The organism is Pseudanabaena minima str. Chao 2107 (assembly GCF_051131155.1).
Lineage (GTDB): Bacteria > Cyanobacteriota > Cyanobacteriia > Pseudanabaenales > Pseudanabaenaceae > Pseudanabaena > Pseudanabaena minima.
The window spans coordinates 1,152,834-1,210,504 of sequence record NZ_CP159508.1; the positions used below are offsets into that span (position 1 = coordinate 1,152,834).

49 protein-coding genes and 1 pseudogene (2 of these 50 cut by a window edge) are annotated in these 57,671 nt (G+C 42.4%); 27 read left to right on the plus strand and 23 right to left on the minus strand.

Features of this window, described 5'->3' with window-relative positions; genetic code table 11:
* On the plus strand, positions 1 to 454 hold the 3' portion of the coding sequence (locus ABM313_RS05005) for a transposase (protein ID WP_434686581.1). It extends 26 nt beyond the left edge of the window; the window shows 454 of its 480 coding nt (coding positions 27-480); its start codon lies off the left edge, out of view; its stop codon occupies positions 452 to 454.
* A gap of 325 nt (positions 455 to 779) precedes the next feature.
* On the opposite strand, the gene ABM313_RS05010 is transcribed toward ABM313_RS05005, so the two are convergent.
* From ABM313_RS05010 to ABM313_RS05030, 5 genes are all read right to left on the minus strand, one after another.
* On the minus strand, positions 780 to 2,171 hold the full coding sequence (locus ABM313_RS05010) for a DUF3370 domain-containing protein (protein WP_434686582.1): 1,392 nt from the start codon (positions 2,169 to 2,171) through the stop codon (positions 780 to 782).
* Positions 2,172 to 2,243: 72 nt separating this feature from the next.
* The gene (locus ABM313_RS05015) at positions 2,244 to 2,741 is read right to left on the minus strand and encodes a hypothetical protein (protein WP_434686583.1); all 498 of its coding nucleotides are present in this window, start codon (positions 2,739 to 2,741) and stop codon (positions 2,244 to 2,246) included.
* Between the two features lie 279 nt (positions 2,742 to 3,020).
* Positions 3,021 to 4,304: a phosphopyruvate hydratase gene (gene eno / locus ABM313_RS05020; protein ID WP_434686584.1), complete on the minus strand. Its 1,284-nt coding sequence runs from the start codon at positions 4,302 to 4,304 to the stop codon at positions 3,021 to 3,023.
* Positions 4,305 to 4,805: 501 nt separating this feature from the next.
* Positions 4,806 to 5,486: an energy-coupling factor ABC transporter ATP-binding protein gene (locus ABM313_RS05025; protein ID WP_434686585.1), complete on the minus strand. Its 681-nt coding sequence runs from the start codon at positions 5,484 to 5,486 to the stop codon at positions 4,806 to 4,808.
* An 80-nt stretch (positions 5,487 to 5,566) separates the two neighbouring features.
* Positions 5,567 to 5,824 carry a hypothetical protein gene (locus ABM313_RS05030; protein ID WP_434686586.1) on the minus strand — a complete coding sequence of 86 codons (258 nt, stop codon included), beginning with the start codon at positions 5,822 to 5,824 and terminating at the stop codon, positions 5,567 to 5,569.
* Between the two features lie 284 nt (positions 5,825 to 6,108).
* Here ABM313_RS05030 and rodA point away from each other — a divergent pair, with 284 nt between their 5' ends.
* The 4 genes from rodA to ABM313_RS05050 all read left to right on the plus strand — a co-directional run bounded on the left by rodA (position 6,109) and on the right by ABM313_RS05050 (position 14,849).
* Entirely contained in the window at positions 6,109 to 7,365 is a 1,257-nt protein-coding gene (rodA, locus tag ABM313_RS05035; RefSeq protein ID WP_434686587.1) for a rod shape-determining protein RodA, read from the plus strand.
* Between the two features lie 181 nt (positions 7,366 to 7,546).
* Complete coding sequence (gene mdh, locus ABM313_RS05040; protein WP_434686588.1) at positions 7,547 to 8,497, plus strand: malate dehydrogenase; 951 nt, start codon at positions 7,547 to 7,549, stop codon at positions 8,495 to 8,497.
* 902 nt (positions 8,498 to 9,399) lie between these two features.
* Positions 9,400 to 11,325 carry an AAA-like domain-containing protein gene (locus ABM313_RS05045; protein WP_434686589.1) on the plus strand — a complete coding sequence of 642 codons (1,926 nt, stop codon included), beginning with the start codon at positions 9,400 to 9,402 and terminating at the stop codon, positions 11,323 to 11,325.
* 53 nt (positions 11,326 to 11,378) lie between these two features.
* The gene (locus ABM313_RS05050; RefSeq protein WP_434686590.1) at positions 11,379 to 14,849 is read left to right on the plus strand and encodes an AAA-like domain-containing protein; all 3,471 of its coding nucleotides are present in this window, start codon (positions 11,379 to 11,381) and stop codon (positions 14,847 to 14,849) included.
* Positions 14,850 to 14,936: 87 nt separating this feature from the next.
* Here ABM313_RS05050 and tkt read toward each other — a convergent pair whose 3' ends face one another.
* Positions 14,937 to 16,940, minus strand: coding sequence for a transketolase (gene tkt / locus ABM313_RS05055; protein ID WP_434686591.1), 2,004 nt, complete (start codon positions 16,938 to 16,940; stop codon positions 14,937 to 14,939).
* Positions 16,941 to 17,290: 350 nt separating this feature from the next.
* On the opposite strand from tkt, the gene ABM313_RS05060 reads away from it, so the two are divergent.
* From ABM313_RS05060 to ABM313_RS05090, 7 genes and pseudogenes are all read left to right on the plus strand, one after another.
* Positions 17,291 to 18,313, plus strand: coding sequence for a hypothetical protein (locus ABM313_RS05060; protein WP_434686592.1), 1,023 nt, complete (start codon positions 17,291 to 17,293; stop codon positions 18,311 to 18,313).
* Between the two features lie 36 nt (positions 18,314 to 18,349).
* On the plus strand, positions 18,350 to 19,489 hold the full coding sequence (locus ABM313_RS05065) for a hypothetical protein (protein WP_434686593.1): 1,140 nt from the start codon (positions 18,350 to 18,352) through the stop codon (positions 19,487 to 19,489).
* Between the two features lie 105 nt (positions 19,490 to 19,594).
* Positions 19,595 to 19,816 (plus strand): annotated as a pseudogene (locus ABM313_RS05070) (tetratricopeptide repeat protein); the annotation flags it as partial.
* 218 nt (positions 19,817 to 20,034) lie between these two features.
* Positions 20,035 to 20,181 carry a hypothetical protein gene (locus ABM313_RS05075; protein WP_434686594.1) on the plus strand — a complete coding sequence of 49 codons (147 nt, stop codon included), beginning with the start codon at positions 20,035 to 20,037 and terminating at the stop codon, positions 20,179 to 20,181.
* A gap of 121 nt (positions 20,182 to 20,302) precedes the next feature.
* On the plus strand, positions 20,303 to 21,484 hold the full coding sequence (locus ABM313_RS05080; protein ID WP_434686595.1) for an amino acid ABC transporter permease: 1,182 nt from the start codon (positions 20,303 to 20,305) through the stop codon (positions 21,482 to 21,484).
* An 87-nt stretch (positions 21,485 to 21,571) separates the two neighbouring features.
* Positions 21,572 to 22,144 (plus strand): deoxycytidylate deaminase, encoded by a 573-nt coding sequence (locus tag ABM313_RS05085; RefSeq protein ID WP_434686596.1) that lies wholly within the window; start codon positions 21,572 to 21,574, stop codon positions 22,142 to 22,144.
* Between the two features lie 188 nt (positions 22,145 to 22,332).
* On the plus strand, positions 22,333 to 23,232 hold the full coding sequence (locus tag ABM313_RS05090; protein WP_434686597.1) for a type IV pilin-like G/H family protein: 900 nt from the start codon (positions 22,333 to 22,335) through the stop codon (positions 23,230 to 23,232).
* A 109-nt stretch (positions 23,233 to 23,341) separates the two neighbouring features.
* Here ABM313_RS05090 and ABM313_RS05095 read toward each other — a convergent pair whose 3' ends face one another.
* The 8 genes from ABM313_RS05095 to ABM313_RS05130 form a co-directional block, all read right to left on the minus strand.
* On the minus strand, positions 23,342 to 24,496 hold the full coding sequence (locus tag ABM313_RS05095; protein WP_434686598.1) for a pyridoxal-phosphate-dependent aminotransferase family protein: 1,155 nt from the start codon (positions 24,494 to 24,496) through the stop codon (positions 23,342 to 23,344).
* Between the two features lie 588 nt (positions 24,497 to 25,084).
* Positions 25,085 to 25,765 (minus strand): response regulator transcription factor, encoded by a 681-nt coding sequence (locus tag ABM313_RS05100; protein ID WP_434686599.1) that lies wholly within the window; start codon positions 25,763 to 25,765, stop codon positions 25,085 to 25,087.
* The gene (locus ABM313_RS05105) at positions 25,762 to 27,201 is read right to left on the minus strand and encodes a sensor histidine kinase (RefSeq protein ID WP_434686600.1); all 1,440 of its coding nucleotides are present in this window, start codon (positions 27,199 to 27,201) and stop codon (positions 25,762 to 25,764) included. Before ABM313_RS05105 ends, ABM313_RS05100 begins: the two co-directional genes overlap by 4 nt.
* Before the next feature lie 68 nt (positions 27,202 to 27,269).
* A complete protein-coding gene (locus ABM313_RS05110; RefSeq protein ID WP_434686601.1) occupies positions 27,270 to 27,902 on the minus strand; it encodes a cupin in 633 nt (210 codons plus the stop codon).
* A 90-nt stretch (positions 27,903 to 27,992) separates the two neighbouring features.
* The gene (locus tag ABM313_RS05115; protein ID WP_434686602.1) at positions 27,993 to 28,136 is read right to left on the minus strand and encodes a hypothetical protein; all 144 of its coding nucleotides are present in this window, start codon (positions 28,134 to 28,136) and stop codon (positions 27,993 to 27,995) included.
* Positions 28,137 to 28,178: 42 nt separating this feature from the next.
* Positions 28,179 to 29,012, minus strand: coding sequence for a cytochrome c biogenesis protein CcdA (locus ABM313_RS05120; protein WP_434688369.1), 834 nt, complete (start codon positions 29,010 to 29,012; stop codon positions 28,179 to 28,181).
* A 254-nt stretch (positions 29,013 to 29,266) separates the two neighbouring features.
* Positions 29,267 to 29,827: a thioredoxin family protein gene (locus tag ABM313_RS05125; protein WP_434686603.1), complete on the minus strand. Its 561-nt coding sequence runs from the start codon at positions 29,825 to 29,827 to the stop codon at positions 29,267 to 29,269.
* A gap of 62 nt (positions 29,828 to 29,889) precedes the next feature.
* Positions 29,890 to 30,387, minus strand: coding sequence for a TlpA family protein disulfide reductase (locus ABM313_RS05130; RefSeq protein ID WP_434686604.1), 498 nt, complete (start codon positions 30,385 to 30,387; stop codon positions 29,890 to 29,892).
* 441 nt (positions 30,388 to 30,828) lie between these two features.
* Here ABM313_RS05130 and ABM313_RS05135 point away from each other — a divergent pair, with 441 nt between their 5' ends.
* A complete protein-coding gene (locus ABM313_RS05135) occupies positions 30,829 to 35,049 on the plus strand; it encodes a DEAD/DEAH box helicase (RefSeq protein WP_434686605.1) in 4,221 nt (1,406 codons plus the stop codon).
* On the opposite strand, the gene ABM313_RS05140 is transcribed toward ABM313_RS05135, so the two are convergent.
* Positions 35,046 to 36,842 carry an ABC transporter substrate-binding protein gene (locus tag ABM313_RS05140; protein ID WP_434686606.1) on the minus strand — a complete coding sequence of 599 codons (1,797 nt, stop codon included), beginning with the start codon at positions 36,840 to 36,842 and terminating at the stop codon, positions 35,046 to 35,048. The two genes, ABM313_RS05135 and ABM313_RS05140, sit on opposite strands and share 4 nt — an antisense overlap.
* Before the next feature lie 126 nt (positions 36,843 to 36,968).
* A complete protein-coding gene (gene ispF, locus ABM313_RS05145) occupies positions 36,969 to 37,448 on the minus strand; it encodes a 2-C-methyl-D-erythritol 2,4-cyclodiphosphate synthase (RefSeq protein ID WP_434686607.1) in 480 nt (159 codons plus the stop codon).
* Between the two features lie 193 nt (positions 37,449 to 37,641).
* Here ispF and xdhA point away from each other — a divergent pair, with 193 nt between their 5' ends.
* The 7 genes from xdhA (at position 37,642) to ABM313_RS05180 (ending at position 44,914) form a co-directional block, all read left to right on the plus strand.
* The gene (gene xdhA, locus ABM313_RS05150) at positions 37,642 to 39,096 is read left to right on the plus strand and encodes a xanthine dehydrogenase small subunit (protein ID WP_434686608.1); all 1,455 of its coding nucleotides are present in this window, start codon (positions 37,642 to 37,644) and stop codon (positions 39,094 to 39,096) included.
* Between the two features lie 63 nt (positions 39,097 to 39,159).
* Positions 39,160 to 41,490 (plus strand): xanthine dehydrogenase molybdopterin binding subunit, encoded by a 2,331-nt coding sequence (xdhB, locus tag ABM313_RS05155; RefSeq protein ID WP_434686609.1) that lies wholly within the window; start codon positions 39,160 to 39,162, stop codon positions 41,488 to 41,490.
* Positions 41,491 to 41,493: 3 nt separating this feature from the next.
* Positions 41,494 to 42,447 (plus strand): XdhC family protein, encoded by a 954-nt coding sequence (locus ABM313_RS05160; RefSeq protein WP_434686610.1) that lies wholly within the window; start codon positions 41,494 to 41,496, stop codon positions 42,445 to 42,447.
* 56 nt (positions 42,448 to 42,503) lie between these two features.
* Positions 42,504 to 42,833, plus strand: coding sequence for a hypothetical protein (locus ABM313_RS05165; RefSeq protein ID WP_281008997.1), 330 nt, complete (start codon positions 42,504 to 42,506; stop codon positions 42,831 to 42,833).
* Between the two features lie 61 nt (positions 42,834 to 42,894).
* Positions 42,895 to 43,305 carry a XisH family protein gene (locus tag ABM313_RS05170; RefSeq protein ID WP_281008998.1) on the plus strand — a complete coding sequence of 137 codons (411 nt, stop codon included), beginning with the start codon at positions 42,895 to 42,897 and terminating at the stop codon, positions 43,303 to 43,305.
* Positions 43,296 to 43,646, plus strand: a complete 351-nt coding sequence (locus ABM313_RS05175; protein WP_281008999.1) for a XisI protein — start codon at positions 43,296 to 43,298, stop codon at positions 43,644 to 43,646. Before ABM313_RS05170 ends, ABM313_RS05175 begins: the two co-directional genes overlap by 10 nt.
* A 56-nt stretch (positions 43,647 to 43,702) precedes the next feature.
* Positions 43,703 to 44,914, plus strand: a complete 1,212-nt coding sequence (locus tag ABM313_RS05180; RefSeq protein WP_434686612.1) for a hybrid sensor histidine kinase/response regulator — start codon at positions 43,703 to 43,705, stop codon at positions 44,912 to 44,914.
* A 131-nt stretch (positions 44,915 to 45,045) separates the two neighbouring features.
* Here the strand turns inward: ABM313_RS05180 and ABM313_RS05185 are convergent, their stop codons facing one another.
* The 6 genes from ABM313_RS05185 to ABM313_RS05210 all read right to left on the minus strand — a co-directional run bounded on the left by ABM313_RS05185 (position 45,046) and on the right by ABM313_RS05210 (position 50,513).
* Positions 45,046 to 45,486 carry a divergent PAP2 family protein gene (locus ABM313_RS05185; RefSeq protein ID WP_434686613.1) on the minus strand — a complete coding sequence of 147 codons (441 nt, stop codon included), beginning with the start codon at positions 45,484 to 45,486 and terminating at the stop codon, positions 45,046 to 45,048.
* A gap of 60 nt (positions 45,487 to 45,546) precedes the next feature.
* A complete protein-coding gene (gene crtE / locus ABM313_RS05190; protein WP_434686614.1) occupies positions 45,547 to 46,449 on the minus strand; it encodes a geranylgeranyl diphosphate synthase CrtE in 903 nt (300 codons plus the stop codon).
* Between the two features lie 136 nt (positions 46,450 to 46,585).
* Entirely contained in the window at positions 46,586 to 47,458 is an 873-nt protein-coding gene (gene folD, locus ABM313_RS05195) for a bifunctional methylenetetrahydrofolate dehydrogenase/methenyltetrahydrofolate cyclohydrolase FolD (RefSeq protein ID WP_434686615.1), read from the minus strand.
* A 335-nt stretch (positions 47,459 to 47,793) separates the two neighbouring features.
* On the minus strand, positions 47,794 to 48,648 hold the full coding sequence (locus tag ABM313_RS05200) for a metal ABC transporter permease (protein ID WP_434686616.1): 855 nt from the start codon (positions 48,646 to 48,648) through the stop codon (positions 47,794 to 47,796).
* A 48-nt stretch (positions 48,649 to 48,696) separates the two neighbouring features.
* Positions 48,697 to 49,458 (minus strand): metal ABC transporter ATP-binding protein, encoded by a 762-nt coding sequence (locus ABM313_RS05205; protein ID WP_434686617.1) that lies wholly within the window; start codon positions 49,456 to 49,458, stop codon positions 48,697 to 48,699.
* A 56-nt stretch (positions 49,459 to 49,514) separates the two neighbouring features.
* The gene (locus tag ABM313_RS05210) at positions 49,515 to 50,513 is read right to left on the minus strand and encodes a metal ABC transporter substrate-binding protein (RefSeq protein ID WP_434686618.1); all 999 of its coding nucleotides are present in this window, start codon (positions 50,511 to 50,513) and stop codon (positions 49,515 to 49,517) included.
* A 278-nt stretch (positions 50,514 to 50,791) separates the two neighbouring features.
* On the opposite strand from ABM313_RS05210, the gene ABM313_RS05215 reads away from it, so the two are divergent.
* Together ABM313_RS05215 and ABM313_RS05220 are read left to right on the plus strand one after the other, a co-directional pair.
* Positions 50,792 to 51,241: a hypothetical protein gene (locus tag ABM313_RS05215; protein WP_434686619.1), complete on the plus strand. Its 450-nt coding sequence runs from the start codon at positions 50,792 to 50,794 to the stop codon at positions 51,239 to 51,241.
* A gap of 22 nt (positions 51,242 to 51,263) precedes the next feature.
* A complete protein-coding gene (locus tag ABM313_RS05220) occupies positions 51,264 to 51,680 on the plus strand; it encodes a hypothetical protein (protein WP_434686620.1) in 417 nt (138 codons plus the stop codon).
* On the opposite strand, the gene ABM313_RS05225 is transcribed toward ABM313_RS05220, so the two are convergent.
* Positions 51,677 to 52,483, minus strand: coding sequence for an ion transporter (locus ABM313_RS05225; protein WP_434686622.1), 807 nt, complete (start codon positions 52,481 to 52,483; stop codon positions 51,677 to 51,679). The genes ABM313_RS05220 and ABM313_RS05225 overlap by 4 nt on opposite strands.
* A 145-nt stretch (positions 52,484 to 52,628) precedes the next feature.
* Here ABM313_RS05225 and rlmD point away from each other — a divergent pair, with 145 nt between their 5' ends.
* From rlmD to ABM313_RS05250, 5 genes are all read left to right on the plus strand, one after another.
* Positions 52,629 to 53,993, plus strand: a complete 1,365-nt coding sequence (gene rlmD, locus ABM313_RS05230) for a 23S rRNA (uracil(1939)-C(5))-methyltransferase RlmD (RefSeq protein WP_434686623.1) — start codon at positions 52,629 to 52,631, stop codon at positions 53,991 to 53,993.
* A 33-nt stretch (positions 53,994 to 54,026) separates the two neighbouring features.
* Positions 54,027 to 55,193, plus strand: a complete 1,167-nt coding sequence (locus tag ABM313_RS05235) for an AAA family ATPase (RefSeq protein ID WP_434686624.1) — start codon at positions 54,027 to 54,029, stop codon at positions 55,191 to 55,193.
* Between the two features lie 23 nt (positions 55,194 to 55,216).
* On the plus strand, positions 55,217 to 55,990 hold the full coding sequence (locus ABM313_RS05240; RefSeq protein WP_434686625.1) for a DUF3226 domain-containing protein: 774 nt from the start codon (positions 55,217 to 55,219) through the stop codon (positions 55,988 to 55,990).
* A gap of 244 nt (positions 55,991 to 56,234) precedes the next feature.
* Positions 56,235 to 57,317 carry a 3-isopropylmalate dehydrogenase gene (gene leuB / locus ABM313_RS05245; RefSeq protein WP_434686626.1) on the plus strand — a complete coding sequence of 361 codons (1,083 nt, stop codon included), beginning with the start codon at positions 56,235 to 56,237 and terminating at the stop codon, positions 57,315 to 57,317.
* A 136-nt stretch (positions 57,318 to 57,453) separates the two neighbouring features.
* Positions 57,454 to 57,671, plus strand: the beginning of a protein-coding gene (locus tag ABM313_RS05250; protein WP_434686627.1) for a thioredoxin domain-containing protein. It continues 1,816 nt past the right edge of the window; 218 of the gene's 2,034 nt are visible here — the first part of the coding sequence; the start codon lies at positions 57,454 to 57,456; its stop codon lies off the right edge, out of view.

A 57,671-nucleotide genomic window follows, 5' to 3' on the forward strand; every position in this document is an offset into this window, starting at 1 on the left:
TCGGCGCTCTATCCGTTTGCAGGGATATGACTATACAAATGTAGGAATCTATTTTGTAACCATCTGTAGCTATCAAAGACAGCATTTATTTGGAACCATAGATAACGGAGAAATGAAAATAAATCTGGCTGGTCAAATTGTCTTTACGCTGTGGCAAAAGATTCCTCAACATTTTCCGAATGTACAGCTTGATGAATTTGTTTTGATGCCTGATCATCTGCATGGAATCGTTGTAATAGCAGAATCAAAAGATAAATTCTCGTTAGCTAATATTATCCAAAATTTTAAATCTGTTTCCTCTCGCAAAATTAATCGCATTAATAAAAACTATGGCGTATCAATTTGGCAGCGCAACTATTATGAAAGGATTGTAAGGAATGAAGAGGAATTAAACAATCAGCGCGAATATATCAAAAGTAATCCAGCTAATAGGGTATATCTCAATACCGAATAAATCAAAACAATGTTTTTATTCCCATAATTACTGTTGTTCTTGTAGGGGCAGAGCATTCCCGACACAATCTATCATTTTTCAGATCCGTCTAATTCGGGAATGCTCTGCCCAAAACCTTCGCGATGCATAACAATCTCCAAACCGCAGAAATAAATTATCGGTGACAGCCAATAGGGTAGAGCATTTGCAGATATAGATTGTAGTGGAGAGTTGAAAGAGAGTGGCGCAAATGCTCTACCCCTACAGCTTACAAATATTTTCCTTTTTCTCCCAAATATTGGTGGCGAAGCAAAGCCGCACCACCAATATTTAAACGATCGCTACTTTAAGGCGTAGTCGTCACCGTCAACACTTGCGGAGGAGTAGCATCCGCAGGATAGAGAAAATCAAACTGGACAACACGGCGATCGCTTGGTGGCATAGTTAATGTCACAAGAGACTTACCACGCTCACCACGACGCATCATCAAATGGACATAGCGCGTTTGTGCCAAGCCCCTGTCATCACGAAATCTCACCCTTACCGAACCACGGAAAAATACATCATCAGGAAGTGGTTCAAAAAATTGCAAACCACCAACTGGCTTGTCGTATTTGATCGGATTTTGGAATGAGAGAACGACGGTTTGGGTTTCACTGGTAGGGTTATGCAGAGGCATTGTCAAATTGTACTGCACACCATAATTGCCGTGAGCCGAATAAGCCGTATCAGGATAGCGAACCTTTAGTGGTGCTGTTTGTACTTGCCCCGTTCCCATCGTGCCATATTGCAAGAGACTTAAACCATAGGAATAGGATTCGCCACGTTTGGGAATGGCTAGATCATTACTATCTTTATCGGTCAAATTCCCAAACCATTGCGAACCTAGTTGCACACCAGCCACACGGCTATATTCAAATCTTCCTTCCGTCAAATCAGGTGGCGTAGGCACGACATCACGAGGTTTAGCTAGTTCTCCTTTTTTGAGAATCTCTTCCCATTCTTCAAGATTAGGAGCGCGTTCGGTTCCATCAGGATTAAGACGCGCATAGAGAGAGAGCGTCGCCACATAAACCTTGCCATCACTGCGTAACCTCGATAATCCCGATCGCCCATTTAAGGGCGGCTCTAATTCCTTGACAGGAATCGGCACATTCATTAACATGCGGCTTTCCTTTGGTGGAATTACAATCTGAGCAGGGAAAATATCCTGACGGCGACCTCGCAAAATGTCAAGCATGGCGCGATCGCCAGGACCACGATACACTTCGCCATTGTTATTCAAGGAGTAGCTAGGGGCATCGTAAAAAGGCGCATCGGGCTGACTGAGATAGCTAGCTCCCAGCAATATATCGACTTTGACAGGCTGATCGGTGGGATTATAGGCGATCGCGCCAATATACAAAGTTCTTAAGTCTTCTGGTGGTGGAGCTTTGGAAATATGGTGCGTAAATAAATCAAAGCGACCTTGAAAGGGAAAGTTTAAATGCGCTTTGGGATGAGCCATCCCTTCAGGTGGAAAAGCTGACAGCAAAATTCCTTCTGTTTGCACAATCTCAGGACTGTTGCTATTAAACATTGGTACATCGTCAAGTTGTCCCATAAGCGGACGCATTTCTTGGCGATCTAGAATAATTTGGCGTTGGTTGGCAGCTTGAGCAACTTTATTAGTGACAGTATGGCTGTTTACGGAGTTTGTTGTGGGTAAAACTGGGGTAATCGGAGTTAATAGCGACATTAAAAAAGCTGTCAACATAGGCTTGTAGCATCCAAAGATTGAAGCAAGTTTATCTAATAATCGCGATTATAACTAGCGTCCCGCACTAATCGCCATCATAAAAGCATCAGTAGTTGCCAGAGAAGCGATCGCAATGCCAATTCCTTGGGAGATCATCGCCTTTCGCAAAAACACTGTGCGTGCAGCCTTATAGCTCTGTAAATCCTCAATTTGCTGCATCCATGTAGCGGTAATTGCCGTTTGCAAGCTTTCATTTTTTTGCATCAACACTTCAGGAGAAAGCCCTGTAGTTGCGACTTTGCGAGGATATAGTCCCAATACAGCAAAGGCGATCGCGATCGCTAGAGCCACACATGCTGAAAGTTTGAGACTTAAATAGATAAAGTATAGGTTTTCCTGATCTGGTTTGACATAGATTTGAAAGGTAGAAGTAACACGCAAACCCAGCAATAATAATGCACTAATTTCCATAACCCCTGAGAGTTTTGTTCCTAGCGTATCGACTCCATGCTGAGCTTGCTCTAGGCAAAATTTAGTATATTCGTAGAGAAAACTTTGCTGTTCTTCCATACTTTTGTTGCTTTTACTTTTGTTTTTTTATGCGACCAGTTTATACCAAACCACAAAATGGCGGAGCCATTTTGTGGTTTTAAAACCCTTACTGGGTTTGGTTTTTAATTCACGAAAGTGTGGCTACACTTTCGTGAATTGTTATTATTTGCGCCCAAACCAAAAGATTTTTTGAAAGTGTTGCTTTGCAATACTTTCAAAAAATCTTTTGGTTTGAGTTTAAAGGGTTTTCCAAGCACAAAACGGCTTAGCCGTTTTGTGTTTTGGTATTACGATTACTTAGCGAGAAGGACCCAAACCAACAGCACCAGCGTAAACAGCTTGACTGCCAAGTTCTGCTTCAATCCTCAGCAAACGGTTGTACTTTGCAACGCGCTCACTACGGCATAGAGAACCTGTTTTGATTTGACCTGCACGAGTAGCGACAGCAAGATCGGCGATGGTTGTGTCTTCAGTCTCACCAGAACGATGGCTGATCACTGAGCGATAGCCATTCTTGTCAGCAGTGGCGATCGCTTCTAACGTCTCGGTTAAACTACCAATTTGATTGAGCTTAATCAAAATTGCACTAGCACAACCCTCACGAATACCACGTTCTAGACGGGTCTTATTAGTTACAAACAAATCATCGCCCACCAACTGCGTATTGGTGAGTTGATCGGTCATGGCTTTCCAGCTAGCCCATTGATCTTCTTCCAATCCATCTTCGATCGAGACGATTGGATATTTGGCAATCAAGCCTTCATAGTAGTTGACAAACTCTTGAGGAGAGAGAGTCTTGCCATCGATCACATAGTTACCATCTTTGAATAGCTCATTAGAGGCTACATCCAGCGCCAAAGCGACATCTTCACCTGGTTTGTAACCTGCTTTAGTTATTGCGTCAATGAGCAATTCTAGAGCTGCTTGGTTAGATTCAAGGTTAGGTGCAAATCCACCTTCATCACCTACAGCAGTTGACAAGCCTTTTTCATGGAGGATCGAGCTAAGCGCTGCGAATACTTCTGCACCATAGCGCAATGCTTCTTTAAAAGTTGGTGCGCCTACAGGCACGATCATGAATTCTTGAATATCCACGTTGTTATCCGCATGAGCACCACCGTTGATAACGTTCATGAGGGGAACTGGCAACACATTGGATAGAGGCGTTCCCAGATAGCGATATAGAGGCTGTCCAATCGCAGCCGATGCAGCTTTTGCTGTCGCCAGCGAAACTGCTAAGATAGCATTTGCGCCAATCTCGGATTTATTGGGCGATCCGTCCCGTTTGATCATGATCCGATCAACGAGTTCTTGATTGAGTGCGTCTACGCCGCGCAATTCAGGGAGGAGCTTTTCAGTAATGTTGCGAACTGCGATCAAAACCCCTTTACCGCCGTAGCGTTTTTTATCTCCATCCCGCAACTCATGGGCTTCAAAACTACCTGTAGATGCGCCACTGGGTACTTGGGCAAGACCAACTGCTCCATTTGCTAATTTAACTTCCGCTTCAACGGTTGGTTTGCCACGCGAATCGAGGATTTCTCGTGCTGCGATCGCAATGATTTCTGTGCCTTTAGTCACTTTAAGCAATTCCTTTGATGATTAAGTAAAGCTATTCGCAATAATCTTACAGTTTTGCGCTGTCTCATTTCTCAAATGTTAGGTCTTCATCAAAAAAATTGACAAAATTCACTTTTTGATGTTTTCTACAGCTCCAAGTTAAAAGAGAATGGCGGCGCGAAGCGCCGCCATTCTCTTTTAACTTGGAGAGCAAAGTTATGCAAGACACTGTAAGCTTAAGCTCAGATGTTACGTGGAAAGCTGAGATTGGGGCTTGATCTCCAAGCCCCTGCTTTACAAATATGTAGGGATTTGGTCTCCAAATCCTCTTTGAAGTACCTGTGCAAAATAAATTTCCAAAACCCGTAAAGTTGTGCCCCGCAGGGGCGCAACTTTACGGGTTTTGCTTTGTAATTAATTATGCCTAGCTACTTAAGATGACATACCTATCTTTGTTCTATGTAACATCAGTAAGAATCAATTTTTTGGTGATACGGCTTTGCCGTGCTACATCGTAGAACTCTAACTGCGTTCTATCAATACTTGTTTTAAACGCATGGGATCGCCTTGATCAATAACTTTGCCACGCTCTAATAAAAATGCACCATCAGCATAATCCAACTCATTTAACCGATGCGTAACCCATAGAGCCGTAAGATTTTTTTGTTTGACCAACTCGCGCACTGAAGCAACCAGATCGGTTTGGTTTTCGCCATCTAATAACGCCGTAGGTTCGTCTAGTAATAAAACTTCCGCGTGACGTGCGATCGCCCCTGCGATCGCCACCCGTTGCTTTTGACCACCACTGAGAGCATAGATGGGACGGCGGAGCATTTGCTCTAGATTCACCGCGCTCAGTGATTCTTTGACTCGATGTAAAGTTTCTATGTAGGAAAGATTTTCGGATGCTAAGCCAAAGGCAATATCTGCGCCTACCGTTGGCATTACTAATTGATGATCGGGATTTTGAAATACAAAGCCAACGCGAGAGCCGATCTCAATATCGCCAGAACTTGGTTTGAGTAAACTTGCTAGGAGCCTAAGCAAAGTCGATTTACCACTGCCGTTAGTACCCAACAGCATCCAAAATTCCCCTTTTGGCACAGATAAGGTGCAGCGATCGAGGACTGTTTCCCCTGAAGCCCATGCAAAGCTAAGATCGCGAACACTAATGGCGGTGGTTACAGATTGATCGGTGGGCATTGTTAATAGCAGATATGTACTTGTACAAAAAATTACTCAAACCCTTAGAGTTGCGCCCCGCAGGGGCGCAACTCTAAGGATTAGCCACGGATAAAGCCTGCGCCCATATTCGTAGAAGTCCCTGACTTTTCAGAAACCTGCACAGCCGAGATTTCGCTTGCAAGTACCGAGACTTTCTTGCCTTCTTGTTTTTCGCAGGTTAATTCCAAGACTTTGGTGTTACCGTCAGCGATCGCATTAGCGATTTCACGATAAAGCGCCTCAGCATTTTCTTGCTCCTTGCGCTGTACAGACAAAGCGATCGGATTATTTTTGAGGGTGATTTCAACTGTATACATCAGCATTGATTCGGTTGTCCTGCCTAGAAATGAAAGGTAGATAGAGTCGTTACAAGGTTTAGCGCAGATGCATTAGTGATTTGCATACCTGTTTATTACCTTCAGTATGCCATTGCATAGACAATCAAGGTTAGGTTTGTGCAGTAGAGCATCCCGTAATTGGAACAAAAAGATGAGTGGCGGCGCTTCGCGCCGCCACTCATCTTTTTGTTCCTAGCTATCTCTTGATGTAAATCTTGGAATTAAGATACATAATAAGAACTGATGCGAAATTAGCTGCGTTTATGATCGTAAAAGGTTTAGAACTACCCAACTGGGAAAATATTAAACGGGAGTGGCGTGATGCCGACCCTTTATTACTGATTTTCCCAATCCTATTGATGATTTTAGGTGGCGTTGCCATTTATAGTTCAGACTTTCGCTCGCAGCGCACTGAATGGTGGCAGCATTGGGTCACAGGATCAGTGGGGCTGGTTGCCATGTTTGCGATCGCTCGGTTTCACTACGATCAGTTATTGCGATTACATTGGATCACCTATGCCATCACCAATATCTCTTTGGTCTTGGTGATGATTATTGGGACAACGGCGCTTGGTGCAGAACGCTGGATTACGATCGGTGGGTTTAATATTCAGCCTTCAGAATTTGCCAAGGTCGGAATAATTATTTCCTTAGCTGCGGTGATGCACGATCGCCCGATCCAAAATCCGATTGATGCTTTTAAAGTAGCTTGGGTTACTGTACCACCTTGGGTATTGATCTTTTTACAACCGAACCTTGGTACGTCTTTGGTCTTCGCCGCGATTACGATTGGGATGCTCTATTGGGCAGGTGCAAGTTTGGGATGGTTGGTACTCATATTTTCGCCAATTGTGTCGGCAGTCCTATTTTCGCTTTATTTACCTGCTTGGATTGTTTGGGTAATCCTGATGGGTGTGGCGGCTTGGGTCTCATTGCCTTGGTTTCGGATTGTCAGTACGGTGATTGCGGTGGTAATCAATTTGGTGTCTGGACAAGCAGGGATTTTATTATGGAATATTCTCCACGATTATCAAAAAAAGCGCCTATTGTTATTTATCGACCCTAATCAAGATCCTCTCGGCGCTGGCTATCACGTCATCCAGTCCAAAATCGCGATCGGTGCAGGACAACTTTTGGGTCAGGGTTGGCTCAAGGGTACGCAAACTCAGCTAAATTTTATCCCTGAACAACATACTGACTTTATCTTTTCGGCGATCGGAGAGGAGTTTGGCTTTGCTGGTTGCCTCTGCGTTTTGTTGTTGTTTTTGGGCGTTTGTTGGCGCTTGCTGGTGGTTGCGGTAAATGCACGGGATAACTTTGGTTCGCTCTTGGCGATCGGTGTATTTTCTTTCATCCTATTTCAAACCTTTGTCAATATTGGCATGAATATTAATGTTGCACCAGTGACAGGAATTCCTTTGCCTTGGCTTAGTTATGGACGCTCGGCACTACTTGCTAATTTTATGGCGATCGGTTTGGTGGAGTCTGTGGCAGCCCATCGACGCACAATCAAATTCTAAAAGAAGAAGGCGCAAAGCGCCTTCTTCTTTTTTTTAGCTTTTATACCAAAACACAAAATGGCGTAGCCATTTTGTGTTTTTAAAACCCTTACAGGGTTTGGGTTTCAATTCACGAAAGTGTAGCCACACTTTCGTGAATTGGTATTACGCTTTAACTTTATCTAGACTCAGTTTCAAAATCATGCCGACAAAAATTCAAGATTATCGATCGCCTAAAGTTACCGTTATCGGTGCGGGCAATGTCGGCGGTATGCTCGCACAGCGCATTGCCAAGCAAAATTTGGCAGATGTGGTGTTATGCGATGTTGTTCAAGGAAAACCGCAGGGAATTGCCCTAGATCTTGCCCAAGCACATACCATCTCCAATCTCGATCGCCAAATTATTGGCTCTAACGACTATAACGACACCAAAGACACGGATGTCATCGTGATTACCGCAGGCTTACCACGCAAAGAAGGAATGAGTCGTAATGATCTGCTCAAAATCAATGCATCAATTATCAAGGAGGTGGTGCAGAAGGCGATCGCTCTATCGCCCAATGCAATTTTGCTGATTGTCACTAATCCTCTGGATGTGATGACCTATCTTGCATGGCAGGTAAGTGGGTTACCACCGCAGAGAGTAATTGGGATGGCAGGAGTGTTAGATGCCGCTAGATTTCAAACTTTTATTGCGATGGAATTAGGGATTTCCACAGCGGATATTTACACCACTGTTTTGGGTGGGCATGGAGATTTGATGCTGCCCTTGCCACGACTATCGACAGTAAATGGTGTCCCGATTACCGAGTTATTGTCAGAGGAGGCGATCTCTAGACTAGTAGAGCGAACTCGTAATGGTGGAGCCGAAATCGTCAAACTACTCCAAAATGGGAGTGCTTATTTTGCTCCATCGGCTGCTGCCTATGTAATGGTGGAGGCAATTATTAGCAATCGGCATCGAATTTATCCTGCGGCGGCGCATCTTACTGGTGAATATGGGTTAAAAGATATATTCATGGGTGTCCCAGTGCAAATAGGACGACAAGGTGTCGAAAAAGTGATCGAGCTGAAACTTACAGACGCTGAACTAGCAGCACTCCACGCATCAGCCTCATCGATCCAAGAAAATATTGATCTGTTGTGTAACTAACCTCAGTTCGGGTTAATTTTAAACTGGCTACTAGAAAGGGTTCGCGCTGCGAACTCTTTCTAGTAGCCAAAACAGTAAAAGTCTCGCAAAGCGAGACTTTTACTGTTTTGGCTTTTAAGATTTTGTAACTTATCCAGAACTCACGTTAACTATAGCTGTCTCCACTCGCGTTAGGACAAAATCAAAACTCAAGAAGAGAATTGCGGCGTGAAACGCCGCGATTCTCTTCTTGGGTTTTATGTACTAATCACTTGGCGACAACTATAGCAATCCTAAATGGTTTGTGGAGGGACACCCCTTCGGGGTGTCCTTCCACAAACCAAAAAAATCCACAAATGATATAGGACTGCTATATAAATCAAAATAAGGAAGATATAGCGCTTGTAAGATTTAGAGAATTGTGAGATTGCACCCCGAAGGGGTGCAATCTCACAATCTATTTAGGATTGCTATATGTCTCAATCAATTAAGTTTTGGGAATAGTGATTAGGACAAATACAAACAGGAAACTAGTTGTGCCTCAAAGCAGCGTAACTTGTCTTTTGTTTCTGCGTCCTAATTAAGATAGAAGTTAGCTATAATGCCAAACAGTGTTGCCATTTGGTATTTTTAAAACTCTTACTGAATTTGTTTCTTATAAATATATCCATGTCAGGACAAATCAAAACCTAAATAGTGTGAGATGGTTCTTTGCAATGGCTCACACTATTTGGGTCTTATGTCCTAACGAGAATGGCAACAGCTATAATTCACGAAAGTATAGCTACACTTTCGTGAATTGAGATAAAACAATTTTGATCGTGAGAATTAGATTCTGAAATCTAAAGAAGTTTTAATGAATTATAGTTAGCTGTATCATGGATGAGATTGTTAGTTAAAACTTAAAACTGATTGCAACCACCATGACCAATGCTGAAGCAATTCTTGCAGGCAGATATAAAATTGTAAAACCGCTTGGTGGTGGTGGTTTCGGGCAAACATTTTTAGCACGAGATTTGCAACTGCCAAATCAACCTGCTTGTGTCGTTAAGCAGCTCAAGCTGCAATTGCTTAAACCCCAAGAACTGGCGATCGCCAAACGACTATTTGAGAGCGAAGCAAAAACTTTGCATGAATTGGGGGTTCATGATCAGATCCCAAGGCTGTTCGCTCACTTTGAGCAAAATGGTGAATTTTATCTAGTGCAGGAGTTTGTCGAAGGGCAAACCTTGGAGGCTGAGATTGGTGCGGGAAAACAGTGGCAACAGGCAAAATTAATCTCTAGTTTGTACGATATTTTGCAAGTTCTTGCTTTTGTTCATAGCTGCCAAGTGATTCATCGCGATATTAAACCTGCTAACTTGATTCGTCGTCGTAGCGATCGCAAAATCGTCTTGATTGATTTTGGTGCAGTCAAAGCGATGAATCCAGATTCTTTAGAACACTTTATGCAAGATGAAAACCAGACTCGTAGTGTTGTGGTTGGCTCATTAGTGTATATGCCAAACGAACAATTAGCGGGTCAGCCAAAATTTTGTAGTGATGTCTATGCATTAGGGATAATGTGCCTACAGGCTATCACGGGGCTTTCCTTTAGAGAATTGCCGAAGGATAAGCAAACCAATGAATATAGCTGTGCCTTGGCTTGTGCTCAGGTCAACATTAAAATTAATTTAGGACTGGCGGCAATCATTGACAAAATGGTGCGATATGACTATCGCCAAAGATATCATGATGCAACAGAGGCTCTGCTGGCACTGGATAATCTTCTCCGCAATGCCAAGGCAGCCACAACTATTTCTAGATCTCCGCAACAACAGCAACAATTTCAGTTAGAAGAGCCTGAAGGGCAAATAGAACTGGGTTCTCATTTTTACATTCAGCGACCTCCTATTGAAAAAGATTGTCTCACAACTATGCTGCGAGCTGGCTCCCTAATTCGGATTAAAGCTCCCCGACAAATGGGAAAGTCATCTTTGCTATCACGCACTCTAGCCTATGCCAAGCATAAGGGCTATCAAGTTGCCCACTTATATTTTCAACAGGCAGATAGCGATATATTTGATGATCTAGATTTGTTTCTACAATGGTTTTGTGCCAGTATTGCTTCAGAACTGGATCTAGATGACAATTTAGAGCCTTACTGGCAAGGAGTTTTAGGTAGCAAAAACAAATGTACCAAATATTTTCAGCGTTATTTGTTGACAGCTACGGAATACCCCTTAGTCTTAGGACTAGATGAAGTAGATTTAATCTTTCAATATCCCAAAATTGCCTCTGATTTTTTTGGGTTGCTAAGAGCTTGGCATGAAAAGGCAAAGAATGAGGATATCTGGAAAAAGTTAAGATTAGTGATTGTTCATTCTAAGGAAGTCTATATTCCTTTAAATATTAATCAGTCACCTTTTAATGTCGGATTACCAATTGAATTGCCAGAATTAAATCTGTCCCAAATTGCTGATTTAGTGCGGAGACATCAACTAGATTGGCAACCTACTCAAGTAAAACAATTGATGTTGCTTACTGGCGGACATCCTTATTTGGTGAGGCAAGCACTCTACCAAATTGCAAGAGGTCGGATGAATTGGGACACTTTATTGCAATTGGCTCCTACCGAAGAGGGTATTTATGGTGATCATCTCCGCCGTCAACTAGGCAACTTAAAGGAAGATCCTGAGTTGCTGGAGGCTTATAAAGAACTAGTGCAAAGCGATCGCCCTTTGCAGTTAGATAGTCAAATATCCTTTAAATTGAGGAGTATTGGTTTAGTTAAGTTTGTCGGCAATCAGGTAGTTCCCATGTGTGATTTGTATTATCGATATTTTCAGCAAATTATGAGCAAAAACTAAAAGAAGAAAAAGGGTCAAGCCTTTTTTCTTCTTTTAGTTTTTATAGAAGGTGAATGATGATTGCAGAAAGAACTACAAATTCAAATTCAAATTATTTATATCAGGTTGGTGGCAGTCTATCTGTTGATGCGCCTACCTATGTGGCGCGACAAGCTGACACCGATCTCTATGAAAGCTTAAAATCTGGAGAATTTTGTTACGTTCTGAATTCGCGGCAGATGGGTAAGTCGAGTCTCCGAGTCCGCACAATGAAACGCTTGCAAGAAGAAAACTTTACCTGTGCAGCGATCGATATTACAGCGATCGGCACATCTGATATTACTCCAGAACAGTGGTATGCGGGGCTAATTGATAGCATTATCAGCAGTTTGGATTTGTATGATTCCTTTGATCTAGAGGATTGGTGGGAGCGGAACCGTTTGCTATCACCAGTACAGCGTTTTGGGAAGTTTCTTGATGAAGGATTGCTCAAAAAAATATCTTCGCCCGTAATTCTATTTGTTGATGAAATTGATAGTATTCTTAGTCTAAATTTTGCTGTTGATGATTTCTTTGCCCTAATTCGCGAATTATTTAATCGTCGCGCCGATCGCATTGCCTATAAGCGCCTTACCTTTGCACTATTTGGAGTAGCTACACCTGCGGATCTAATTCGTGATAAACAACGCACTCCCTTTAACATTGGTCGCGCGATCGAACTCAGAGGCTTTCAGTTAAAAGAAGCAAAGCCCTTAATGCGCGGCTTATTAACAAAATCGAAAAATCCCGTTGCTGTTCTCAAAGCAATCCTCGCCTATACAGGGGGACAACCATTTCTCACCCAAAAACTTTGTCAAATTATTCTGACCTCTTCAGAGACGATTCCTCTCAATCATGAACTTGTCTGGGTAAATAATTTAGTGCGATCGCGCTTAGTCGAAAACTGGGAAATACAGGATCAGCCCGAACACTTTAAAACAATTCGCGATCGCATCCTTTGGAGTAGTGAAAATCGACAGGGCAAATTGCTAGGACTATACCAACAAATTTTGAGGTCTGAACCATCTTTACATAAATTGGAATGTGGAATTATTGCCGATGATAGTCCTGAACAAACTGAGTTAAGAATTACAGGGCTAGTCGTTAAACGAGAAGGTAGGCTGAGGGTCTATAACCCTGTTTATGCAGCTATTTTCAATCAAAATTGGGTAAACCAAGCCCTAGCGAATTTACGTCCCTATGGTGAAGCATTTAAGGCTTGGATGGATTCTGACTACCAAGATAATTCACGATTGTTGCGTGGGCAAGCTTTGCAAGATGCTTTAGCATGGTCAGCAGATAAAAATCTAAGTAACCATGACTATCAATTCTTTTCGGCGAGTCAAGAACTAGAAAAGCGAGAAGTAGAAGTGGCTCTTTTTGCTCAAGCTGAGGCAAACCAAATTTTATCAGCAGCAAAACAAAGACTAGAGAAAACTCTAGTGGCGGAACAAGAAGCCAAGGTTAGGCTGGTGAAGATGCAGCAAAAACTGCACGCTAGTTTAATGCAAGCCGAAGTTGTTCTCAAAAGTGCTTCTGCTAAGGCAACATTTATCCTCAACCAGCAATTTGAAGCGCTCTTAGAGTCTATGGCAGCAGGACAGCAGTTACTGGACTTAGAAAACTCCACAGGCGAAAAAGCAAGTCTCCGAATGCATGGGATTACTGCTTTACATCAAACCGTTTACAATGTGCGCGAATATAATCACCTTACGGGACACCTCAACACTGTCACCTGTATTGCCATCGCGCCAAATGATCATCTCATTGCCTCAGGAAGCAGCGATCGCACCATTAAAATTTGGGACATAAAAGGCAACCTCAAACAAACCCTAAGTGGTCATACCAACTGGATTACGAGCCTAAGTTTTAGCCGCACTGGACAATATTTAGCTTCAGCGAGCCGTGACGGTACGATTAGGCTTTGGAAAATGGATCGGTTTACAAAATTATATATTGAGCAACCCATCCAGATCCTGAAGGATCATCAAGCGCCAGTCTTAGCAGTGAGATTTAGTCCTACTGATGCCATATTTGCATCCTGTGGTGAAGATGCCAAAGTTAGATTATGGCGCGATGATGGAACTGCATTTAACACCTTTACTGGTGGACATAGCAAATGGGTAACTTGTCTTTGTTTTAGTCCTGATGGAGCGCGAATAGTTACAGGTAGTGCCGATCAATTACTAATTATTTGGAATGTCAATGGAACTATTATAAGAACAATTAAAGCCCATGATAGATTTATTGAGAATGTTGATATTTCTCCATCTGGGCGAATTATAGCCTCTGTAAGTCGTGGTCATGATGCCAAACTTTGGAATATGGAAGGAAGTCTGATCGCCGATCTTGCAGGACATACTGATAAGGTTTTGGGAGTGAAGTTTCACCCTAATGGCAAATCTTTGGCTTCAGTTAGTAGAGATCGCACAGTTAAAATTTGGGATGTCAAAGGTAATTTATTGAAAACTTTGTTTGGACATAAAGGCAGTGTTCATAGTGTTAACTTTAATACTAATGGCAGTACTATAATCACGGGAAGTCAAGATACCACAATCAAGTTTTGGCGAACTAATGGTAACTTATTACCTTGTTTAGTTAGCCATACAGATGAAGTAAATTGCATTGCTTTTAGTGCTGACAGTCGGTTTATTGCCTCAGCTAGTAATGATTGTACGATTAAAATCTGGCTGCCTAATTCTCAATTGATTACATCTCTGGAAGGGCATAAAGAGAGTGTGAATAGTGTTTGTTTTAGTCCAGACAATCGATTTTTATTGTCTGTTAGTAGCGATCGCGCCATTAAAATTTGGAATTCCAAAGGAATTTTACTTAAAAGTATATACAACGAACATGAAGCCTCGATCTACAGTGTGGCTTATCGTAGTGATGGAGAGCTATTTGCGTCGGCTAGTGCTGATTGCACAGTCAAGTTATGGAGTAAAGAAGGGGAATGGATACATACATTAATTGGTCATGCTAATGCGGTATATCAAGTTGGTTTTAGTCCTGATGGCAATATGTTAGCGACAGCCAGCCAAGATAAAACAGTGAAAATATGGCATTGGGATGGAACGTTGTTACATACGTTGAATGGACATACAGGTGAGGTTTATAGTGTTTGCTTCAGCCCAGACAGTCAGACCGTTGCTAGTAGTAGTAAAGATGGCAGCATTAAATTATGGAATCTTGATGGCAAGTTATTAAAAAGCCTCAATGAACATAATGCTGAAGTTAGAAGTGTTTGCTTTAGTCCCGATGGTAATGCTTTGGTATCGGGTAGTAGCGATCGCACAGTTAAGATATGGAGTATTGATGGTAAAGAACTCTTAACTCTCCAAGGTCATCAATCACCAGTGAGAAGTGTTTGTTTCAGTCCTGATGGGGAAATGATTGCTTCAGCTAGTGCCAATAGTAAGATTATTTTATGGGATCTCAATTTGACTCATCTAATGGAATTGGGTAACAACTGGATTCAAGACTATTTGGAAACCCATGATCCTTGAAACAGTAGAGCCTGCACTTTGTGCAGGCTCTACTGGGTTTAGTTTTTAATTCGCGATAGTGTGTAGCCACACTATCGCGAATTAGGATTAACCGAGAACCTTACGTGCAGTTGCCACAACGTTATCAACGGTGAAGCCAAACTTTGCATAGCCAATCGGACCTGGAGCCGAAACGCCGAAGGTATCCATACCGATCGCTGCACCTTCAGAACCGATGTACTTGTGCCAGCCAAAAGTGCTACCAGCTTCAACACTGACGCGCTTCTTGACAGATGCAGGAAGTACGGATTCTTTGTACTCAGCCGATTGCTCGTTGAAGAGTTCTTGACAAGGCATAGATACTACGCGCACTGCCTTACCTTCTTCAGCGAGGATAGCGGCTGCCTTAGTTGCTAACTCAAGTTCTGAACCTGTAGCAATCAAGATCAGGTCAGGATTTGCCGCGTCAACAACGGTGTAAGCACCCTTCTTTGCACCTTCGATGGAAGTACCAGCGAGATTTTTAACGTTCTGACGAGTGAAAGCTAGGAAGCTAGGACGCTTACGGTTAGCGATCGCTACTTGGTAAGCAGCAACGGTTTCATTAGCATCCGCAGGACGGATAGTCAAGGAGTTAGGAATGACGCGCAAAGAAGCGAGGGTTTCGACGGGTTGGTGGGTGGGACCATCTTCACCAAGCATTACGGAGTCATGGGTGAGGATGTACAGTACACCGATTTCCGACAATGCCGAGAGACGCATTGCGCCACGCATATAGTCAGCGAAAACGAGGAAGGTTGCACCGTAAGGAATTGTGCCGCCGTGGAGGGACATTCCATTCAGGATTGCGCCCATTGCGTGTTCGCGAACGCCAAAGCGGAAGTTACGACCTTCGTAAGATCCATGTTGGAAGTCAGCTAGACCCTTAACATAGGTCATGTTGGAGTGAGCCAAGTCAGCCGAACCACCCAAAAATTCAGGAAGTACGGGAGAAAGTGCGTTCAAGCAAGCTTCTGAAAGCAAACGGGTAGAAGTTTCCTTTTGAGCAACAGGCTCAAGGGCTTTTTCCCAACCTTCAGGCAATTCGCCAGCCATGATCCGCTTGTATTCTGCAGCTTCCGCAGGATAAGCTTTTTCGTAAGCAGCAAAGCGCTCATTCCATTCAGCTTCAGCCTTAGCACCCTTATCGATCGCTTGACGGAAACGAGCAAGAGCATCGGCAGGAACATCAAAAGGTTCATGTGTCCAACCGAGGTTAGCGCGAGTTGCAGCAACTTCATCAGCACCAAGGGCTGCACCGTGAACGCCCGATGTACCAGCTTTCTTGGGAGAGCCATAACCGATGGTTGTAGTAACAACGAGCAAGCTAGGCTTGTCGGTGACAGATTTTGCTTCGGCAAGTGCCTTGGCGATCGCATCTAAGTCTTCGTTACCATCAGCAACCTTCACAACGTGCCAGCCGTAAGCTTCGTAACGCTTAGCGACATCTTCGGTAAAGGCGAGGTCGGTGCTGCCATCAATAGAAATGCTGTTGCTGTCATACATCATGATCAGCTTGCCGAGCTTGAGGTGACCACCCAAGGAAGCAGCTTCGGAAGCAATCCCTTCCATGTTGCAACCATCACCAAGGATCACATAGGTATAGTGATCGACAATATTGTGACCAGGCTTGTTAAAACGTGCAGCCAAATGTGCTTCAGCGATCGCCAAACCAACGGCATTGCCTACACCTTGACCGAGAGGACCTGTGGTGACTTCTACACCTGCTGTTTCAAAGTTTTCAGGGTGTCCAGGGGTAGGGCTACCCAATTGACGGAAATTTTTAATATCTTCGATGCTTACGCTGTCATAGCCTGTGAGATGTAGCAAAGAATATTGCAACATACAGCCATGTCCTGCGGACAAGACAAAGCGATCGCGATCAACCCACTTAGGATTTTTGGGATTAAATTTTAAAAACTGATCGAACAGCACAAAAGCCATTGGTGCTGCGCCCATCGGCAGACCGGGGTGACCAGATTTTGCCTTTTCGACCGCATCGATCGATAAAAAGCGGATGGAGTTAATGCAGAGTGTCTCAAGAGTTTGAGGTTTCGAGGGTGCAGCGACCATAGTTACAATTGCTTTAAAAATTTGTACGCATTCAGGTACATTTTCCCTCAAAACTGTCCCAATACAATAACAAATTTTAATATTTGGTATCGTCTGACTCAATTTGTCCCTTAAAAATTAGTTACAAGCATCTCGAAATTCTGTCTCTAAGTAGCTGGGCGAAATTAAATATAAAACCTAAAAACCTGTGGCGCACGAGCAGCGTGCACCACAGGTTTTTAATATGGGGGTTAATTATGTTCAGCTACTTAGAGATATTTAAGAAAAATCTGCAACAAAAATGTAAACCTGTCAGTCTTTCCAACTCACCGCGATTCTTATTGCATTAAGGTTAACTCTGTATGAATTTCATGCAAATAATTACGCTAGCGCTCTGTTTGCTACCGATCGCGGGTATAGCTGAAGCCGTTACGCCTGTCACTGCGATCGCACAATGCTCAACTAACGAGTTCAAGAGCTTTTTTGAGCAGTTTGTACATGATTCTGCGGGGAGAGAGCAATATATTTCGTCAGAAGTCCAAATTCGTGACTATCAAGATCCGAGTTTGCTAGTGATGACGATCGGTGACAAAAATTATATGGATTTTAGGATTGGGGCAATCGGTAATAGATATGTTTATCTTGATCCTTCTGCAAAATTTCGCGGCAATGATGAGCTGTTAAAGAAGCGATTAAAATTAGACTTTCAAAAAATTGATGCTAAAACATTTCGCGTAAATTATATTAGAGCCGATTTTATTAACGACAGGAAAGATAGAGATGGAAATCTAGTTAGAACCTATGGAAACCCAGAAGCCTATATTTTTGAGCATCGTGACGGATGTTGGTATCTATCCCAATCGTTAAGACAGTATAGATCATGGAAAGAGTCTAAAGAGAACAAATTATTTACTAAGATTCTTCGGACTTCTACTCGCATAAAACTTGATAACGGTGAATTTGTGTATATGGGGAAGGATGATCATACATTTTCTCACGATCTCATCGTAACTGCTTATACGGATTTGCTTTACTACAAAAAACTTGATGCTCAATTTGGATATGTGGAGTCAGACAGACGGAATCGTTGGCGTGAATGGAATATACTTCATGAAGCTGTCTCAAAAGAACTTATGAGGTTTTATTCGACTCTGCAATGCTCAAGCAAAGAGCTTGCTGTTGTGCCTAGATTTGATGACTATGATGATTCCTCAGGTAAATATGGCAGCCAATCGCTCGATCGCATAGCCAAGGCAATTGCTGAATATCATGCCTTGCATTCCGACCTGCATTTGAGTCCAGAAGCATTAAAAAATCGATGGTTAGAGATTCGCAAAAAGATATCGATCAACCCAAATGATGCTTGTTCGATTCTTGGCAAGATTCATTCATGATTTTTTCTATTAAAACTGAGTTAGGTATTTAGCATCATGAAAAATTGGAAATTTGTTTACTATCCCTCAGCGATCGCAACAGGGATTCTTACTGGTCTCATTGGATTAACCGTTATTGGCTGTTCGAGTCCTACTAACCCAACTGTACAGGAATTGCCACAGTCTCAGACTAATTCCGCAATCTCAAATGCACAGAAAGAAAATCAATCTCCAACTGACGAAACCATTAATAACAAAGGTACAGCAAAGCCTCCAGTTACCCTCATAAACTCAACCAATAAATCTCAAGATTTACCACTCCGAAAAGGAATGACCTATAGCGAAGCGCGTCAAATCATTCTTGAACAAGGCTGGAAACCTAATCCAAATGTTGAAAGCAACTTGAGAAGTACTGTAGTCAAAGCCATATTTGATAGCGGATATGTAGAAGTTAACGATTGCTCTGGCACAGGAGAAGCGCCATGTCGATATGAGTTTGTTAATCAAAATGGTGAGATGCTATATGTCGTTACAGCAGGTCGTGATAGTTTACTCAGAAATTGGTGGATTGAGCAAAAGTCGCCAAAACCAACAGAATCCGCGATCGCCAGCTATCAGGGATTGATTCCTGATGGCTGGATCGTGGAGCAGCAGACTCGCGGTGATCTGAATGGCGATGGAAAGTTAGATATGGTCTTAAAGCTCATTCAATCGGGAACTGATGCCGATAGAGAGCGAGCGCTACAGGTTTTAATGGTAACTCCATCAGGTTGGCAAGAGCTTGCCTTTGCGCCTAGGTTGTTGCTTTGCGCTAGCTGTGGCGGAGTGATGGGGACAGAGGATGGCTCACATATAAAAGTGGAAATTAATGATGGCATTTTAGTTGTGGAGCAATTGCGGGGTAGTCGGGAAGCCATGCAGATCACTCATCGTTTTTGGATTGATCGCGATTCTCGAGAGCTAGTTCGTATTGGCGAAGATATCAATCCCTACGATCGAGCTAATGGCAATCAAATTACTGATAGTCGAAATTTCTTAACTGGGAAGCGGCTGGTTGTGGAGTCGAGAGGGAAGTTGAGCAATAGCCAATCCCCCCTCCGCAGTTTTGAAACAAAGGTGTCCCGACAGCTACAAAATATTGAGTCTATTAATATCGAAGAGGTCAGCAATAGCGCCATTCCTTTACCATCGGATTAATTAGATTCATTGCGCCTAAATTTTTTCTGTATTATTTCAATTTTCAACAAACTGTAACCAAAACAAAAAAAAGCCAAATCAAAAGCAGGGAAGTATGCCTCAGGGGATACACAAGTTGCGATCGCTGACTACACAACATCAATTCGGCTCAATCCTAGAAATGCTTATGCTTACTTCAATCGTGGCTTTATCAACAAGCAAAGGGGCGACAAGCAAAAAGCATTATCAGATTTCCAAGAGGCTGCAAGGCTATATAAACTGCAAGGAAATACGACATGGTTTAACAACGCCCTAAAAAGAATTCGGGAACTAGGAGGTAGTCTGTAGACAGGGCAAGCCATTTGCGCCGCGCTTCGCGCGGCGCAAATGGCTATCTCTTTCATTGCTATAAAAAACTGTGTTGAAACTCAAATAATTGTTACAGCATCTTAAAAATTAGGGATCGATGACAATTTAGGTATTAGGATATACATAGTTAGGAAGTATAGACAAACCAACCTAACTGTTGAGTAAGTTCTTTAAATATTCCTTTGAGGGTGATAGTTATGAACGGTCTAGCTCGCAAATTAACGGACATGGTGGAATATTTAAGCGATGCGATTGCTAAAATTTTCACCCCCAACAAAGATGATTTCCCCGCCACTGGCGTACAACCCTACAAAGGCGATCCTGCCTCTGAAAGTTCTAAGTAAAACCTAAAAACTGATTTTGTTGTTTTCAAAAAAATATAAGGGAATGCTTTGCGTTCCCTTATATTTTTTTGGTGTATTGTTTATGCAGCGCATTGCGCTGTAAATAATTTGTAGATGCATCATGACGCAAACTTCGGTCACGCCACCACTCCTAGCATCACAGAGTCCTTTAGTATGGGCAAAAAAAAATCTATTTAGCAGTTGGCTTAATAGCTTACTTACAGTTTTTTGTATCTGGTTGCTATATCAGTTTGTGAGCAATGTCTGTTTTTGGGCTACGACTCAAGCTCAGTGGTCAGTAGTGAGTAGTAATTTGCGGCTGTTTTTAGTGGGGCTTTATCCTGTCGAAGAGTTTTGGCGATTGTGGAGCATTTTAGCGATCGCAGGCTGTTTGGCAGGGATCTCATGGGGATTATGGGGCAGATTTAGTCGTTTTGTGGCAATCTCTATCGGTGCGTTAGCGATCGCCCTTGCAATTTTGCTACCTGTTGATAGCATCTCCAAAATTTTGACTTTAGCAATTAGTGGTGCGATTGGCATTGGGTTTCTGGTCGGTCAGCAATGCAAAAGGTTTGCCCAAAGCTCTTTGATTTTAGCGATCTCTTGGTTTGCAACTTTACCTATTTCTCTATGGCTGATTGGTGGCAATCTGGGATTAACTGCCGTTGATGTGAATGTTTGGAATGGGTTAGTTTTAACTTTGATCGTGGCGATTTCAGGGATTATATTTTCTTTCCCATTGGGAGTTTTGCTAGCTCTAGGAAGACAGAGTACATTGCCCTTAATTAAATGGTTTTGTGTCTTATATATTGAGATTGTGCGGGGATTGCCACTTATTGGCATCTTGTTTATGGCACAGGTAATGCTGCCTTTATTTTTACCAGCAGGTTTAGAAGTAGATCGCGTTTTGAGAGCGATCGCCGCTTTTATATTTTTTAGTGCCGCCTATCTTGCTGAAAATGTGCGTGGAGGCTTGCAGTCAATTCCTAAAGGGCAAGCGGAAGCCGCTAGAGCCTTGGGCTTAAATATTCCCTTAACAATTGCTTTAATTGTCTTACCTCAAGCTCTCAAAGCGTCGATTCCTGCGATCGTTGGTCAATTTATTGGCTTATTTAAAGATACTTCCCTAGTGGCGATCGTTGGTCTAGTCGATTTGATGGGTGTGTCTCGTACTGTCTTATCACAACCAGAATTTATTGGTCGCTATGCTGAAGTTTATCTATTTGTGGCTCTAATTTATTGGATGTTTTGCTTCTCACTGTCCCAAGCTAGTCAGAAATTAGAAAGAAAGTTGCAAAACTGAAGAGTCTAAACTTACCAGAATCTTCAGTTTTGGTTTTAGTTACAACGCTTTGCGCTATAACTAAAACCAAATAGTTCTTGATTACCTATGCCCGAATTGATCGAAACTGAATTGATCGAAAATGTAGCATTTCAGCAACGCCCCACATGGGACGAGTACTTTATGCTGCTTACCAAGCTTGCTGCTATGCGATCGACCTGTCTAGCTTTTCCAGTGGGTGCAGTAATTGTCAAAGATAGACAGGTACTTGCTACAGGCTACAATGGCTCACCATCAGGCTCAGTCCATTGCACAACGCAAGGTTATTGCTATCCAGAGATGAGTAACTGCACCGTAAACAAAGACTTTCCCTCAAGGGCAGTTCATGCTGAAGCCAATGCGATCGCCCAAGCTGCTAAACATGGGATCTCTACCGATGGTGCGAGTATTTATGTCACTTTGGAACCATGTATTTCTTGTTTAAAACTAGTAGTGTCGGCAGGTATTCGCGAAGTTTTTTATGAGACGACCTTTAATAAAGGCAATAATGCGGCACTATGCCAATCCTTTGTAGATGAGGGATTAGTAACGCTTAAGCAAATTCACATCTCATCGTCTGTTCTTCAAAGAGCAAATTTATTTATCAATTCCCCAACTTCTGAATTGAGCTTATTTACTTAGACTTGTTTTATGAGTAATGAAAAAACACCAAATTCCCATCTAGCTATCTGAGACCGATAAAAGGTAGACATTTTCAAAAATTTGAGCTTATCCTATCCTGCTCAGCGATCGCTTCTATTCTAATTGTGATTCTTAAATATATTTATTGAGGTTTACTTAGCAAGAGACAAGTTTGAATAGGTATAGATATGCGAAAAATAATTTCCCAGAAAAACATTAAAACTTTTGTCATAAGAATCTTTCAAGCGATCACTTTGCCATGTATCACTTCGAGCTTATTAGTGGCTTGCAATACAAGCGATCGTGCCAAAGACTCAACTAATCACAAACTAGGGGGGACTTGGGAATTTAAAAATCCAGATGGAGTCAAAACTGGCACGGCAATTTTTGAAACCCAAAATGATGTTGATGGCAATGTTTATATTCTGTCCAATGATTTGCCATCAGGTAAAACTGCGATCGCAGGTACTTTTAAGGTCAACTCTAGTCAAACTCCCCAGCAACTTGATCTTACTTTTGGCGATCTCACTACCCAAACTATCTATGAAATCAATAATGATGGACAGTTAAAAATAGCTAATTCGGTTCCCGAGCAGCCTCGCCCTACAGCACTAGATTCTCAACCTCAACAGCTAACCAAAATTGCGGATAGTACAACTATTCCTAGTGATGTCAAAATCTTGCGATCGCAAGATCTGATAGCAACTTCAGCCTTAATTCGAGAAGCAGAGAGCAAGTCATCCATTCGCGCAATTATGCGATCGCAGCAGCAAATATTTCAAACGCAAGGACAATTCACGACTGATATCAATCAATTAAGATTAGGATTATCGCTTAATTCAGAGTTCTATAGCTACAAAGTTACCATCTTGGACAATCTAGTGCAGAATAGCGCGGTTCCTTTAAAGGATGGATTGAAAGCTTATACAGGAATTGTCTATGCGATCGCTAGTACTGATGCTGATTCCAAAGCCACAAAATTACTTCTGTGTGAAAGTAATATTCCCACTAAACAAATTCCAACTAAACCTCAAAATCAAGATGAAGGCTATAAATGCCCAAATGCTTATACTTCAATCAATCCATAAAAAATGGGCGCAAAGCGCCCATTTTTTATGGATTGATTAAAAGTGTTGTGCAGCAACACTTTTAATCAATCTCTCAGTTTGTCTTTGAGCGCAAAGCACTTAAAGCAAATTAGCCGTTCAGAACTTCGATCGCCGCTTTCACGCCAGCACCAGAGGTGAAATTAGTGTAGCCAAGTGCCGAAATCGATGCTTCGAGAGCTGCGATCGCCGTAAGAATATCGCGATCGCCTACAAAGCCAAGATGTCCGATACGGAAGATTTTGCCATTGAGGTGATCTTGACCACCAGCCATGACGATATCGAACTTCTTCTTAATCGTAGCGCGAATCTTTTCTGCATCCAGCCCTTCAGGAGGAACCACAGAGGTAATCGAAGCACTCGCTGCATCATCAGGAGCCAATAAACCCAGATTCAGAGCCTTGACTGCTGCTCTAGTCGCTTCACGATGACGCAAGTGACGCGCAAAAATATTCTCTAAACCTTCACGCTGCATTATTTCTAACGAAGCTTGCAATGCCATCACCATATTCACGGAAGTAGTGAAAGGTGTGGAATTTTTAGCCGCATCTTTACGAGCCTTGCCTAAATCGAGATAGAACTTCGGTAGATTCGCCGTTTTGTAGGCTTCCCAAGCCTTAGGACTGACAGCTACAAATCCCAATCCAGGAGGAATCATGTAGCCTTTTTGAGAACCAGAACCGACGACATCTAAGCCTAATTCATCAATGGGAACATTCATTGCCCCCAAGCTGGTGACTGCATCAACGATAATCAGAGCCTTTTCATGGGCTTTGACATGGCGGTTAATTGCGACTAAATCGTTAAGAACACCCGTAGAGGTTTCGCTATGGGTGATAATTACCGCTTTGATTTCTTTATTGGTATCAGCCTCTAACTTGGCTCGGAAATCTTCTGGATCAAGTGCCTTGCCCCATTCCGCTTTGATTACTTCAGCATTGACACCATAGGCTTGACAGACTTCGACCCAGCGTTCGCCAAACTTGCCATTATCACCAACAAGGACGCGATCGCCTTTGCTGAGGAAATTAATGATGCCTGCTTCCATCGCGCCCGTACCGCTTACGGTGAGAATTAATACATCATTAGTTGTTTGGTGTAGCCACTTAAGCTTGGCGGTCACATCTGCCATGACCTTGCTAAAATCACCGCTACGGTGTCCGATGGGAGCTTTTGCCAGAGCCAACAATGCCTGTTCAGGCACAGGTGTTGGACCTGGGATCATTAACATCAACTTATCTTCCATGAGTCGAAATCTTGAATACTTGGTTAAATACTAGATCTAGTATTCTATAGCAGTATATGAACAAATACCCTTCCCTAGCCAAGAAATAGGGGTGTGCAACAAAGCCGCGCACCCTATTTCTTGACTTTATATTCTAAGCAAAACTTAACTACAAGTTTTCCAAATCCATAAGGTTACTTAAATTCTCATTATGAAACCAATTTTGATAACTGATGTTACGTGGAACTCAGAGAATGAATCTCTTACTACTAGCACGACAGGGCAACCACGGGGGGATTGCCCCTACCCCAATAATTTAGATTTTGTAGGGGCTGTGCCCCCGTGCCAGCCCTAAACTTAGATGATCGCAGGCATTGCATCCACGTAAGGTTAGTAATAAGAAGTACTGATATAGCTTTTTTTAGTCTAGCGTTTATTTAGTCTGGTGAAGTAATACCAATTCCCGAAAGTGTGGCTACACTTTTGGGAATTAAAAACCAAACCCAATAAAGGTTTCAAAATCACAAAATGGCTACGCCATTTTGTGATTTTGTATAAAGGTTCGATTCCCTGCCGAAGGCAGGGAATCGAACCTTTATACCTCGCTTTTCAAGCATTATTTCGTAATACATAACCAACCCCACGTACAGTGTGCAGTAAGCGTTTAGAGTTATTGTCTTCTAATTTGATTCGCAGCGCCCGTATATAGACTTCGATGATATTAGACTCACCCATAAAGTCATAACCCCATACAGCTTCGAGAATTTGGTCACGGGATAGTACTTGTTGGGGATGTCGCAACATGAATTCCAATAGATCAAACTCTTTTGCAGTAAGAACTATTTTCTGTCCAGCCCGATACACCTCATGGGATGAGCGATTTAAAGTGATATCTTCAAATTGTAAGTTGTCAGAAGTCTCGGGATACATCCGCCGCATTCTGGCTTTGACTCTGGCTAGCAACTCCTCAATACTAAAAGGCTTAGTGAGATAGTCATCAGCTCCTGAGTTCAACCCCGTCACCCGATCGCTTATTTCATCTTTTGCGGTCAGCATAATAATTGGTACTTGCACTCCCGTTTTGCGTAACCTTGTACAAACATCTAATCCTGATATTTCGGGCAGCATCCAATCCAAAATCACTAGATCAGGCTGATCGTCACGGGCTATAGTTAATCCATCTAAACCATTGAATGCCACAGTAACTTCATAGCCTTCTAAACTCAGTTCTGATTCGATAAACTTAGATAATTTGGGATCGTCTTCAACTAGAAGAATGCGATTATTCATCGTTGTGGATTCCATATCGGTAAAGTAATTGTAAAAATACTACCTTCATTGGGTTTGGAGAGCACAGTTATTCTTCCATCCATTCCTTCTACTAAGCTTTTTGCGATCGCTAGTCCCAGTCCCGTGCCATCTCTGGAGCGTGTGGAAGGATCATCACTGCGATAAAAACGCTCAAAGATACGATGTTGATGGGCTAGAGAAATACCAATGCCGCGATCGCGAACATGAATTATCGCTTGCTCATCTTTAGTTGCTAATTGAATTTCCACAGGATCAGTAGAATATTTAATCGCATTATCAACTAGGTTAATTAACACTTGTTGCAGCCGATCTTGGTCAGCCAGAGCAACTATATCTTGATCGGTTGATAATAATTTTATCGAGCGATCGCTGACTTTCTCACTCATGCCTGCAACTTCCGCAGCTAAAGTATTCAGAAAGACGGGATCTCGACGAAACTGTAAATTACCACTATCCGCCCTTGCAAGGTCTAACAAATCTTGGAGCATTTGGATTGTACGCTCAGTTTCAGCGCTGGCGGTTTCGAGGGCTTGTTTTTGATAAACGCTAAGATTGTCACCTCTCCGTAATAAGCTCTGCAAATAACCACAGATAACGGTTAAGGGAGTTCGTAATTCATGGGATACATTGCCGACAAATTGATGCTGCTGCTCCCAAGAACCTGACAGCCGATGCAGCATTTCATTAAAAGCCTGTGCTAATCCCAAAATCTCATCAGGAGCCTTAGCTAGTTGCAGTTTTGCCCCACCTAAGTCGTCAATAGAAATTACACTTGCCATCTGACTCATTTGTTGCAAAGGAACAAGGGCTTTACGAATTCGCAGAGCGATCGCTAAGATCAAAACCCCAGTTGCTATGGTGCTGACGATCGCTAATCCATAAATGCCATTATTTAGTTGACGTTGTTCATTGGTGATATCTTGCGAGAGATAGACTTTACCAACTATATTTCCATCTATGATAAGAGCGCTGCCACACATGACTGCATAGCGATCGCCTATTTGGACTACCTTAGGTGTAGTTGGTACTTCGTTATAACCAATATTTGTCAAGTCTGCCGATAGGTCATGATTATTTGCAGATTTAGCAAGAATTCGTCCATCAGCACTCTTAACCAAAACCGATAAGTCTGAAGTCGAAACCTTGCTAGATGTGCGTTCTATTCCTGCGTTAATTCCGCCCGTTTCCATATACATTTCCACTAGATCGGGGAAACGCATCGCAATGTACTCCAGCATTTGCTTATGACTATTAACTACAGTCTGTTCCATGCTCCAACCTGCCCAAGCAGATACCCCCATTAAGCTAATGACGGACAGTGCGATCAGTTCTACGGTCAAACGAAATTGAAGTGAGGTGGTGGAAACTCGCTTACCAAGTAGATTAGAAATCGCTGTTCTGATTGATTTATGCATTAACATTATTAGGGGCTAAGAAGGATGTTATGGTGCTTCGAGTCATCCTTGCATTTAAAAACTTGCATTTAAAAAACTTTAGCGGTGCACCGCTCTATATCAAACTCAAAACGTTTACTATAGTCAGTTATACCGTAGATATTAAAACTAATTGTGGGTTCATCACCAATCACTTCAATCTGGTGAATTGCATTGGGCATTAAACAGAGAATATCACCTGCCATAAGTATATGTTCGCCTGTTTTGACAATACGATCTGGAAATTCTGGAGTAGGCGATCGCTGCCAAAAGGTATTTTTCTCTGCACCATCAATCAACGCCACAATTCCCCACGATCCATGATTATGGATAGGAGAAATACTTTGAGGCGACCAAGCCACAGTCTGCACCGTCAGGGCAAAGTCTGGCTCATCATAGATCATTTGAACTGACCAACCTGTTTCGCGATCGGGAAGCAAAAAACTAGTTAATATCCATTCTGAACTATTTAATAATCGGCGAACTAATGGACAAATTTTTTGTAATCGCAAACGGTCATCTTTTTCTTGCCAGATGATATCTTCAATATCTGTGAGGAATCGATAGAGTCGATAGGGCGGTGTAGATGAATCTTCTTGCAAATCATTTAGCTCAGTTGTAAGGGGAAGACATTGGCTCTCATCATTAACTAACCAGTCTTGATTTGTCTCTTGAATTGACATTACTTTAGCGATTTTTGACGATTTTGATGTTATACCAAATCACAAAATGATAATACTTTTGGGAATTAAAAAACTTACTGGGTTCATTGTTCAATTCCCAAAAGTATTGCCACACATTCGGGAATTTGTATTACTTCCTGACGTTACGTAGAACTTAGATGATGAATCGCTTGCATGGGTTGCCGCAGTATAATCTGCGTGACCTAAATCAATAATTACCAGTTGTTCTACCATCCATATCTATCCACAAAATTCTTAATTTACTACCAATAGAACTTAACCGCCAATAAACCACTTTATACCTATAAATAGATAGTAAATTCCTGCCAAAATCAGCGCAACACTGCCAAACTTGGTAATTCCTTCTGAGTATTTCAGCAGCAGTTTGGCTTGTTTAGCGAAGCCAGTCAGCAAACTAGATAAGAAAATTACAATCGTATAGCCTAAGGCATAACTTACCATCGTCAGCACCGATAGAACTTGCGAACCACTTGCCACCGAAGCTGCAAGCACTGCAAACAGGACAGGACTAGCGCAAGGGGAACTAACCAAAGCATAGGTTAAACCAACCCCAAAAGGACCAAGATTAGATCCGCCAACGTTAATGTGAGGCAAAGGAATCCTAATCAAACCCAACAAACCGAGTCCCATAATTAAAATAATTGCTCCGACAGCCACATTAATGTGACCGCGATATTCCACAATTACAAATCCTGCGAAGGAAGAAACTAAGCCAAATAGGCTAAGAATAATCACATTACCAAGCACAAACATTCCCGCTTTGATAAAAGCATCTTTGCGTGAGGTAATATTGCGAGTGCCGATATAGCTCAAATTTATGGGCAGCATAGCAAGAATGCAGGGGGAAATGCTGGCAATCAAGCCACCAATAAATGCAAGAGGCATTAGTACCATTGGATTAGCTGTGTCTTGTTGTGCGAACCATTCCTGATAGCGATTTTCCACAACAGAGATGGCATATTCCAGTCCTTTAGATACTGGGTCAATAATCAACAGAGCGAGTGCAAAACCTAGAAGTGCTAATCCTCCAAAAACAAACCATTTTTTAGGGATTTTAGAACTGGTTTTCTTGCCTGTAGTAGTTTGCATAACCAGATCATCAGTATTGCGATCGGGTTTCTGAAGATGATTCATATAAATTTCCTAAGATGAGAAATGAAAAACATTCCATTCGTCTAAGAAACCATTTAAGAATTCACTAAATCCCCCCCAGCCCCCCTTAAAAAGGGGGGAGAATTAAATTCTTCCCCCTTTTTAAGGGGGGCTGGGGGGGATCTCTTAGAGTTTTTGATCGCAGAAATTAATCCTTAAATGGTTTCTAAGACAAATGGAATGTTTTGGAATTACTTTGTCAGCGCAGCATCCAAAACTTTGGTGTAAGCCATTTTGTCAGCATTGTTGCGATGTTGAGCTAAGATCTTGCCCGTGGTGGGATCAACAATTGTGAGCGAGCCAGTTTGGGTTTTATTCTCTGCCAAAAACTTGCTCAGCCCTAGCTCCTGAGCAGTAGCTTCCGCCGCCGCCGTGGTGGTTTTATCCGATACATCTAGTACCACAAATTCAACTTTGCCATCGTATTCTTTCTTCAGTTCAGAGACAGTTGGGGCAATATTTTTGCAAGCAGGACACCAACTTGCATAGACATCAACCACAACGGGCTTGCCCTGTAACTTTTGAGCAAGAGGACCGCCAACAGAAGCGCCAGAGGAAGATTTAGCAGCGCAAGGATCAGCTTTCTTCGCAGCACAAGGATCAGCTTTCTTTGCAGCGCAAGGATCGGGTTTAGTTACAGTAGTGGTTGTGGCAGCATTGTCTTTGGATGCTTCAGGTGTAGCGCAAGCAATAAATACACCCGTACTCAAGAGCGCGATCGCTGCTAATGAAGCAAGATACTTAATTTTCATAGAACTTTTTGATGACGAATATTGATAATTGAAGGTCAAAGGGATTGGGATAGGAGATCGCCTTATTTTTTAGATAAAACTGCATCTAAGACCTTTGTATAGGTACCTTTATTGGCATTATTGCGGTGTTGTGACAAGACTTTGCCTGTGGATGGATCGACGATAGTTAACGAACCTGTTTGAGTCTTATTAGCAGCAAAGAAAGCGCTGAGTCCTAACTCTTTGGCGATCGCCTCAGATCTGGCAGTAGAAGATCGATCAGATACATCTAACACCACAAAGTGAACTTTGCCAGCATAGTCTCTTTTCAGTTGAGAAAGGGTGGGGGCAATATTTTTACAAGCAGGACACCAACTCGCATAAATATCAACAACCACTGGCTTGCCATGCAATTTCTTGGCAAGAGGTCCACCGACTGAAGAAGATTGAGCATAAGCAGCTTCACCTGAGATCGCCTCGGATAGAGATTGTTGAAGAGATTCTGGCTTTACTAATGTGATCGCCGTGCCAAAGCTTAGTAAGGAAATCGCAGCAAGTGAGTTTAAGAGCCTAGCTTTCATAGAAATTACTCGGTTAAATATTGGAAGAAATTCAATATAGAATCTATTAAAGGCTAGAAAAATGAGTGGCAGATGAGGACTAGATTGAGATTACATAAATAAAATTGGGGTGGTTTGGTCAATAAACCGCTTTGAAGTAGCTAGGCATAATTAATTACAAAGTGAAACCCGTAAAGTTACGCCCCTGAGGGGCGTAACTTTACGGGTTTTAGTAATTTGTTTTGTACGAGTACTTAAGGCAATGCAATAGATCTCTAATACAGATCAAAATCCAAAAGATAAACGGTGGCGCTGTTTATCTTTTGGATTTTGATCTGTATTGAAAACCAAATTTTTGCTAAGATTAGTAACTGGCAATAAATACAATACAAAACTTGAATTTATTTTGTTGCCACCGATCGCAAATTCTTCTAATCATCTAGTCACATTACAAACCTTGATATGCCTGATTCTCTAGCTGATTCTGCCAAACTCTATGAAAGCCTGACAACAATTTATAACAAATTGTCAGCATTAGAGAGACAGATGATCCAGATTTTTGCGATCGCTTATGAACCAGTTAATCGCAGTGTATATTTTGACTGTCTCCTTCAGCTTGGACTCAAAGATAAAGATAATAAGCACTTTACTGCCGCTAGTGTCAAAGCATACATTGATCGATTTTTAAGACTAAACTTACTTGTTGCTGATCGTTCTCAAGGTACGCAATGCCACAATTCCCTAGTTGATATTGTGATGCGGGATGCGGTTAACTCAGGACAGTTTGAGAAAATTGTTAATGTCATCGAATTACAAATTCCTGTGCCATCTTACGGCAGAATTGATGCACGCACTTTCAGAAGTGAATCGCAGTTTATTCGTGAAGTTAGAATTGGGATTTACCGTCAAGATATCAAATTTGTTACCAAGCAGTTTGAGGACTTCTATCGCTTTGGCTATTCTCAACAGAAAATTACTCTAGATGCAATTTTGTATCAAGCCTGTAGTAATCCCTTTGATACTGAATGGTTCCAGACTTTAAAATTGGAATTCTATGAAATCGCTTTGGCGACGATTTTGACGAATGGAATGCTCAAGCTGAAGCCAACCGATGAAGCCTTAACACTTTTGCTAAAGGAGTTTCAGACAAAAGGCGATCGCTGTACTGATCAGTTATTGTTGATATTGATGGAACAGAGTCTGTTACGGGCAGATTTGCAGACGGCTCAAGAAGCTTACAACCGTCTATCGAGCGACTATAAAGATGCAGGCGAGGCTTTGTTAGCTTGGCTGTATTTTCTGAAAGGCGATCGCGAATATGCGATCGCTCAGTTTCGGCAATCCCTAAAGATGATCAGAAAGGCTACAGGCAAGCGTCAAGTTTATTTCAGTGGTGAACCAGGGCTATTTTTTATATTAGCGTTGATTCAGGAAGGTACTGCTGAAAGTATGCGTGAAGCTGAAGCCTATACAGCGATCATGGCTAAGCAGACAAACCATTGGTTGCAAGTCACCTATAGCAGATTGCAAAAGGTTTTGAAGTTCCAGTTAGGTGATATTCCCCAAAAGGATTTGCTGAGTAGTGAATATATTCACAACCATACTGAAAGTCATGGTCTAGAAGCGTTTTTTAGTGCGCTCTGCCTCTACTGGGTGAACCCAGAAAAATCTAGAATCGAATTACCGAGAATTCTCGAACCATTGCTTAAACAATCAGTGAATGCAGGATATCACTGGATTTCTATGGAATCCGCAGAACTATTGGGGGAACTTGCAACTAATTCTATTCATCAAAAACATGCTCAAAAATTACGACAAGGAAATCAAATTGCCACAATTGTCAACTTGATTCGTCCTCAGGAAACTTGGGAACTAAGTCTGAATGCATTGCTAAATCTCAGTAAATCGCCACAGGAGCAAGCGAAGACAGCCAATAATTCACCACAGAGACTAGTTTGGTTTATTACTTTTAATAAGGGAACTTGCACAATCCAGCCGAGAGAACAAAAAATCAATGCGAAGGGTGTATGGAGTGCGGGACGCAATATTGCGGTCAAGAGACTGAAAGAGTCGGTGCATGAATTTCCCTATATGACTCCACAGGATATTCTGGTTTGTTCCCATGTCCAAGTCTATTCCTATCATGGCTATTATGGACAGAACCAATATGAATTTGATGAAGATACGATCTGCGCCTTAGTTGGGCATCCCTTAGTATTTTGGGAAGATTCGCCAACTACTCGTGTCGATATTGTCAAAGGAGAACCAGAACTGCTGGTCAAAGCAAGTAAAGGCGATCGCCTAGTCTTAGAATTCTCACCCCAATTAAAAGATGGACAAAACTTTGTCGTCACCAAGGAAAGTCCTACGCGCCTAAAAGTAACGCAGGTAAACGAATCCCATCGCCGTATCACCGAAATTATTGGCAGAAAAAATCGCCTCGAAATTCCCGTAGCTGCCAAAGAGAAAGTGCTTGCGGCGATTCACGGCATCTCTTCTGTTGTGACTGTGCATTCGGATATTGGTGGTGGTGTTAGTGATGCGGAAGAAGTGCCATCGGATAGCAAACCCCATGTGCATATTTTACCTGCGGGGGGAGGCTTAAAAGTCGCAGTATTAGCCCGACCCTTTGGCAATGCAGGGGCATACTACCGCCCAGGGGCAGGCGGTGCAACGGTGCTGGCGGAAATAGATGGTAAGCGCTTGCAAGCAACCCGTAATCTCAAGGAAGAGAAAAAACTGGCGAATGAGGCGATCGCTGCTTGTCTCACTCTTGGTAATTATGAAGAACATGAGAGCGAATGGACAATTGACGATCCTGAATTTTGTTTGGAGTTATTACTGGAACTGCAAGCATTAGGCGATCGCATTGTCTTGGAATGGCCAGAAGGCGAAAAGATGCGAATTAGCCATCGCGCTGATTTTGGTAACTTTCGGATGACGATCAATCAAAGCCGTGACTGGTTCGCCGCCGAAGGTGAACTACAGTTAGGCGATGATAAGGTGTTGAATATGCAGCACCTATTAGAACTTCTCGATAAAACTCCTAGCCGTTTCATTCCCCTTGGGGATGGTCAATTTTTGGCGCTTACCCATCAGTTCCGCAAACGTCTCGATGAGTTTCGTCGCCTCTCCGAAAAGCATGGCTCAGGAACTAGATTTCATCCCTTAGCGGCTCTAGCTCTAGAAGATTTTGTCGATGAAATTGACGATCTTAAAGCTGACAAGCATTGGAAAGCCCATGTCAAGAGAATCAAGGAAATGCGGAACTTCTCGCCGCAACTACCATCCACCCTGCAAGCAGATTTGCGCGATTATCAGATCGAAGGTTTTGAATGGTTGGCGAGGCTTGCCCATTGGGGAGTCGGGGCTTGCTTAGCTGATGACATGGGCTTAGGCAAAACCTTGCAGTCTTTAGCCTTAATTCTGACCCGTGCTACCCACGGAGCAACCTTGATTGTTGCCCCAACTTCAGTCTGCATGAACTGGATCAGTGAAGCCGCGAAATTTGCACCAACCCTAAATGTGATTGTGTTTGGTACAGGCGATCGCCAAAAGGTGTTAGACAATCTCCAACCCTTTGACATGGTGATTTGTAGCTATGGATTACTTCAGCAAGAAGAAGTTGGAGAAATGCTAGCCAAAGTGCAATGGCAAACGGTTGTGCTAGATGAAGCGCAAGCAATTAAGAACACAGCCACCAAGCGATCGCAAGCTGCCATGAATCTCCAAAGCGGCTTTAAACTAATCACGACTGGCACACCAATCGAGAATCATCTCGGCGAACTATGGAATCTATTTCGGTTTATCAACCCTGGACTATTGGGTTCCCTCGATAGTTTCAATACGAATTATGCCAATCCAATCGAGCGATCGCAGGATCGGGAAGCTCGTAATCAACTCAAAAAATTAATCCAGCCCTTTATTCTGCGACGGACGAAAAACCAAGTATTGCAAGAGTTACCATCTCGTACCGAAGTCACGCTGCAAGTGGAACTCACCAAAGAAGAACTCGCTTTTTATGAAGCATTACGTCGTGAGGCAGTGGCGAAATTAAGTAGCACTGAGGCAAATGCAGGACAAAAACATCTGCAAGTCCTAGCGGAAATTATGAAATTGCGCCGCGCCTGCTGCAATACCAAACTTGTCAGACCCGATATTCCTTTACCCAGTTCTAAGCTTCAACTTTTCGGCGAAGTGGTCAGCGAATTGCTGGACAACAAACACAAGGCGCTGGTATTTAGCCAATTTGTCGATCATCTGCATATCATTCGCGATTATCTAGACTCGCAAAAGATCAGCTATCAATATCTCGATGGCAGTACTCCTGCCAAAGACCGTAAAAAGCGCGTGGAGGCATTCCAAGCAGGTGAAGGTGATGTCTTCCTAATCAGTCTCAAGGCTGGCGGCACGGGTTTAAATCTCACTGCTGCCGATTATGTCATCCATATGGACCCTTGGTGGAATCCCGCCGTAGAAGATCAAGCTAGCGATCGCGCCCATCGCATTGGACAAAAGCGCCCCGTCACGATTTATCGCCTTGTGGCAAAGGGAACGATTGAAGAAAAGATCGTCGATCTGCACACTCATAAACGGGATCTAGCAGATAGCTTGCTGGAAGGTACGGATATGAGTGGCAAGGTCACTACCGATGCTTTACTGCAATTGATTAATGAGATTTAGGACTTCAGTTTTAATTGTTCTACATTCCATAATGCACCCGTCACACCTGTACTGCCAGCTAATGATGATGGTTGAGCATTCTCCACGCGATCGCGTACAGCAACTAGGTACAAAGGTATCGTTAGGTGAATTAACGGTAATTGCTCCTGCACCAATTGTTGATATTCGGCATAGATGGCTTTACGTTTCGTTTCATCCAGTTCCTGTGCGCCTTGGATCATCAGCGAATGGATTTTCTTTTCCCAATCAGCAACCTCACGACCGGGGAAAGGCGGCTCATCACCAACTGGTCCCTTATTAAACATATGGGAATCTCCATCAGTTGCCCAGAGATTAATCGCACTATTGGGTTCAGCACCTCCAGTAAAGCCTAAAATAGTTGCATCCCATTGTTTAGAGTTGTCAAGCTTATCGGAGATAATCCGAAAATCAACAGGATTGAAGTCAATCTTCATGCCAATTTTTTCTAAGTCGCTTTTAATTTGTGCTCCCATCGCAACCCTACCACCCGCAGGAGCTAACAAAGTAAAGCGCACGAGATTACCTTCAGCATCGAGGAGTTGTTGTTCAGAATTATATTTATATCCTGCTTGTAAGAGAATCTCTTTGGATTTTTCAGGCTGATAATCGTAAACCTTAAGTCCTTTTTCAGGGGGGAAGAAATAGGGACTAGGGATAGAAACTGGTGAATTTTGGGTTTGGGCTAAACCTCGCGACAGATTGGTAATCATCGCTTCGCGGTTAAGGGCATAGGCGACAGCGCGGCGAAAGTTAACATCATTAAACCATTTGGATTTTTTCGGATCAACAAATGGTTCATTGGTTTTTGGATTTCTACCCTTATTGAGATTGAACATAATAAATGCTTGCCCAGTGGCAGGACCCGCATTATAAATTTTGTAGCGATCGCGTTGTTCAAAACGCTTCAATAATTGGAAGTCTTCACCACGAAGGCGATACATATCAAGATCTTGCGATCGGAATCGCAGCAAAGCCGTATCTGGTGATTCGACAATCTGCATTACAAATTGCTCGATATAGGGCTTTCCCTTCCGCCAATAGTAGGGATTAGGTTTATAGATCACCCGTTCTGAAGGTCGATATTCTTGGATTATATAAGCTCCACTGCCAACTAATTGACTAACAGGTGTGCTCAGAGTCCATGTTTCGAGAAACTTTAATTTTTTATCTGGCGCTTTAGGATCTTCTTGGAGAGTTGGCTCAAAGACATGTTTTGGTAAAATGCCAATTCCGCCTAATGTGCGGAGAGCGGGAGCAAAGGGTTCACTCAGCAAAAAAGAAATGCGGCGATCGTCAAGCTTCTCAACCTTGGGAAGAGTCTGCGATTGTCCAACTCGAAGAACATCACGAGTACCAGTGGGAATCTTCTCATTAAAGAGAATATTTTGATAGGTAAAGAGAACATCATCAACGGTGAGCGGTTGACCATCTGACCATTTCAGATCAGGGCGCATCGTGAAAATAAGTTGTTTACCATCTTGCTGAAATTCCCATTTTTCAGCTAGCTCAGCTTCTAGATCCTTGGTAATTGGATTTTCTGAAATCAAGCCAGTAAGGGTATAGCCAATAACGATGCCACTATAAGCATCATTAATTAAAACTGGATTAAAAGTTTTGATATCACTATCAAGTGGAACTACGAGTCGATTTTTGAGGGCTTCTGGTTTGACCGCGCAACCCCAAAGCAACAGCGAACACATGCCGATCAGTAGCAGCAAGACGATTGCTTTCCATTGTTTCACCTTGGTTCGTTTCTGAATGCTTCTTCTCACGATCTCCATCTTCCCTAAAAAATAAACAAAGTAAACATTAAGATCAAAAGCTTTTAGATACTAACCATTTTTGTGGCGCGGCTGCGTCGCGCCACAAAAATGGTTCTTTATTTTACTGCGATGCCATTAGTTTTTAGTTAATAAAACTACTGCATGAACGGCGATCGCTTCTTTCTGCCCGATCGCATCCATGCCTTCGTTAGTAGTCGCCTTCACACTGACACAATCAATTGGTAAATCCATCGCTTGGGCTAGGCGATCGCGCATAGCCTTAATGTGGGGTTTGAGTTTTGGGGCTTCAGCGATCACCATCGCATCCAGATTATTCACGCGCCAACCCTGTGCGCCAATTAATTCTTGTACTTGTTGCAAGAGCATGATGCTATCGGCTCCCGCCCATTTCGGATCAGAGGGTGGAAAATAATGCCCAATATCGCCAAGGGCAAGTGCTCCCAACATTGCGTCCATGATCGCATGGGTTAGTACATCAGCATCGCTATGTCCTAGTAATCCTTTTTCGTAAGGAATTTCGACTCCCCCAAGGATCAGGCGGCGATCACCAACGAGTCGATGCAGGTCATAACCATTGCCAATACGGATATTCATAGATGAGTAGCTAAGTTTAACTATTCATAGTATAGCAAGGCAAGTTTGGCTGAGGACAAAACCCAAAAGAGTAATGGCGGCGCGAAGCGCCGCCATTACTCTTTTGGGTTTTGTGCTGATTAATTAATGATATTGATCTTTTGTATCTTGGCGCACTTTAACCAGAGTCTATTCATTCATTAATAAATTTGTATTGACCTGTCAATTTTCTCTATTAAGTAAGGCAATTCCCGTGACTCAACAGGTGACTGCTCCTATAAATGATTTTACGTTTACCCTTAACGGTGCAAAAGCTCACGTAAAAAATATCGCGCCCACGATGACACTGCTGCACTATTTACGACAAAACGGCTATGTGGGCACAAAAGAGGGTTGTGGAGATGGTGACTGCGGGGCTTGCACGGTAGCGATCGTTGGTCAAGATAGTCATGGGCAGCCTCAATATCAAGCGGTGAATAGCTGCCTAGTCCCCCTTGGCGCGATCGCGGGACGTGAGGTAATTACTGCCGAAGGGATTGCCAATGGTCAATTACATCCAGTCCAAGCAGCGATGGTAGAGATGGCTGGATCGCAGTGTGGCTACTGCACACCAGGTTTTATTATGAGTATGTTTGCGGCTTATTATAGTCACAGTCTAGGCGACGACATCTGCATTGAGGGTAACCTCTGTCGCTGTACAGGCTATTTACCAATCCGCAAAGCTGCGCAACTACTGGCAAAAAATAATGCTGATGATCATTTTAGTGCGGCGCTAGTTAGCAAAACCTCTGATTTGAAAGCGATCGCCTATATAGGAAGTGAGCAGCAATTTTATCGTCCCATCGAGCTAGCGGAAGCCTTGCAACTACTCCAGCAGTATCCTCAAGCAACATTGGTGGCGGGAGCAACGGATTTGGGACTGGAAATGAGTTGGCATCGGCGCACCTATCCGATCCTGATTTCCTTAGAGGGAATTGCAGCGCTTAAGCAAATCAACCAAACCGATGACTATGTCGAGATCGGCGCGGCTTTACCCCTCAGTCACATTGAAGATTTGTTGCATGGGATTTTCCCTAGTCTGGATGAAATGTTGCATTGGTTCGCCGCCCGACAGGTATGCAATCGAGCAACCCTTGGCGGTAATATTGGCACTGCTTCCCCCATTGGTGATTTGCCACCTGTGCTATTAGCCCTTGATGCATCCGTGAAGTTGGTGAGCATTGATGGTGATCGCAGCTTATTACTAGCGGATTTTTTCAAAGGCTATCGACAAACAGAACTAAAACAAGGTGAGATTATCCATTCTGTAAAGATTCCTAAAACGATTACCTCTGGTGCAACGAAACGGCTCAGCCAGTCCTACAAAATTGGTAAACGGGGTACGGACGACATCAGCATTGTTGCGGCTGCTTTTGTAATTGATCTTGATGCTAATCAGAATATTCTCCATGCCCGTCTCGCCTATGGTGGAGTCGCAGCAACTCCGATACGAGCGATCGCGATTGAGGAAATGCTCGTTGGTCAACCTTGGACAATGGCAACTGTGCGATCGGTAAAACCTGCTCTGCATGAAGCATTTACCCCCTTGAGTGATCTACGTGGCAGTGCCAATTATCGCAAGATGTTAGTAGGCAATCTGTTTGAGAAGTTTTTTGTTGAACATACATAGCAGTTGAAGCGAAGCTTCAACTGCTACCTTGTGGATTTTTTGTAGATATGGAAGGAATAGAAAATGACGATTACCGATCAGAAAGTTAGTAACCAGAAAAGCCATGAAAGCGCCGTTGGTCATGTCAGTGGCAAGGCTGTCTATACAGATGACCAGAGATTACCCGCAGGAATGTTATCGCTCTATCCTGTGCTGTCACCCCATGCCCGTGCCAAAATCACCAAACTTGATTGTACCGCCGCCTATGAAGTCGCAGGCTTAGTCACAATTCTTACGGCTGATGATGTACCTGGGGAGAATAATACGGGTGTGATTATTCACGATGAAGTGATGCTGCCAACGGATGAAGTAAGCTACTGGGGACAGGTAGTAGTTTGGACAGTCGGCGAAACTGAAGAAGCAGCTCGTCAAGCCGCCGCCAAAGTAATTGTCGAATATGAACCTTTACCCGCAATTCTCAGTATTCAAGAAGCGATCGCTGCTGATAGTTATCATCTCGACAAACGGGTGATCAAACGTGGTGAACCTGATACGGCTCTCCAAAATAGCGATCGCACACTCCAAGGTGAACTAGAGGTAGGCGGACAGGATCATTTTTATCTGGAAACCCATACCAGTTGGGTAGTTCCCGATGGTGAAAATGGCTACAAGGTCTATAGCTCGACACAGCATCCTAGCGAAACGCAAGTAATCGTGGCAAGGGTTTTGGGCTTACCCAATAGTCATGTCGTTGTTACTTGTCTGCGGATGGGGGGCGCATTTGGTGGTAAAGAATCTCAGTCTAATCCCTTTGCGGCGGCGGCGGCTGTGGCAGCACATAAAACTGGTCGCCCCGCCAGAGTCAGCCTGCGCCGACATCAAGACATGATCGTTACAGGCAAGCGACACAATTTTTGGGGTAAGTACCAAGTGGGATTTACTAATGAGGGACTAATTACAGCGGTCAAAGCTGAGCTATATGCTGACGGGGGCTGGAGTCTAGATCTCTCACCACCTGTATTATTGAGAGCGATGTTGCATATCGACAATGCTTACTATGTGCCTCATTTGGAAGTACAGGGATGGATTGCGAAGACCAATCGGGTATCGAATACGGCTTATCGTGGTTTTGGCGGGCCCCAAGGGATGATCGTCTGTGAAGAAATCATTGATCGCATAGCACGCACCCTTGGTTTGCCGCCCGAAGTAGTCCGCGAACGGAATTTCTATCATGGCACTGGCGAAACTAGCACTACCCATTACGGACAGGATATTGTTCATAATCGTATTGCTCTGGTATGGACAGAAGCAAAAGAGAAATCGCGTTTTAGCGATCGCCAAGCCGAGATTGCTCTGTTCAACCAGACTAGTGCTTACAAAAAGCGTGGTATTGCGATTACGCCTGTTAAGTTTGGCATTTCCTTTAACAAAACTGAATATAACCAAGCAGGCGCATTGGTGCTGATTTACACTGATGGCAGCATTCAGGTGAATCACGGTGGCACAGAAATGGGTCAGGGATTGCACACAAAGATGCTCCAAGTTGCAGCGAAGTCCCTCGGTGTCAAACTTGAACGCTTTCGGATCATGCCCACCAGTACCGATAAAGTTCCCAATACATCGGCAACTGCCGCTTCTAGTGGCTCCGATCTCAACGGACAAGCGGTCAAGGCAGCCTGTGAGACTCTCCGTAACCGCATGGCAACCGTCGCTGCAAAAATGCTCAATCTTGATGCCCCTGAAGATCTTGTTTTTGAGGATGATTGGATTTATTGCCGCACCTATCCTAGCGCTAGAATAGCTTTTGATGAAGTCGTAAAACGCACCTATAGCGATCGCATCAGTCTATCGGCAAATGGCTTCTATCGCACGCCGAATATTTTTTGGGATGCCAAGCTAAATAAAGGCCGCCCTTTCTATTATTTCTCCTATGGAACGGCTGTCAGTGAAGTGGAGGTTGATGGATTTACAGGAACATTCAAGTTGAGAAGAGTGGATCTAGTTCAAGATGTGGGCGAATCAATTAATCCATTACTAGACAAAGGACAAATCGAAGGTGGATTTGTGCAGGGTATGGGCTGGCTGACGATGGAGGAATTGGTCTGGAATGACCAAGGACGCTTACTCACCTTTGCTCCTAGCACTTACAAAATCCCCACCGTTAGCGAAGTCCCCGAACAGTTTCATGTACATCTACTGGAAAGAGCTGCCCAAGACGGTGTGATTTTTGGTAGTAAAGCGATCGGGGAGCCGCCATTTATGTTAGCGATGTCAGTCAGAGAAGCAATTCGTAATGCTGTCGCCGCCTTTGGTAAGGCTAGCCAAGTATCATTAGCAATTCCCGCAACTCCCGAAGCGACCCTCTGGGCAATTGAAGCTGTGAAATCAGATTCTCTCACTGCGGTAAAAGCCTGACCTATGATTTACGAAGATCTTCTAATCGCCCTTAGACAAGGGGCAGTGGTTGTGGCGACCATAATTAGCTCCAAAGGATCAGTACCAAGAGAAGTAGGCGCGAAAATGCTCATTACCAGCGATCGCTGCATTGACACTATCGGTGGTGGAGCAGGAGAAGCGAAGGTAATCTCTCAAGCCAGAGAAGTTTTACAGAGTGGTAAGAAAACACTGGTAGAAATTGACCTTACAGGTGCGCCCAATCGTCAGACTGAGGGGATTTGTGGCGGATGGATGCAGATCTTGTTAGAGCGCTGGCATGGAGAAGAAGCGATCGCTCTGGTTGAGCAGATTCTTGCATCACTAAAATTGGGGCGATCACTGACTTTGGTTACTTCTTTGGGTGATGCACATCCATATTTAATTAAGGAAAAAGGAGAAAGGAAAAAGGAAAAAGGAGGGGAGGGGTTTATTGAGATTTTGGAGCCTGCGCCGATGTTGCTGATCGTGGGTGCTGGACATGTGGGGGAACAACTTGCTAAGGTTGCAGATTTGGTCGGCTTTCGGATTGCGATTCAGGATGATCGTTCTGAATGGGCAAATCTAGAACGATACCCTCAAGCTGCTTTCATTTATTCGCATATCGATCAAGCTTTAACCGAATTATCAAATCATGGCTCTCTCTATGTTGCGCTAGTCACTAGAGGCTATCGTTACGATTTAGAAGCTCTAACGGCTTTACTCAATCGCGATTTACCCTGTTCATATATCGGGATGATCGGTAGCGATCGCCGAGTTAAGGAGGTTCTTGAGCAAGTGAAACAAATGGGAATCTCCACGGAGAAATTACAATTTGTTTACGCTCCCATTGGTTTAGATATTGGTGCGCTTACACCAGCGGAGATTGCAGTCAGTATCACCGCAGAGTTAATCATGTTGCGGCGTGGCGGCGCTGGGCGATCGCTAAAATCTATATAAAAAGTAAATAGAACAATATGGTAAACTCAAAATATTGTTGATTGAGAATAACACAAATGCAAAAAACAAAAAAAGGTGAAACTGGACTAACAGATTTACAAATCAAACGAAAAGAGGAACTAGTTAAAGAACTTAGAATAAGATTTGAGTATGTTCAGGCAGCAATAGATAGTTACAATGCTACTTTAAAAGAAGCTAATGAATTTGTTGGAGAAATGCGTGAAATTTTTGAAAACTACTACCGTGATCGAGAAGACAATTGGGAACATGCGAATTCTTACTATGATTTTGTAAAGGAATGGCAAGGTATTGAATTGGATAACTTAGAGATTGAAGATCATTCAACTGCTCTAGAAGAATTGAATAACAAAGTTATTAGGTATTGAAATAAGTTTAAATGCGAATTACTGATTAAATTAATTGCTAGTTCATTCATAATAAATACCTATGGCAAAAGATAAATTTCATACTGTAGTTAGACTAGCCTTAGAAAAAGAAGGCTGGCAAGTTACTGATGATCCTTATGAAATTAATGTTGATGGTGTTGATTTTGAGATTGATTTAGCCGCAGAGCAGGTATTAGCAGCAACTAGAAACAATCAAAAAATTGCCGTAGAAATCAAAAGTTTTATCAGCCCATCCAATATTTCTGATTTTCATACAGCACTAGGACAGTTCTTAAACTATAGAGATGCACTTGCTTTGACCGAACCAGAGCGTCATTTGTATCTAGCTGTACGTCTACCAGTTTATGAAAGTTTTTTCCAAAAAAGATTTATTCAATCGGCAATTCAAAGATATCAGTTAAGACTATTAATCTATGATGTTCCACAAAAGGAGATTGTCAAATGGCTATAAATCAATCCGTTAATCAGTATAGACAATACATTCAAAATATTCTTCTAGAAAAATCTCAACGCTCTTCCAAAAACAAAATATTTTCAGAATACGAAGTACAAACTATTTTTGACACCGAGAGAGATCATTATCAACTTCTTCGTGTTGGTTGGCGTAACAATAAACGTGATTTTGGATGTGTTTTGCATCTTGATATCAAAGATAACAAGATTTGGATTCAGCACGATAGCACGGACACAGGTATTGCCAATCAGCTTTTGGAGATGGGTGTACCCAAAGAGGATATAGTTTTAGCTTTTCATGAACCTGAAGTACGACAGCTTACTGGATTTGGTTTTTAATAGTATGACGGTTCTTAAAAAGCTGAGATAATTTAGCTTAGTTACTGACTAACTTTATGAGCGATCGCCTCTCAAGCTACAGCAATCAGACAACGGACAAAAATTCGGAAATCTCAAATCTATGCAATTCCTTAGAGGGGTGCGTATTGGTTGTAGATGACAACCCCACTAACTTGAGTGTGTTAGTGAATTTATTACGGGATGTGGGGCTGCGGGTCTTAGTAGCAACTGATGGCGAAAGTGCGATTGAGCAGATTACATATATTAAGCCCGATCTGATTTTGCTAGATGTAATGATGCCAGGAATTGATGGCTTTGAGACTTGCCAACGCCTCAAAGCAAATCCTGAAACTGTCAAAATTCCGATTATTTTTATGACGGCTCTCTCGGAAACTGTGGACAAAGTGCGTGGTTTATCTCTGGGGGCAGTAGACTATGTGACGAAGCCCTTTGAGCATGAAGAAGTATTAGTCAGGATTCGTACCCATTTAACGATCGCCAAACAGCGCCAAATCATTGAGTCCCAAAATATTGATTTGCAAGCTGAAATTGCTGAACGTAAACGTGCTGAAGAAGCCCTAACGATTTTTCTCCATGCAGTTTCCCATGACTTACGAAATCCTGTGACGGGTTTGATCATGGTATTAGATAATTTGGCTAAAACTGCAAGTTCAGAGTCAAATATTCTGTTGTCCCGAACTACACTGGAGCGAATGCAACAAAGTAGCGATCGCCAGCTAGCTTTAATTAATTCGTTACTAGAGTCCCATGTAAATGATGTTCATGGAATTATTATTCATCCTCAACCTGTGGTAATTAGCCAAGTCATTCAATCGGCGATTGACGATCTTCAACCACTTTTAGACAAAGAAGAGACCGTAATCAATTTACAAGTTTCGCTCGATCTACCTCTTGTTATGGTTGATGAGGCTCATGTCTGTAGAGTTTTCCAAAATCTAATTGCCAATGCCATTAAACACAATCCTCCTAACCTTAAACTCACGATTTCCGCAGAGATCAGCGATGCAAAAACAATGCTCTGTACAGTTGCTGACAATGGCGTGGGCATGACCAGCGCTCAAAGCGAGAATTTGTTTGAGCTTTATTCTCAAGGAAAAGCCCACAGTAGACTAAATCGGCGATCGCTTAGTCTTGGCTTAGGTTTATATATTTGTCGTCAGATTGTCCAAGCTCATGGAGGTGTGATCAGTGCCATCGGTGAACCAAATATGGGTTCTCAGTTTTGGTTTACGTTACCAATTGTTTAGGGCTTCACCATAAAATAAATACCTCAATTTTTAATGCCACTGCTTTGCAGTGGCATTAAAAATTGGGGTATTTATTAAAGCAGAATCTTTTCGCACTAGCCTTTGCAATTACTGGAAAATGCGATCGCAATCTACAAAAACAACCACATCAGCAAGATACCTAAAATAGAGCCAGCAACAACTTGGGCTGGAGTATGACCTAATAACTCTTTCAGTGGGTCATGCTCTTCTTCAAATACTTCCACCATAATTTGATTGAGAACCTTAGCTTGCTTACCTGCGGCACGGCGGATACCTGCGGCATCGTACATGACGATAAAAGCGAAAACTGTAGCGATCGCAAATTGTGGGGTGTCCCATCCTTGAGTGCGTCCAATCCCTGTCGCCAGCGCCGAAACTAGAGCCGAATGGGAGCTAGGCATACCACCTGTTTCAAATAGCACCTTGAATCTAATTTTCCCGAATTGGGCTAGCTCAATGAACAGTTTTAAGAGTTGAGCAGTCAAGCTAGAACATAAAGCAATTAGCAGAACTTGGTTATCGAGGATTTCGCCAACAGGATGGATGTTCATATCAATTGCAACGATTTTAGGATCAAGAAAAAGGGTCAAGATAAAGTTGAGAAAAGTGGGTTAGTTTTTTCGGGCAGTGATGTAATCAGCAAGCGCCATCAGAGGTAACGCCGCATCACCATAACTCACAAGTTGAGCCTTGGCTTGTTCTACAAGTTCCTGAGCCTTTTGCTGAGAGGTTTCGATGCCCCACAAGCTAGGATAGGTAACTTTTTGGGCGGCGAGATCTTTGCCAGCAGTTTTACCAAGTTGCTCAGAAGTCGATGTGATGTCTAGGATGTCATCAATGATTTGAAAAGCTAAACCAATGTTATTAGCATAGGTGGATAAGCGTGTGATGTCAGTATCATTTGCACCTGCTAGTAATGCTCCACAGATGACACAGGACTCTAACAAGGCGGCTGTTTTGTGGATATGGATGAATGTGAGAGTTTCAGCAGTCACATCGGGCTTACCTTCACATTCTAAATCAACGACTTGACCACCGACTAAACCTGTCGCTGCTACTGCATGACCGAGATGGGCGATCGCCTTTAAAATCCGCTCCGCAGGTACACCTTTAGTTTGTTCGGCAATAAATTCAAAGGCGTAAGCCAGTAAAGCGTCCCCCGCCAAAATCGCAATATCATCACCATAAACCTTGTGATTTGTCGGTTTGCCGCGCCGAAAATCGTCATTGTCCATCGCTGGCAGATCATCATGGATCAATGACATTGTATGCACCATCTCCATCGCGCAGGCGGTAGGCATTGCCGAGGCGCGATCGCCACCAAGCAACTCACAAGCAGCAAGGCAGAGGATTGGACGTAAACGCTTGCCACCAGCCATCAGCGAGTAGCGCATGGATTCATAAATTTTTTCGGGATAGGTAACAGCGATCGAAGCATCAAGGGCTGTCTCAACCTCTTGTTTGAGATCGCGTAAATACTTATCTAAATTGAATGCAACTGTTTGTGATGGCATGGCTTAGCAATGATTTCGACAATAACTTCAACAATTTCGACAACAACTAGGGTTAGAAATTGGGGCAAAATTTCCGACTATATCCAGAATGTATATTATGCAATGTCTTGCGATCGCAACCCCAAATTTTACCTTTTTACTTTTTACTTTTTACTTTTTGTTTATAACTCCACAAAGTATTGTGCAGCAACATAGTTACAGTCATAGGCCCCACACCTCCAGGAACGGGTGTGATGTGCGAAGCAACTTCATTGACACTGGCATAGTCAACATCACCAACTAAGCGCGATTTACCTTCGTAGTCAGTAATACGATTAATGCCCACATCAATTACTACTGCGTCTGGCTTGACCATCTCGGCAGTTACAAATTCAGGTCTACCGATCGCCGCTATTAAAATGTCAGCTTTGCGGGTAATTTCTGCAAGATTCTTGGTACGGGAATGGGCGATCGTCACAGTGGCGTTTTCTTCCAAAAGCATGAGGGCGACAGGCTTACCCACTAGAATGCTGCGACCGATGACGACGGCATTTTTACCAGCAATATCAATTTTGGCTTCGGCTAATAGCTCCATCACTCCCGCAGGTGTACAACTCCGCAAGCCTGATTCACCTCGCGCTAATTTGCCTAGGTTATTGGGATGCAAACCATCAGCATCTTTATCGGGATCAAGGCGATTTAAGAGGGCGATCGCATCAAATTTATCTGGCAAAGGCAACTGAATCAAAATGCCATCCACGCGATCATCGGCATTTAATTCATCAATAACTTGTTCTAGTTCAGTCTGAGTAACGCTTGCAGGAAAATGTTTACCAAATGAGGCTATCCCCGCTTTATGACAGGCGGTTTCTTTGTTTTTGACGTAGGCTGCACTGGCAGGATTGTCACCCACCATTAGCACAGCTAACCCTGGAGGACGACCATATATAGGCTGTAGCTCAGCTACTTCTTCAGCGATCGCCTTTTGCATTTTTTTTGCAAGGGCTTTGCCATCAATAATTATTGCCATAGATTGCTGTAAATTTTACTTTGCGATCATTACCCACTATTTCAATGATTGTATCGCTTGATGGGAGATAGCAGGCACTAATACTAATTCACGAAAGTTTTGTCACACTTTCATCAATTAAAAACTAAATCTAGTAAGGGTTTTCAAAATAGATATGAAATCGTGGAAAAGAATCACCTCATTACTGGTCCTGTCGCAGGACGATATATGCGCCAAAATCAGCTTTTTTACAAAATCTACGTCGCCATACAAATCAACTTGTCGATGAAGAATTGATCGCCGACAATCATGCACTGATGATGTATGCGCCACTCTTGAGTGCAGGTAAATAGACTTTAGGAATCAGAAACTTGTTGACGCGATCGCACTAACATTCCATGCTTAGGTGCAAAAATCATTGCCGCTAGAAATAGCAAGGTTTGCAAAACTACAATACAGCCACCCGTGGAGCCATCAATGTGATAGCTGATATAGGTTCCCATTACACTAGAGAACATCCCCGAAGCCATCGCAATTAACATCATGTGATCAAAGCGATCGCTTAGCAAATAAGCAGTAGCCCCTGGGGTAATCAGCATCGCCACCACTAAAATAATCCCCACGGTCTGAAGTCCCGCAACCGCAGTTAGAGAAAGCAAAGACAATAAAATGTAGTATAGGAATGTTGTATTTAAACCAATCGATCGCGCATGGGTAGCATCAAAACAAAATAGAACTAAATCTTTGCGTAATAGCGCTAGGGTTACTAAGGTGATGACGCTAATAATTACAGTCTGGACAATATCACTATCCGCAATTCCAAGCACATTGCCAAAGAGAATATGCCCTAAATCGACAGAACTTTTAATTTTGGAAATCATCACAATCCCAAAGGCAAATAGTCCTGTAAATACCAATCCAATGACCGTATCTTCCTTAATGCGCGTATTGGACTTAATAAATCCGATCGCCATGACCGAACCCACACCAAACACAAAGGCTCCGATCGCGAAGGGAATATTTACCATATAGGCAAGTACCACCCCTGGTAATACTGCGTGGGAAACTGCATCACCCATTAGTGCCCATCCTTTCAAGATCATGAAGCAAGATAGCGCTGAACAGACAATTCCCACCAAGGCACTAACCCAAATCGCTTTGACCATAAACCCATATTGCAAGGGCGCTGTAAACCAATTCACTAATTCCATTACTGTTATTCCTAAAAATTCGCAAGACTAAAAATGGCTACGCCATTTTTAGTCTTGCTGCAACTGACTTTTTGAACGCGATAAATCGATCACCGAACTGCCAAAGGTACGCGAAAGATTTTCTTCAGTAAATACTTCTGAAGTCTCACCATAGGCAAGAATTGTGCGATTGATTAGCACCACTTGATCGCAAAATGTCGTAATTGAGTCAAGATCATGGGTAGAAATAAGAATTGTATAACCTGCATCACGGAGTTCCATTAACAGGTTAATCATCATCTTCTCAGTCTTAACATCAACCCCCGCAAATGGCTCATCTAGAAGTAAAACATTGGCTTGTTGAGCTAAGGCGCGAGCAAAAAATGTCCGTTTCTTTTGACCACCTGATAGCTCTCCAATTTGACGATCGCGCATTTCCCACATTTCCACACGCTCCAAGCTATCACGCACTGCATGTTTATCTAGCGATCGGGGAATCCGTAGGAAATTCATATAGCCATAGCGTCCCATCATCACCACATCATGCACACTTACAGGAAAGTTCCAATCTACTTCTTCTGTTTGTGGCACATAGGCAACAAGATTATTTCTTTGGACAAGACGGATAGGTAAACCATTAATCAAAACTCTACCGCTCACAGGCTTCACAAAGCCCATCACTGCCTTAAATAGAGTAGATTTACCCGCACCATTCATCCCAACTAAGCCACAGATTGTTCCTGCTTTGAGTTGGAGTGATGCGCTATGTAGAGCAACTTTGCCATGATAGGCAACAGTTACATTCTCAATATCAATGCTAAATGTATTCATAATTGTTCTCCATTTATTTTGATGTAGAGAGTATTTGGTGCGAAGCACCAAATACTCTACTGTAAGCCTTTGATTAAAGTATTGACGTTATATTCCAGCAGCTTGAGATAGGTCGGAGTCAGTCCATCGGGGGGAGACAGCGAATCCACATAAAAGACTCCGCCATACTTTGCACCAGTTTCCTTCACCACCTGTTGCATCGCCTTATCACTGACGGTACTCTCACAAAATACGGTTGGTATTTGATTAGCCTTCACCACTTCAATCACTTTTTCGATTTGCTTGGGAGTAGCTTGCTGTTCCGCATTCACTGACCAAATGTAAACCTCCTTCAATCCATAATCGCGGGCAATATAAGAAAATGCACCTTCACAACTGACGATGTAGCGCTTGTCAGGGGGAATTACAGCGATCGCTTGTTTAAGTTTTGCATCAAGAGCTTGAATTTGCTGACTATAGGCTTGGGCATTTGCATCATAGGTAGCAGCATTTGCAGGATCGATTTTTCCTAACGCTTTGCGAATATTTTCGACATAGATCAACGCATTTTTTGGAGACATCCATGCATGAGGATTGGGTTTACCTTGATAGGCATCTTCGGTAATATTGATCGGCTGAATGCCTTCACTCAAGGTCAAGCGATCGACTTTAGGAAAACTGTTATAAAAGCGCTCAGCCCAACGTTCTAGGTTCAAGCCATTATCTAAAATCAAATCGGCTGATTGTCCGCGCCGCAGGTCGCTCGGAGTCGGTTCATAGCCATGAATTTCAGCTCCCACCTTTGTAATTGACTCGACGATCGCTTTATCCCCTGCCACATTTTGCGCCATGTCAGCCAGCACTGTAAACGTAGTCAGAATCACTTTTTGATCTTTTTTGTCTTTACGCTCCAATGTCGTTGTGGAATTAGGGCTAGTGGGATTGGAGGTCGTCGGCAAGTTGCATCCACTCAGACTTATGGCAAATACAAGACTAGTCAGAATAGCTTGATGGCTTTTCCAAGAGGTAAGACTTTTACTACAAATAAGTTGAGAAGGCTTCATGATTACTTTCATAATCGTTTCATTTTCTAGAATATAGCACATGCAAGCAAAAAATGAATCGATTATGAAAAGCTGGAGCGCCTAAAAAATACCTGAATGCAAGTATGCTAATCCACGAAAGCGAGATCACACTTTTGTGGATTAAAACCAAGCCCAGCAAGGATTTTAAAACCACAAGATAGCTAAACAATCTTGCGGTTTTGTGTAGCCCATCTCGACAGGTTAGTTTTACAGTTATAAATTTTGCTGAATAAAAGCGGTAAAATTAGGAACTGCATTTATTACAATTAATGAAGCTGCAATCTATTCCTTATGGTGCAATTGGTTATCTAATAGCTTTGTTCTTAGGATACTTAGTTGGAGGCTATCTACTTGCTGCTTACAATGTTAATCCGTTCATCTTGATCGGAAATTATCTAATTACTTTGAGGTTAGCTCAAACAGGAAGTGACTCAATTAGTTTAGCGATCGCATGGCTTTCTATGTGGATCTGGGGTGCTGTATTTGTATGGGCTAAACCATTGAGATTAGGGGTAACCAATCCTCAAACCGTTGCTTTTTTATTGTTATCTTGCTGGATACTTGCTACTGGCATAATTTTTTTATTGGCATTTGCTAAAGAAAGTATGTATAAGTTAAGATTCAACAAACACCAATCTATTTACGGGTTAACAATACTTACATGGGGGGCGATGACAATTGGTTGGTATGTATATCAATGGACATCAATCGGCAAATAATTAGCACTTCTAGAACAACAAAATGAATCAATTCAATAAGAATTACACTGAAAGAGATGCGGATTACTACATGCATCAAATTCCTATCCAGATTTTAAAAAAATTAAATACGGCAGAAAGAGAGGATCTAAAATCAGTTATTCATACCGCAATACCTCGACCATCTCCCAAGCTAATTGATCTTAGGTTTGCAATTGATCTTATTTTTACACGCTACTTTGTTGTGCTAATGATTGGCAAAGATATGCGTAAACAAAAAAGGAAACACCAAGTTAGTGGTATTGCCAAAGTTGCTAATGTAATTACAGCAATTTTATTAATTATCGCGATGAGTCTACTTGTTAGCGGTGTCACAATTTTAATTCTCTATCTTATTAAGTCTGCTTTAGGAATAGACTTGTTCCCAGGGCATATTACTAAGGTTCTATTTAATAATTAGCTGTTTTCAAGTTTAGTGCCACATACTTTACAAAATTGTGCATCAGCATCATGTAGCGACAATCCACAACTAGAGCAGACACAATCTTTAGTCATATCATTTACGCGATCGCCTTGATTAGCAGTTTGGACTAAGCGCTTAAATAATTCTCCTAACTGCACAGGAATCAGTGCAATACCAGTGAGTACCATTAACACAGTAGTTAGTTTACCTGCGTCAGATTTAGGCATGACATCGCTATAGCCAACTGTAGTCATTGTGAAAATAGAAAAGTAAAAAGCATCAAGAAAATTATGAAACTTGGGATTGCTGGGATGTTCGATTTGGTAGACCAACCCTGAGAAGACAAACACGATCGCAAATAATGTAAAAAGTATCTTAAATAAGATCGCTATATCTTCATTCTTGTTCTCAAATAAAGACTTTGACTCTACTAACCGAATCAAGCGCAAAATCCGAAACCAGCGTAATAAACGAATAAAGGCTACATCACTCGCCCCAAAAAAGAAGGGCAAAATCGCCACTAGATCGATAATTGCATAGAGACTAAATAGATGTTTGAGTTTCTGTTCAGCTACGCAAAGCCGCAGAAAATACTCTATTACGAATACACCAAGGATGATGTCATCCAATAAATTGAGGCGATGACGGGTGATCTCGGAGATGTCATAGGTCTGAGCAACAAAACTAACGGCGGAGGCAAGTACAAAGATCGCGATCGCGATGTTGATTAGTTTGCCAATTGGTGTAGCAAGGTCATCAAGATAAAATCTAATCTTTTCGCTAATTTTTTGTCCTAACATAAAGAATTAAATAATACCAAATTCCAGCTTTTCAAAAACAAAGCGTGAAAATTAAAGGTTCTGCTACGCAGAACCTTTAATTTTCATGCTTTGCTACAAGCTATAATCAAACATCTCCAAGCCACAGATTAATTTAGGAAGCTCTATGCTACTACAGGGACAAAAAATCACGCTCACCATCGACGATCTAGCTGATAGTGGGGATGGCGTGGGACGTTATGAAAATATTGCTATTTTTGTCCCCAATAGCGTTCCAGGCGATCGCATCATGGCAAAACTAGAATTTGTAAAAAAGAACTTTGCCCATGGGAGTATCGAAAAAGTTCTTGCGCCATCAAGCGATCGCGTCCGTCCTAGTTGCATCGTTGCTGATAAATGTGGTGGTTGTCAATGGCAGGCTGTTAGCTATCCTGCTCAATTAAGAACCAAACAAAATATTGTCCAGCAAGCATTACAGAGAATTGGTGGATTTAATCCCGAATTTCTCAAAGATCTAATTTCGCCCATTGTTGGTGCAGCCGATAGTTTGCATTATCGCAACAAAGTGACCTATCCCCTCGCCACTGGTCGAGATGGCAATCTGAAAGCAGGTTACTATCAAAAGGGAAGTCATAAAATTGTCAATCTCAATCAATGTCCTGCCCAAGATGAAAGACTTGATCCGATGCTTGCCGAATTAAAAATGGATATTCACAACCAATGTTGGGAAATATATGATGAGAAAACCCATACAGGATTGCTTCGCCACTTAGGACTCCGTATTGGTAGATCCACAGGTGAGATTCTAATTACTCTAGTAACAAGAGATTGGGATGTTCCTAACTTAGGAGTATTTGCTCAAACATGGCTAGAACGCTATGACAAAGTAGTTGGTGTAATTCTTAACTGTAATCCTGACAAAACCAATGCCATTTTTGGCAAAGAAAGCCGTTGTATTGCGGGTAAAGATTATCTATTAGAGAAGTTTGCGGGTTTAACCTTCCGTTTGCGTGGTGATACTTTCTTTCAGGTATATACTGAGCAAGCCGAAAGGATGCTAAAAATTATTGAAGAAGAACTTAATCTTGAAGGAACGGAAATTCTCTTAGATGCCTATGCAGGTATTGGCACGATCGCTTTACCATTAGCCGAACAAGTCAAACAGGCGATCGCGATCGAAATCCAGCCGCAGGCTACGGCTCAAGGCAAACTCAATGCTGAACTCAATGGCATTGATAATGTGGTTTTTCATACTGGCAAGGTCGAAGAATTAATAAGCACTCTCAATCTCCAGCCCGATATCGTCATCCTCGATCCCCCCCGCAAAGGTTGTGAACCTCAAGTAATTACCTTTCTGCGAGAAAATCCTCCTGATCGCCTTGTCTATGTCAGTTGCAATCCTGCTACTCAAGCGCGAGATTTAAAATTATTGTGTGAAGGCGATCGCTACCAACTCACCCGTATTCAACCCATTGACTTCTTCCCGCAAACATCCCATGTTGAGGCGATCGCCTTTCTCAAAAAGGTATAAATTAGAAAAGTCTTGCTGCGTTAAAATAAGCTAATGACTACCAGAAACCTAGAGAATATAACAATTCATCAATTCCGAGGTCTAAAAGAACTTGAGTTAAAAGACCTCGGACAAATTAATTTGCTTGTTGGTGTTAATAACTCAGGTAAAACTAGCGTTCTCGAAGCTCTATCAATTTATTGTGATCCTTTAGACCTAAGAACTTGGCTTATCACGGCAAGACAAAGAGAGGATGTTTATAGTAATGCTCGTACCCCACAACTTGATGCACTAAGATGGCTTTTTGATAAAGAAACGGCTCAGACAGGTACTATCCTCATATCTGGAGATGGTTCATTTGCGATTAAAAAAATGAAGGCAATGTATGATGATATTGAGGAGATGTTCATTCCTGAAAGGAAAAAGCAATTTGTTTTTATGGATGAACAAATCAGTGAAGATGAAGATGAACAAGTTAGTGGAGACGAAAGTAGTTTAGAAATACGAAAAGGAATAGATTTAAGAATTGAACTATACGATAGTCAGCCTAGGCTGTTTGATCTATTTGGTAGCGAGATTCCCGATTTCACTGAAATCTATCATCTTTGGGAAAATAATTTATCTAGACTAATACCAGCCAAAAGAGAGCCTAGATTACTTGTTTCTGTTGTTACGCCGACTTCACATCGTTCAAATATTGGTCAAATCCGCTTGCTTTCTGAAGCTCATTTTCATGATTTTAAGTCTGATATTTTAGGTTTACTGAGTCAGATGGATCAAAATATATCTGATGTAACAATCCTCTTATCTCCTGAATCCAATTCTTCTCGGTTCAATATTTATATTGAACATAAAAAACTGGGACTTATTCCTATTAGTGCATTTGGGGATGGTGTCCGTCGATTACTTCATATTGCTCTAAAACTTGCTAGTGTGAAGGGTGGCATTTTACTAATTGATGAACTCGAAGCAACAATTCATACTGATGCTTTGCAAACTTCTTTTCAATGGCTGGCAAAATGGAGCAAGGAAATGAATGTACAAATTTTTGCAACTACCCATAGCCTTGAAACTATTGATTCTCTATTGGTAGTAGCTGAGGATGCATCAGATCTAGTCCTTTATAGGCTTGAACCAAAAGAAACCGAAACAAGAGTAGTTAGACACGATTGGAGTAGATTAAAGCGCTTGCGAGAAAATTTGGGTATGGAGGTGCGTTGATGAATCGACGCTGTGTGTTGTTAGTGGTTGAAGGTAACCATGATCAAGCTTTTGTAGAAAGAGTTTTTCGTAAATTGCTAGGCTTTTCTGCTTGGGATCATAAAACAGATCCGCTAGAATCCTTATGGCAAGGACTTGTTCCTTCTTACAATCCTAAAAAGACCAAAGAGTATTACACAAGAATAAATATGCCAACAATTTTGAATACCGATGATTTGTCAATAGCTATCTATGTTGGGGAAGGGAGTAATTTGCTAGAAAACTTGATTGGAGAAAAAACGATTGGAGAAAAAACTAGCGTTCTTCAGAATATCAGTGATGCTCTATCTAATCTCAATCCTGATGCTTTTTCAGGTTTTGGAATTATTCTTGATGCCGATAAAAAGACTCCTGATGAAATAGCTAAAACATATTGCGATAAATTAAAAGAATATTTTCCGAATTTTCCCAATCAAGCTGGAACCGTAGTGAAAGGTTTACCGAATTTAGGAATATACATACTACCAAATAATTCAGATCAGGGTGTATTAGATACTTTGCTATGTGATTGCGGCGAGGTAGCCTATCCAATTTATATGCAAAGAGCTAGGGCTTATATTAACCAGTTTTCCGAGATAAAATGGAAAAGGTTTGACAAAGATAAGGCAACTATAGCAACAGTAGCAAGTGTTCTTAAACCTGGTAAAACCAATACCACCAGCATTGCTGATGATAAATGGATTAGTAGTGATACTGCTCAACAGATTCCTGCGATCCAATCCTTAGTGTATTTTTTAAGAAGTTTGATAGAAATTTAGGTGTATAAGTTGATGGTGATCGCTATCAACTCACCCGCAAACTTCCCATTTAGAGGCGATCGCCTTTCTTACAAAGTCTTAACAGCAGTTATCAAGCAACCGAACCATAAGAGATTTTTGAAAGTGTTGCCTTGCAACACTTTCAAAAATCTCTTGGTTTGGGTTTGAGCGCAAAGCGTTGTAAATGACGGTTATCGAACTCACGTAATGTTATGTTAGAAAATCTGTCTTTATACTGGTTGTAATGTCTAAAAACTATAAGATTACCCTTCTCCCTGGTGATGGGATTGGTCCCGAAATTATGAAAGTAGCGGTGGCGGTGCTACAGGCGATCGCCCCAAAATTTGATATTACCTTTGCTTTCGAGACGGCTCTAGTTGGTGGTGCGGCGATTGATGCGACAGGGCATCCTTTACCCGATGAAACTTTGCAGCTTTGCAAAAATAGTGATGCCGTATTACTAGCGGCTGTTGGTGGCGAAAAGTGGGATACCATGCCCTCAAATTTACGTCCTGAGCAAGCATTGCTTGGCTTACGTGGCGGTATGGGCTTATTTGCAAATTTACGTCCTGCTCAGATTTTGCCTCAATTAATTGATGCATCGACCTTAAAGCGTGAAGTTGTCGAAGGTGTGGATATTTTAGTAGTGCGTGAACTCACGGGTGGAATTTATTTTGGGAAGCCCAAGGGTATCGTCACTGATGAAAATGGTGTGCGTCGTGGCTTTAACACAATGGTGTATACCGAACCAGAAATCGATCGCATTGCCAGAGTCGGTTTTGAGGCTGCTCAAAAACGTCGTGGGTCAGTTTGCTCTGTTGACAAGTCCAATGTCTTGGAAGTATCGCAACTATGGCGCGATCGCGTAACGACTATTGCCAGTGAATATCCTGATGTGAAACTGTCCCATATGTATGTGGATAATGCTGCCATGCAAATTATTCGCAACCCGAAACAGTTTGATGTGATTCTCACTAGCAATCTCTTTGGTGACATTCTCTCTGATGCGGCGGCAATGTTGACGGGAAGTATTGGCATGTTGCAATCGGCTAGCCTTGGCGAAGCGGGTAAACCTGGGGTATTTGAACCTGTGCATGGTTCGGCTCCTGATATTGCAGGTAAGGATTTGGCTAATCCGCTCGCTCAAGTCTTGAGTGCAGCGATGATGTTGCGCTATGCCTTTAATGAAGGGGATGCAGCCGAGGCGATCGAATTAGCAGTGAATAAAGTTCTTGATGCTGGCAAGCGCACAGGCGACATTATGGCTGATGGATGTGAAAGAGTAGGATGCGTAGCTATGGGAGAAGCATTATTAGCCGCACTCTAAAAAGAGGTGGCGCATCGCGCCACCTCTTTTTAGACAATCTGATACAAATAACTCTTGGTTCTACTCCTCAGAAACAGTTAAACTTTAAAGACAGCGTCGCCATATAAACCTAAATACTTCAGTCACATTTTGCCCTATGCCCAATCGTCTCGCCCAATCGCAAAGTCTCTATCTTCGTAAACACGCTGATAACCCGATCGATTGGTATCCTTGGGGCGATGAAGCCTTAGAAAAAGCGAGAAACGAAAACAAGCCGATCTTTCTGTCAATTGGTTACTCCAGTTGCCATTGGTGTACGGTGATGGAGCATGAAGCTTTCTCAGATACGGTAATAGCAGACTATATGAACGATCG

Excerpts from the sequence above, each read along its gene's own strand:
- ABM313_RS05010 (WP_434686582.1), bottom strand. The coding sequence starts at position 2,171 with ATGTCGCTATTAACTCCGATTACCCCAGTTTTACCCACAACAAACTCC.
- ABM313_RS05015 (WP_434686583.1), bottom strand. The coding sequence starts at position 2,741 with ATGGAAGAACAGCAAAGTTTTCTCTACGAATATACTAAATTTTGCCTA.
- ABM313_RS05025 (WP_434686585.1), bottom strand. The coding sequence starts at position 5,486 with ATGCCCACCGATCAATCTGTAACCACCGCCATTAGTGTTCGCGATCTT.
- ABM313_RS05030 (WP_434686586.1), bottom strand. The coding sequence starts at position 5,824 with ATGTATACAGTTGAAATCACCCTCAAAAATAATCCGATCGCTTTGTCT.
- rodA (WP_434686587.1), top strand. The coding sequence starts at position 6,109 with ATGATCGTAAAAGGTTTAGAACTACCCAACTGGGAAAATATTAAACGG.
- mdh (WP_434686588.1), top strand. The coding sequence starts at position 7,547 with ATGCCGACAAAAATTCAAGATTATCGATCGCCTAAAGTTACCGTTATC.
- ABM313_RS05045 (WP_434686589.1), top strand. The coding sequence starts at position 9,400 with ATGACCAATGCTGAAGCAATTCTTGCAGGCAGATATAAAATTGTAAAA.
- ABM313_RS05050 (WP_434686590.1), top strand. The coding sequence starts at position 11,379 with ATGATGATTGCAGAAAGAACTACAAATTCAAATTCAAATTATTTATAT.
- tkt (WP_434686591.1), bottom strand. The coding sequence starts at position 16,940 with ATGGTCGCTGCACCCTCGAAACCTCAAACTCTTGAGACACTCTGCATT.
- ABM313_RS05060 (WP_434686592.1), top strand. The coding sequence starts at position 17,291 with ATGCAAATAATTACGCTAGCGCTCTGTTTGCTACCGATCGCGGGTATA.
- ABM313_RS05065 (WP_434686593.1), top strand. The coding sequence starts at position 18,350 with ATGAAAAATTGGAAATTTGTTTACTATCCCTCAGCGATCGCAACAGGG.
- ABM313_RS05075 (WP_434686594.1), top strand. The coding sequence starts at position 20,035 with ATGAACGGTCTAGCTCGCAAATTAACGGACATGGTGGAATATTTAAGC.
- ABM313_RS05080 (WP_434686595.1), top strand. The coding sequence starts at position 20,303 with ATGACGCAAACTTCGGTCACGCCACCACTCCTAGCATCACAGAGTCCT.
- ABM313_RS05085 (WP_434686596.1), top strand. The coding sequence starts at position 21,572 with ATGCCCGAATTGATCGAAACTGAATTGATCGAAAATGTAGCATTTCAG.
- ABM313_RS05090 (WP_434686597.1), top strand. The coding sequence starts at position 22,333 with ATGCGAAAAATAATTTCCCAGAAAAACATTAAAACTTTTGTCATAAGA.
- ABM313_RS05095 (WP_434686598.1), bottom strand. The coding sequence starts at position 24,496 with ATGGAAGATAAGTTGATGTTAATGATCCCAGGTCCAACACCTGTGCCT.
- ABM313_RS05100 (WP_434686599.1), bottom strand. The coding sequence starts at position 25,765 with ATGAATAATCGCATTCTTCTAGTTGAAGACGATCCCAAATTATCTAAG.
- ABM313_RS05105 (WP_434686600.1), bottom strand. The coding sequence starts at position 27,201 with ATGCATAAATCAATCAGAACAGCGATTTCTAATCTACTTGGTAAGCGA.
- ABM313_RS05110 (WP_434686601.1), bottom strand. The coding sequence starts at position 27,902 with ATGTCAATTCAAGAGACAAATCAAGACTGGTTAGTTAATGATGAGAGC.
- ABM313_RS05115 (WP_434686602.1), bottom strand. The coding sequence starts at position 28,136 with ATGGTAGAACAACTGGTAATTATTGATTTAGGTCACGCAGATTATACT.
- ABM313_RS05120 (WP_434688369.1), bottom strand. The coding sequence starts at position 29,012 with ATGCAAACTACTACAGGCAAGAAAACCAGTTCTAAAATCCCTAAAAAA.
- ABM313_RS05125 (WP_434686603.1), bottom strand. The coding sequence starts at position 29,827 with ATGAAAATTAAGTATCTTGCTTCATTAGCAGCGATCGCGCTCTTGAGT.
- ABM313_RS05130 (WP_434686604.1), bottom strand. The coding sequence starts at position 30,387 with ATGAAAGCTAGGCTCTTAAACTCACTTGCTGCGATTTCCTTACTAAGC.
- ABM313_RS05135 (WP_434686605.1), top strand. The coding sequence starts at position 30,829 with ATGCCTGATTCTCTAGCTGATTCTGCCAAACTCTATGAAAGCCTGACA.
- ispF (WP_434686607.1), bottom strand. The coding sequence starts at position 37,448 with ATGAATATCCGTATTGGCAATGGTTATGACCTGCATCGACTCGTTGGT.
- xdhB (WP_434686609.1), top strand. The coding sequence starts at position 39,160 with ATGACGATTACCGATCAGAAAGTTAGTAACCAGAAAAGCCATGAAAGC.
- ABM313_RS05160 (WP_434686610.1), top strand. The coding sequence starts at position 41,494 with ATGATTTACGAAGATCTTCTAATCGCCCTTAGACAAGGGGCAGTGGTT.
- ABM313_RS05165 (WP_281008997.1), top strand. The coding sequence starts at position 42,504 with ATGCAAAAAACAAAAAAAGGTGAAACTGGACTAACAGATTTACAAATC.
- ABM313_RS05170 (WP_281008998.1), top strand. The coding sequence starts at position 42,895 with ATGGCAAAAGATAAATTTCATACTGTAGTTAGACTAGCCTTAGAAAAA.
- ABM313_RS05175 (WP_281008999.1), top strand. The coding sequence starts at position 43,296 with ATGGCTATAAATCAATCCGTTAATCAGTATAGACAATACATTCAAAAT.
- ABM313_RS05180 (WP_434686612.1), top strand. The coding sequence starts at position 43,703 with ATGAGCGATCGCCTCTCAAGCTACAGCAATCAGACAACGGACAAAAAT.
- ABM313_RS05185 (WP_434686613.1), bottom strand. The coding sequence starts at position 45,486 with ATGAACATCCATCCTGTTGGCGAAATCCTCGATAACCAAGTTCTGCTA.
- crtE (WP_434686614.1), bottom strand. The coding sequence starts at position 46,449 with ATGCCATCACAAACAGTTGCATTCAATTTAGATAAGTATTTACGCGAT.
- folD (WP_434686615.1), bottom strand. The coding sequence starts at position 47,458 with ATGGCAATAATTATTGATGGCAAAGCCCTTGCAAAAAAAATGCAAAAG.
- ABM313_RS05200 (WP_434686616.1), bottom strand. The coding sequence starts at position 48,648 with ATGGAATTAGTGAATTGGTTTACAGCGCCCTTGCAATATGGGTTTATG.
- ABM313_RS05205 (WP_434686617.1), bottom strand. The coding sequence starts at position 49,458 with ATGAATACATTTAGCATTGATATTGAGAATGTAACTGTTGCCTATCAT.
- ABM313_RS05210 (WP_434686618.1), bottom strand. The coding sequence starts at position 50,513 with ATGAAAGTAATCATGAAGCCTTCTCAACTTATTTGTAGTAAAAGTCTT.
- ABM313_RS05215 (WP_434686619.1), top strand. The coding sequence starts at position 50,792 with ATGAAGCTGCAATCTATTCCTTATGGTGCAATTGGTTATCTAATAGCT.
- ABM313_RS05220 (WP_434686620.1), top strand. The coding sequence starts at position 51,264 with ATGAATCAATTCAATAAGAATTACACTGAAAGAGATGCGGATTACTAC.
- ABM313_RS05225 (WP_434686622.1), bottom strand. The coding sequence starts at position 52,483 with ATGTTAGGACAAAAAATTAGCGAAAAGATTAGATTTTATCTTGATGAC.
- rlmD (WP_434686623.1), top strand. The coding sequence starts at position 52,629 with ATGCTACTACAGGGACAAAAAATCACGCTCACCATCGACGATCTAGCT.
- ABM313_RS05235 (WP_434686624.1), top strand. The coding sequence starts at position 54,027 with ATGACTACCAGAAACCTAGAGAATATAACAATTCATCAATTCCGAGGT.
- leuB (WP_434686626.1), top strand. The coding sequence starts at position 56,235 with ATGTCTAAAAACTATAAGATTACCCTTCTCCCTGGTGATGGGATTGGT.